Source organism: Achromobacter sp. ACM02 (genome assembly GCF_014851605.1).
In the GTDB taxonomy this organism is placed as follows: domain Bacteria; phylum Pseudomonadota; class Gammaproteobacteria; order Burkholderiales; family Burkholderiaceae_B; genus Achromobacter; species Achromobacter aegrifaciens.
Map to the genome: position 1 here is coordinate 111966 of NZ_JACUZY010000007.1, position 55172 is coordinate 167137.

Consider the following 55172-nt stretch of genomic DNA (forward strand, 5'->3'; position numbering starts at 1 on the left):
AAAGCGGACTGGCCGGGATGGCGGCGCGCGCCCGCCTGGTACGCGGCCAGCGCCTCGGGCCAGCGCTGCAGGTCGCGGTAGGCGCGCGCGACGGAAAGCTGGATGTCGCCGGGCAGCGCCGCGCCTTGCGGCAATTGCTCGTAGGCGGCGACGGCTTCGGCGGGCTTGCCGGCCCATCCGGCGATGATGATGTGGTCGTAGATGGCGCGGCTGCCGCCGGCCGGACCTTGCTGGCGCAACATCGCCAGCGCGGGCTCGTAGTCGCCGGCGCGCGCTCTGGCGATCAAGGCGTCGTAGTCGTTGCCGGGGCCGGCCAGCGCCATGGCTGGAGCCAGGATGGCGCAAGCCGCCAGCAGGCTCAGTCTCGGTCCAACGGCACCCAGGGGTGTCGATCCTCTGTTTTGCATCTGTAATACTTCCGCAGTTGCGACTCGGGGCGTTCCTGGTCCGGCCGGCCGTGGGCGTGCCTTTTTTCGGCGCGAGCCGAGGCGACGCGCAGCACAAAGGCGCCGGCGGCGGCGGGAAGGAACACTTTTTGGTTAGGACTGCGCGGCGCCCGCTGCGGGGACCTTCGCACTCGCGCTATGGGAGTGCATGGCTAGTACGCGCCACGCCCGTAGGGCGTGATTGCGGCGCTCTTGATGGCACCGTCAATGGCCCGAATTATAAGTGTGTTAACTGTCAGTCAACTGTCAATTAGTGCAAAGGGCCATGGCGAAAGTGCGGCCGTGGCGTATTCTTCGTCGCTTGCCGCGCAATCGTCTTGGCGCGGGCGGTAAAGGTTCAGGGCGAAACGGCGTGCGGCGACGGACGGGCGCCAGGTTGTGCCGGTCTGTCGCTGTACGGGTAACAAAAAGCGTCAGGGGTGGTGGGATGTAACGCCGCCTCATGAGGCATGAACCCAGTGCAACAGCAATGACGAGCGACGGCGAACGCCCGCGGGGCGCAAGCCGGCAAACACCATGACGACTTCTCTTTTCTTTCTGATGTGGGGCCTGGCCACGGCTCTGGCATTGCCGTTGCTGGCGCCATTGCGCGCCCGCGACGTGGGCGGCGTCGCCGCGTTCACGGCGGGCAACGCGCTGGCCGTGCTGTCGCTGCTGGCCTATGCGGCCTCGCCCATCCTGCCGTCCGCCGTCTATGTGATGGTCTCGAACGCCGCCTGGGTCTGCGCGGTCAGCCTGGTCTACGTCGGCGTGCGGCAGTTCTTCGGCCTGCGTCCGCTGGCGCGGCGCACGGCGGCGCTGGGCGCGCTCAGTATCGCTGCGTTCGCGCTGCTGCTGTACGTGGCGGATGACCTGCGGGCGCGCATGCTGCTGTTTTCCGCCTACACCTTCGTGGCCATGATGGCGACGGGCATGGTGTTCTTCCGCCAGCGCAAGCGGCTGCACACGCGCGGCGTGATGCTGTACATGATGCTGGCGAGCTTCGGCCTGGCCGCGCTGCATGCCCTGCGCCTGGCGGTCTACAGCGTGGGCGGACAAGAACCCTCGTCGCTGCTCGAGCCCAGTCCCTGGGGCCTGTTCTTCATTGTCTGCGGGACGGTGACCGTGCCCGGGCTGTTCCTGGCGCTGCTGCTCCTGATCCAGACCAGCCTGTCCGAACAGATGGAAGCTGCGCTGACCTTCGACGGCCTTACAGGCGCCTATTCGCGCCGCAGCATCCTGGACGAGCTGGAGCGCGAGTTGCAGCGCTGCCAGCGCGCCGGCGGCAAGCTGGCGGTGTTGGTGCTGGACATCGACCATTTCAAGTCCATCAACGACCGTTACGGCCATGCCGCGGGCGACGCGGCGCTGCGCCATTTTTCAAAGGTGGTGCAGCGGGCGGTGCGCGCCAGCGACCGCTTCGGCCGGTTGGGCGGCGAGGAATTCGTGCTGCTGATGTACGACTGCGATCCGGCCCGCGCGCTGGTGCAGGCGCAGCGCGTCTGCGACGCCCTGCGCGACACGCCCTTCCACCTGCAAGGGCGCGAAGTACGGATGACCACCAGCGGCGGCCTGGCTTCGTACCAGTCGGGAGACGGCGCGGACGGCATCCTGGCGCGCGCCGACGATGCGCTGTACCGCGCCAAGGAACATGGGCGCGACCGCGTCGAGATGGCCTGGATCGGCCGTCCCGCGGGCCGCGCGCAGGAGCGCGGCCCGGCGGTGGTGGAGGAGGAGGTCAGGGCTTGAGATGTTCCGTCAGGAACTTCTCCATGGCTTCGTAGAACTCGAATTTGTTCTCGTCGTTGTGGAAGCCGTGGCCTTCGTTGTCCTTGACCATGTACTCGACCTCGACGCCGCGGGCGCGCAGCGCCTTGACCATCTGGTCGCTTTCGTCCTTGTTCACGCGCGGATCCTTGGCGCCCTGCGCCACGAACAGCGGCGTCTTGATCCTGTCCGCGTGCAGCGCGGGCGAGGTGGCGGCCAGGCGTTCGCGGTCGCGTTCGGGGTCGCCCACCATGTCCTGCATCTTGTCCAGCATGGGCTTCCAGTATGGCGGAATGGACTTCATGAACGTGAACAGGTTGGACACCCCCACGTAGTCCACCGCGGCGGCATACAGGTCGGGCGTGAACGCCACGCCGGCCAGCGTGGCGTAGCCGCCATAGCTGGCGCCGTAGATGCCGATGCGCTTGGGATCGGCGATGCCTTGCCCAATGAGCCACTGCACGCCATCGGTGATGTCGTCCTGCATCTTCAGGCCCCATTGGCCGAAGCTGGCTTCCCAGAAGGCGCGGCCATAGCCGGTCGATCCGCGGAAGTTCATCTGCAGCACGCAGAAGCCGCGGTTGGCCAGGAACTGGACTTCAGGGTTGTAGCCCCAGCCGTCGCGCGCCCACGGACCGCCGTGAGGATTCACGATGCAAGGCAGGTTCCTGGGATCGCGGCCGGCGGGCAGCGTCAGGTAGCCGTGGACCGTCAGGCCGTCGCGGGTCTGGTAGCTGATGGGCTGCACGCGCGACATGTCCGCCTCGGGAATGGCGGGATTGATGTCGGCCAGCTTGGTCAGCGTATCGGCGGCGGCGTCGTAGATGTAGCGCGAGCCGGGCGTGCGGTCGTTGTAGGCGGCGACGATGAACTTGTCTTCGTCGCGGTTGGATCCCTGGATGGCGAAGTCGTAGCCAGTGAGCTTGGCCGACAGTTTCTTGAAGAGCGTCTCGCTCTGCGCGTCGAAGAACTTGTATTGCGGCTTGTCGGTCTGGTAGGCGGCTACCGTCAGCACGCGGCGCTTGCGCGAGTAGCCGGCGGAATCCAGGTCGACGGTGTCGGGCGTGAAGATTTCTTCCTCGGCCTCGGGCTGGGCGGGGTCGATCACCACCAGCGATAGCTTGTCGCGCCCGCGGTTGGACAGGGCGTAGAACTTCTTGTCGTCGAAGGTGAAGAACGCCGGACTGACGCTGGTGCGGTAGTCGGTGGTGATGAGCGGACGGAATTCGGAAGATTCGTCGTCGCGGTAGAGCAGGGTGGTGTTCAGGCCGTCGCTGGCGACGGCGGCGCGCACCTTGCCGGCGTGGTCGGTCTGCCAGCCGACGATGTTGCCCGGGTTCTGCGCCACCAGCTCCGCGGCGCCCGTGTGGACGTTGACGCGGTAGACGTCGAAGACTTCCGGATTGCGCTGGTTGTGGCTGATGAGGACGTGGTCGGGATCGTCTTCCAGATCGTCCTCGATGCCGGCGCGCACGCCTTCATACGGCGTCAGGTCGGTGATCTTGCCGGTCTTGGCGTTGACGGCCAGCACGTGGAAGTTCTCGTCGCCGCCGAAATCCTTCTGGTAGAGCACCACGTCGGCGCCTTTCCAGAAGAAGTTGCTGATGTCGCGCGCGGTCTCGCTGGTCAGTTGCCGCGGGTCGCCGACAGGCGTGCTGCCTTGCAGCGGCTGCACGTAGATGTTCATGCGGGCGGGATTGCCGTCCACGCTGGTGGGCTGCATGAAGCCCAATGTGCGGCCGTCGTCGGCCAGGCGGAAGAAGCCCCGTTCGGGGTTGCGGAAGAAATCCTTGAGGGGATAGACGCGCGGCGGTTGCGCGGCGCTGGCGCCCAGCGAGACGCCGATGATGCTGGCGGCCAGGACGGTGCGCTTGAGGAATGAGAACAAGGGGGACCTCCGAAGTTGCCGCGGCGGGCGCTTGAGGCCGGCCGCCGGGTGGTCCGCCGATAATGCCATAGCGGCGCGGGCGGTGTCGAACCGCCCGCGGACGCTGCCGGGCCTGCGCCGGCCTTATTGCGGCTCCAGCCCCGTGGCCTTGACGATGGCGCCGTACTTGGCCATTTCGGCGCCGATGAAGGTTTTGAATTCCTGGGGCGGCTTGTAGGAAATGGCCAGCCCCTGGCCCTGCAGTTTTTCCTTCACGTCGGCGGCCTGCAGCGCCTGGGCCGTGTCCTTGGAAATGCGTTCCACCAGGGCCGGCGGCATGCCGGCGGGGCCGAACAGGCCGAACCAGTTGGAAATGTCGAAGTCGTCCAGACCGACCTCCTTGGCCGTCGGGGTCGAAGGCAGGATGTCCTGACGCTGGGGACCGGCGATGAACAGCGGGTGCAGCTTGCCGGCGCCGATCTGGCCGATGATGGCTGGCGCCGTGGCGAAGAAGATATCGATCTGGCCGCCCACCAGATCGGCCACGGCCAGCGCCGTGCCGCGGTAGGGCACGTGGGTCAGGTTCATGCCGGAGCGCACTCGCAGCAGTTCGCCGGCCAGATGCTGCTGGCCGCCCATGCCCGGCGAACCGTACACCAGCGGCGCCTTTGCGCCTTGTTGCTTGAGATCGGCGTAGGTGGTGGCGGGCAGCTTGGGACCGCTGACCAGCACCAGCGGCGCATCCGCCACCAGGGCGATGGGCTGCAGGTCCTTCAACGGGTCGTAGCGCATCTGCTTGTAGACCAGCTTGTTGATGGAGACCTCGGGCGTGTAGGCCAGCAGCAGGGTGTAGCCGTCGGGTGTGGCGCGCGCGACCTGTTCGGCGCCTATCATGCCGCTGGCGCCGGACTTGTTCTCCACGATGACTTGTTGGCCCCAACTGGTGCTGAGCTTTGCCGCGAGGATGCGGGCGATCACGTCGGTGGCGCCGCCGGGCGTGTAGGCAACGATCAGGCGCACCGGCTTGTCGGGATAGGGCTGCGCCTGCGCATACATGGGAAGGCAGGCGGCGGCCAGCAGTCCCGCGAGTTTGATTGCGTATCGAAACATGGGGTGGCTCCTGTGCGGGGAATGAGGGTTCAACTGCGCTGGATCAACAGCACGGCCTGGCCGGGCAGATGCAGGCGCGCGTACTCGGCCCAATCGTCCCCGGTCTGCAGCGCGCGCTGGGCCGTCAGGTCGACGACGCGCTTGAACGCGCCGGCCTCGATCTGACGCTTGAGGGCCGGTCCGGGGCCGTAGGCCAGTTCATAGGTCTGCTCGCCGCAGCGGTAGCGGCACAGACGCAGACCGGCTTCGCCGTCGATGCGTTCGACCGATCCGGCGCCCGCGGCCTGGCCTGCAAAGACCGCGTTCAGCGCGGCCAGCGCCAGTCCGGCGGGGCGCGGATCGTAGCGGCGGTCGATCAGGCCGTTGCGCGGAAAGTAGCCGCGATCCACGTCCATGAAGGTGTCGAAGGAATAGCTCACCGCGTCCGTGGTCCGGGCCGCCAGGAAGGCTTCGGCCACCAGCGCGGCGATGGCGGTGTCGTCGGTGTTGGCCGCCGCCAGGCGGTCGGCCAGCTTGACGCCCACGTTCACCGTCGCGCCCCAGTCGCGCGCCTGCGCGGCCAGTTGCTGGTGCGTGGCGATCAGGTCGGCGCCCCAGTCCAGGCGCACGGTGAAACCGTCCAGGTTCTTCTGCGCGAAGTGCGGCAGCAGCGCGGATTGCGCCGCTTCGAGCTCGGACGCGCGCAGGCCGGTGTTGACGAAATGGCTGTAGTGCTTGCCGTCGAAGTGGGCATCGTCCGCGCCCGTGCGGATCTTGCAATAGACAAGGCGGGCGTCGGTGTGCGCGCGCAGGCGCTGCAAGGCTGCGCCCGCCTCTTCCAGCGCCTGGGCGTTCAGGTTGATCTCGATGGCGGCGATGGCCACGCCATGCTCGCGCGCCTGTTGCAGCAGCCTGGCGTCCGGCAGCCCCAGCGAGGTCAGCACGAAGCGGTGGCCGACGTCGGACATGAGGCGCGCACGGCGCAAGGTCTTGTCGTCGCGCAGATCCTGCACGGGAATCTTGAGCGTGCGCAGCCCCATTTCCCACATGGACATCAGCGGGTAGTCGTTGCGCGCCAGCTTGCGGCCGAACTCCTGTACGCCGCCGGTGCAGGGGATTTCGACGATCTCGGCCCAGGGATGCCGCATCTCGACCGCGATGCCGTCGCAGGCGGCGGTCTTGGTATGGACGGTGGGCAGGGTGCGCGCCGCCGCCCGGCCCGGTTCGGCCTCGCCGCGCATGGCGCCGTGCGTGCGGATCAGCTTGGCGACATGCCCCTGCTCATGCACGTCGACGATGAAATAGCCGAATTTTTCCACGTCGCCGCGGCCGAATTCGTCCGCCGGCGGCACCCGGTAGAACTCGGAAAAGTCATGCCGCAGGAAGGCGGTCGACGGCAGCATGTAGACCTCCGCGCCGCCGATGACGTCGTACCAGAAATTGTGGACGTGGCCGGCGAACACGCCTTCGACGCGCGGATCGGCCAGGCGCGACAGCAGCCAGCCGCGGCCGGGCTCGTCGATGTTGTCGTAGGACCCGCGTTCGTTGGCGTCATGCAGATAGGGCGGGTAATGCAGCGACACGAAGACGCGGCCGCTGGCGCCTGCCAATTGCTCGTCGATCCAGGCGCGCTGCGCGTCATCCGCCGCCAGTCCGGAGTTGAACAGCAGCGCGTTCAGGAACAGGAAGCGCACGCCGCCATGGTCCACCGCGTAATAGTCCGGCCCGAACACCTGGCGGTACTTGTCCAGGTAGTCGTCGCAGACGATGTCGGCGGGCATCCAGTCGATGCGCTTGTCGCCGACGTCGTGGTTGCCGGGCACCAGGTGCAGCGGCATGTCGATCTGGCCGGCGATGGCCTTGAAGCGGTCGGCCGCCACCTCGAACGAAGGCATGCTGGGCACCGGGTGGACGATGTCTCCCAGGTGGATGGTGAAGGCGGGCGCGGGGTCCAGGCTGGCGATGTCGGCGAAGACGTGCCGCGCCCGGGCATTGGCGCGGGCATTGGTGGCGAAGGGCGACGCGCAGGTGTCTTCGGATTCATTGACGTGGGTGTCGGCCACCACGGCAAAGCTGAACAGGCGGGCGCCCAGCGGCTGGCGGGAAAAGCGGGAATTCGTCATCAACTACCCTTTCAATTTCAATAAATGGAATTCAAGTGTTTATAGTGAACGGAATGTTTGTATTTCGGCAGGCGATATACTGTCAATGCTCCGAATCCCTAGGCCGCCATGCACTCGAAAACGCCGCTCAACTACGAACTCGAATCCCGCGCCTCGCTGGAAGCGCACCCGCGCTTTGCCTCCACGCTTTCCAACGGGCTCGACGTGCTCAAGTGCTTTTCGGCGGCCGAGCCGCAGCTGGGCAACAAGGAAATCGCCGAAATGCTCGGCCTGACGCGCCCGACGGTGTCCAGGCTGACGTTCACGCTGGTGGGGCTGGGCTATCTGCGGCGCGACGAACGCACCGGCAAATATTCGCTGGGTCCGGCGGTGCTGACGCTGGGCTATCCCTTGCTGGTGCACCTGACGCTGCGGCAGCTGGCGGCGCACGACATGATCGAACTGGCGCGCTATGCCAAGGGGCCGGTGTCCATGGCCATCCGCGACCGCCTGCAGGTGGTCTACGTGGAAACGGTGCACGACGGCGCGTCCAATGCCTCGCGCCCGGACATCGGGTCGGCCCGCCCCTTGCTGCGCACCGCCACCGGGCGCGCGCTGCTGTATGCGCAGACGCCGGACGAGCGTGAGCTCATCTGCGCCCGGCTGGCCGAGGAGTTCCCGGAGGACTGGGAACGCTTCGGCCCATCGCTGCAACCCGCGTTCGATGCCATCGCCGAGCACGGCTTCTGCGTGGTCAGCAAGGACTGGCGGGCCGAGCTGTGCGGCATCGCCACGCCGATGCGCTATCGCTCCAATGACTTGCCGCTGGCCTTCAACGTGACGATCCCGGCTGACAACCTGGACGAAAAGCACGTGTACGAGACCCTGGGGCCGCGCCTGCGGACCCTGGTGAAGAACCTGGAGTACCGCATCGGGATCATGTGAACGCGGCTGCGCTTATCGCGCGCAGCCGATATGCGGGATAATCGCGGGCACTGATCTGGAGATACACATGTACTGGAAACTGGTCGCGGCTTCGGCGCTGGCCCTGGGCCTGGCGGGCTGCTCGATGGGCATTTCGCCCGGCACGTCGCCGCACAGCGAATTCAAGGCCCCGGTGGCCTTCAAGGACGCCTACGACGCGGCGATCCGGCAGGCCAATGCGTGCCTGCGCAGCACCGACAACGCCTATCGCGTGGTGGACACCATGAACGAAAGCGCGCAGTCCGGCGTGGTGCAGGTGCTGGCGCCCTATAGCGACAATGAGATGACGCGGGTCGAATTGAAGGCGGCCGGCCCCAAGACCACCGATGTGCGCATCGCGGTGTGGGGCAAGGGCACCTGGGACGCGGCCGCCATGCGCGCGATGCAGGACGCCGTCTATTACAGCCTGGTGTCGTGCAGCAGCTATATGCCGCTGGATCCGCGCCCGCCGGTCAAGCCTTCGCGCGACCTGCCCAACTGATGCGCGGGCGCTGGCGGCTTGCCGCCGCCGGCGCGCTCAGTCCCCGCCCGGGCGGCGGCGGATGATCTTGAAGGTGGCGGTGGCGCGCGCCACCAGCTCGCCGTCGGCGCGCCGGACCTCGCCTTCGCAGAAGGCGATCGACGCCCCTTTGCGCAGGCAGCGCGCCTCGATCACCAGATCGCCCGTGCCGGGCGACAGGAACGAGGTGTTCATGTCGATGGTGGCCATGCCTTCCGTGCCGTCGGCCGAGCCGCGGGCGGCGGCGCTGAGCGTGAAGTCCAGCACGCTCATCAGCGTGCCTCCATGCACGTCGCCGCGGCTGTTGGTCAGGTCGGCGCGCCAGGGCAGCGAGGTACGGGCATAGGCCGGCGCGATGCTCTCGGGCACCAGGCCGATGAAATGCATGAAGGGGATGGTCAGGCCGAAGTAGTCGGTTTGAGGCGTGGAGGCTGCAGTCATGGACCGTTGCGGGCAGGAATGGAAAGTCGGTTGTCGGCGGTCATAATATATGTTTTGCCACGGGGTTTCAGGCGATGAACGGCTCATGGGGGCATCACCACCATGATTGAATTACGGAAGATCGTGCACGTGGACATGGACGCGTTCTATGCCTCCGTGGAACAGCGCGACAACCCCGAACTGCGCGGCAAGCCCGTGGTCGTGGCCTGGACCGGACCGCGCTCGGTGGTGTGCGCCGCGTCCTACGAGGCGCGGCGGTTCGGCATCCATTCGGCCATGTCTGCCGCCCGCGCGGAGCGCCTGTGTCCCCATGCGATCTACGTGCCGCCGGATTTCAACCGCTACCGCGAGGTCTCGCGCCAGGTCAGGCAGATCTTTGCCCGCCATACCGACATGATCGAACCCTTGTCGCTGGACGAGGCCTACCTCGACGTTACCGTCAACAAGCTGGGTCTGCCCTCGGCCACCGAGGTCGCGCAAGTCATCCGGCAGCAGATCCGCGAGGAAACCGGGCTGACGGCCTCGGCGGGAGTCGCGCCCAATAAATTCCTGGCCAAGATCGCGTCCGACTGGAACAAGCCGGACGGCCTGTTCGTGGTCCGGCCCGCCAAGGTGCTGGCCTTTCTGGAGCCCTTGCCGGTGCGCAAGGTGCCGGGCGTGGGCAAGGTGACGCAGGCGCGCCTGGAGCAACTGGGCATCCATACCGTGGGAGACCTGGCCACGCACAGCGCCCAGGAGCTGGAGCATTACTTCGGCCGCTATGGCCGGCGCCTGTACGAATTGGCGCGCGGCATCGACGAGCGCGAGGTGCAGACGGATCAGCCTTTGCAGCAGGTATCGTCGGAGACGACGTTCTCGCAGGATATCCGCCTGGACGCGGTGGGCGAGGCCATCGACCGCATGGCGGAACGGGTGTGGGACCAGGCGTTGAAGAAGGGCGCCCTGGGCCGGACCGTGGTGCTCAAGTTGAAGACGGACCGTTTCCGCATCCTGACGCGCAGCCAGACCAGCCTGAACCCGCCCGGATCGGCGGTGGAGCTGGCCGCCGTCGCCAGGCTGCTGTGCGAGCGCGTGGACTTGCCGCCGGAAACGCTGTACCGGCTGGCGGGGGTGGGGATGAGCAATTTCGCCGACCCGCAGGAGCAGTCGCGCCAGCCCGATCTGTTCGGGGGCGCGTTCTGAGCCGAGCGGGGCGGCTGGCTACCGTGTCTGGCTGGAAGCCGAACGGCAGCCAGGCATGTGCGGACTCAGGCCAGGCGGGCCTTCACTTGCTGTGACAGCGCCGTCATGTCGGCGCGGCCGGCCAGGGCCTGCTTCAGCAGCGCCATGACCTTGCCCATGGCGGGCGCGCCGGTCACGCCCTGCGCGGCCACTTCCGCCAGCGCGGCGTCGATGGCGGCCGAGACTTCCTCGGGCGTGGCGGCTTGCGGCAGGAATTCCTGCAGCACGAGCAGTTCGGCCTTTTCCTGTTCGGCAGTTTCGGTGCGGCCGGCCTGTTCGAACGCGGCGATGGACTCGCGGCGCTGTTTGACCTGCTTTTCGATGATGGCCGTGATCTCGGCGTCGTTCAGGTCGCGGCGTTCGTCCACTTCCTTCTGCTTGACGGCAGCCAGCAGGAAGCGCAGCGTGGTCAGGCGTTCGGCGGCCTTGGCGCGCATCGCGTCCTTGACGGCATCGGAGAGGCGGGTCTTGAGCGTAGCAGTGCTCATGGGTAAACCTTTGTGGTGTTGCGACAAACAAGCAGTTTAAACCGGCGGCCGGCGTTTCCCGGCGGCCGGCGATTTCCGGCGGCGGGCGATTTCCCGCGGCGGGCGTGTTCCCGCGGCCGCCGGTTCCCCTTACTTACTTTACCTTGGCCAGGTCGCCACGCAGGGCGACGCCGGCCACCATCGCGCCGGCATGGCATTCGTAGTCGGTCTTGCTGCTGTATTCGTTCTTGCGGTAGTAGCTGATGATATTGGTCACCGCGTTCGCACCGGCCTTCTTGGCCGCTTCGTGCAGGGCGATGATGGCGGATTGTGCCACCCACAGGCAGGCGTCCTCGTCCTTCTTGGCGAAGGCGTTGGTCTTGCGGTTGGTGACGACGCCGGATTCCAGCACCGTGCCCTTGGGGCCGGTGCCGGCAAGGTAGAACTTGACGCTGCCGTCGATCTTGCCGGCGGCCTGGGCGGCTTCGATTGCGGCCTGCATGGGCAGATGGACGGTACGATCCGCCGCCAGGGCTTGCGCCGAGCATGCCAGCGACAAAAGCAGGGCGGCGGACAGCTTGTAAGAAACGTTCATGACAGGCATTCCATTCGTGAGAGGGAAAAACGCGGATATTGCGAACTTCAGCGCCAGCGGCGGAAGATCAACGAGGTGTTGATGCCGCCAAAGGCGAAGTTGTTGTTCATGACATATTCGTTGCTCATGTTGCGGCCCTCGGTCAGGTAGTCGAGTTCGCCGCAGCGCGGGTCGACGTTGCGCAGATTGAGCGTGGGCGCATACCAGTCGCGGTTGAGCATTTCAATGCTGAACCACGACTCCAGCACGCCGCAGGCGCCCAGGGTGTGGCCCAGGTAGCTCTTTTGCGAGCTGATGGGCATGCGGCTGCCGAACAGGCCGTGCGTGGCCTGCGTTTCGGCGATGTCGCCCTGTTCCGTGGCGGTGCCGTGGCCGTTGACGTAGCCGATGGCTTGCGGCGGCAGGCCCGCGTCGGCCAGCGCCATTTCCATGGCGATGCGCATGGTGCCGGCCTCGGGGCGGGTGATGTGCGTGCCGTCCGAATTGCTGCCGAAGCCGACGATTTCCGCGTGGATGCGCGCGCCGCGCGCCAGTGCGTGGTCCAGCGATTCCAGCACCAGCATGCCGCCGCCTTCGCCGATCACCAGGCCGTCGCGGTCGCGGTCGTAGGGGCGGGGCGTGAGTTCGGGCGTGTCGTTTTTCTGGCTGGTCGCGTAGAGCGCGTCGAACACCAGGGCTTCGCTGGCGCAGAGCTCTTCCGCGCCGCCCGCCAGCATCAGCTCCTGGCGGCCGTAGCGGATGGCTTCGTAGGCGTAGCCTATGCCCTGGCTGCCCGAGGTGCAGGCGCTGGAGGTCGGGATGATGCGGCCCTTCAGCTCGAAGAAGATGCCGACGTTGGCCGCGGTGGTGTGGGGCATCATGCGGACGTAGGAATTGGCGTTCAGGTCGTCCGTGACGCCGTTGAGCAGCATGTTGCCGAAGGCGCGGATTTCCGCCGTGCTGCCCACCGAGGAGCCGCAGGCCACGCCCATGCGACCGTCGGCGATGCATGGGTCGCCCAGCAGCGCCGCGTCGTCCAGCGCCAGTTCCGCGGCGCGCACCGCCAGCTGGGAAACCCGTCCCATGCTGCGCAACTGCTTGCGGGTCCAGTGCGCGGGCGTCTGGAAGCCTTCGATGGGGCCGGCCAGGCGCGTGTTCAGTTCGACGTAGCGCGACCAGTCGGGCATGACGCGGATCGCGCTGCGCCCCGCCTGGAACGCCTGCTGCACGCTGGACCAGTCGTTGCCGAGCGCGCTGATGCCGCCCATGCCGGTGATGACGACGCGTTTCATCAGCACAGCCCTCCGTTGACGGCGATGACCTGGCGCGTGATGTAGGCGGCGCCGGGAGACATCAGGAATACGACGGCGGCGGCCACTTCCTCGGGCCGCCCCATGCGTTGCGCGGGCACGGCCTTCAGGATTTCCTCGACTGGCACGTGTTCGTCGATCATGTCGGTGTCGATCAGACCCGGCGCCACGCAGTTGACGGTGATCTGGCGCTTGGCCAGTTCCACGGCCAGAGCTTTCGCGGCGCCGATGAGGCCGGCCTTGGAGGCGCTGTAGTTCACCTGGCCGCGGTTGCCGATCAGGCCGGACACGGACGCCATGCAGACCACGCGGCCAGGCGCGCGGCGGCGGATCATGGGCATGGCGAGCGGACTGAGCACGTTGTAGAAGCCGTCGAGATTGGTGCGCAGCACCTGGTCCCAATCGTCGCCTGTCAAAGCGGGAAACGCGCCGTCGCGGGTCAGGCCGGCGTTGAGGACCACGCCGTAATAGGCGCCGTGCGCGTCGATGTCGGCCTGCAGGGCGGCGGCGCATTGCTGGCGGTCCGCCACATCGAATTGCAGCACGCGCGCCTGGCGTCCGCGCGCCTGGACTTCGGCCTGCACGGCTTGCGCCTGGTCGAGCCGCTGGCGGCAGTGCAGCACCAGGTCGTGGCCGGCGTCGGCCAGGGCCAGCGCGATGGCGCGGCCGATGCCGCGGCTCGAGCCGGTTACGAGTATGGGGGCGGTGCTCATTCGGGTGATTCTTCCTGGATAAAAGCGGCGGGGTCCTTGGGCTGATAGACGTTCAGCCTGGCCTCGGCCAGCAGGCGCGCGTCGTCGCGCAGTTCGCATTCGAAGACGCTCATGCCGCTGGCGTCGATCAGCCCGCGGCGCGCATGTATGGTCAGGCGGGCGCCGGCGGGCAGCGCGTCGGCGTGGCTTTCGTAGCGCCGGGTGCCGAGCAGAAAGCCCAGTTTGACGGGTTCGCCTGCCTGGCGCGCCTGGCAGCCGGCCCAGGCGCCCACGGCCTGCGCCATCAGCTCCATGCCCAGCCATGGCGGCAATGAGCCGTCGGGCAGCGAGTAGGGGCCGGGCCTGACCACGGCGCGCGCGGTCAGGCTGTCGGCGTCGTGGCTGCAGACCTCGTCGATCAGGATCATGTCGCCGGCGTGCGGCAGCAGGCTGGATACCGGCCAGGTCGTCATGCTTGGGCTCCCAGGATCAGGCTGGCGTTGTTGCCGCCGAAGGCGAAGGAATTGCTCATGGCCAGGCGCGGCCGGCCTTGCGCGTAGCGGTGCTGCGCGGTGCTGAAATCCAGCGCCGGCAGGGTTGGATCGGGCTGCCCGTCCCAGACGTGGGGCATCAGCCGTCCTTCGGCATTGCCGGCCGACAGCGTGGCCCAGGCCAGCGCCGCTTCCAGCGCGCCTGCCGCGCCCAGCGCGTGGCCGGTAAGCGCCTTGGTCGAGGCGCAGGGCACGCCCTGCGGAAAGACGGCGTGCATGGCCTGGCTTTCCATGGCGTCGTTGTGGAGGGTGCCGGTGCCGTGCAGATTGACCCAGCCTATGCTGGCCGCGTCCACGCCGGCGGATTGCAGCGCGGCCTGCATGGCTGCCCGCGCGCCGGCGCCGCTGGGTTCGGGCGCGGACATGTGCCAGGCGTCGGAGCTGGCGCCGCCGCCCAGCAGCGCCACGGAGCGCTCCCCTGCGGGCTCGCGTTCCATCAGGAACAGCACGCCGGCTTCGCCGATGTTGATGCCGCGGCGGTTGGCAGAGAAGGGCAGGCACAGCATGTCGTCGATGGCTTCCAGCGTGGCGAAGCCGTTGATGGTCAGGCGGCACAGGGTGTCCGCGCCGCCGCAGACCACGGCGTCGCACAGGCCCGAGGCGAGCAGGCGGCGCGCGGACAGCAGGGCGCGGGCGCTGGAGGTGCAGGCCGTGGACAGCGTGTAGGCGGGGCCGGTGGCGCCCAGCCAGTCCGCGAAAAAGGCGGCGGGGGACGACAGCGCCTGGCGGCGGTAGTCGTAGCCGTCCGGCCATGCGCCCTGCGCCGCCAGTTGGCGGAAGGCCGGCGCATTGTCGTTGACGCCGGAAGTGCTGGTGCCCAGCACGACGGCGACGCGGCTGGCGCCATGGCGGGCCACGGCGGCGCGCAGTTGCGGTTCGATCTGCAAAGCGGCGGCCAGCAGCAATTGGTTGTTGCGGCTGTGGTGATGGGCGGGCAGCGTGTCGGGGATGGGCGGCAGCGCGTCCGCATGGCCGCCCAGCGTCAGCGTGCGGCCATGGACCCAATCCGGCTGCGGGCGCATGCCCGAGGTGTCGCCGGCGAAGGCGGCGCGGGCTACCGCGTCGATGCCGGCGCCCAGCGCGCACACCACGCCGGGCGTACCCAACCAGGTGTTCATGGCTGCTCCTTCAAGGGCGAGATCCGCCAGGTGACCTGGTCGGCAGTGGTGATGATGAACGTGCCGGTCTGCGCGGCCTGCGGCCAGCGCACGCTCCAGCGCGAACCGCCGCGGTCCAGCAGTTCGCGTTGCGCCGCGCCATCGTCCTCGCGGCTGGCGCGCCAGTTGCCCGCGCCGTAGGCCGCATCCAGTTCCGCTTCGGGCGTCCACGCAAACATCAGGGCGGCGAACAGATCGCGCGCCCCGGCATTGGGCCGCAGGAAGCCGTCGTTGCGCCATTGGCCGCGTTCCAGCATCTGGCGCGCCTGCGGCACGCCCATGGGATCGAACAGGGACCAGCGCAAGGCGGCGCCTTCGCGCTGCACCACCAGCAGCGCGTCCAGCGGCGGCTGGCCGGCGACGGCCTGCACCACATGCAGCTGCCGCGGCAGCGTGAAGTCCGCGTTGCGCGCCGGCAATGGCGGCGCGCCCGCGCAGCCCGCCAACAGGGCAAGCGCCAGCAGCGCGCCCAGGGTGCGCGCGGCGGACAGGAAGGAGGAGCGGGTAGCGGCCATGGTCGGAATCAGGCGGGCAGCGGCTGCGCTTCGGCGCCGCGGCAAAGTTCGCTCAGCATGCGCAGGCGGCGCTGCGGGTTGGCGACGAAGGGGTTGTTCCGGTCCCAGGCGTAGCCCGCCAGGATGGAGCTGATCATGCGCCGGATCTCGGGCTGCGCGTTCTCGTAGAAGACCACATCCTGGAATTCCCCGCTGTACCAGCCCTGGACATAGGCGCGGAAGGTCTCCACGCCCACCATCAGCGGATCGGCGAATTCGGCCTGCCAGTCGACCTGCGCACCGGTCAGTTGGCGGTGCAGCGCGTCGGCCGCCAGCTTGGACGAGCGCAGGGCGATGGTGACGCCCGAGGAAAACACGGGGTCCAGGAATTCCGCCGCGTTGCCCAGCAGCGCGTAGCCGGGGCCGTGCAGCTGCGTCACGCTGGCCGAATAGCCGCCGATGGTATTGGCGGGCGTGTCCCAGACGGCGTTCTTCAGGACGCGCTTGAGATTGGGCGCGGCGTCGGCCATCTCGCGCAGCGTGGCCATCAGGTCCTGGCCGGGGCCGCCGAAGAGGTTTTCGCCGCCCACGACGCCGAACGAGCAGCGGCCGTTGGAGAAGGGGATCAGCCAGTACCAGATGCCGCGTTCTTGCGGGTGCACGCTGATCAGGATCTTCTCGCGGTCGAAGCCGGGTTCGTCGATGCGGTCCTCGATATGGGTGAAGATGGCCTTGCGCGGCGGCATCGACGACGGGCGCTCCAGGTCCAGCAGGCGCGCCAGCACGCGGCCGTAGCCGCTGGCATCGAGCACGAACCGGCTCTGCACCTGGTAGGACGCGCCATCGGCGCCGCGCACATCCAGCAAGGGGGCGTCGCCGTCGAAATCGGCCGCCGTCACTTCCTGCAGGTAGCGCACTTCCACGCCCTGGCGGGCGGCATCGTCCGCCAGCACTTTGTCGAAGTGCGCGCGCTGCACCTGGAACGTGGTGCCGGGGCCGGGGCTGAACTTGTCGCGGAAATCGAAGTGGGTATAGCGCTCGCCGCAGGCAAACGCCGCGCCGTTCTTCACCTGGAAGCCAGCGGCCTGCACCGCCGGCAGCATGCCCGCTTCTTCCACGAATTCCAGGCAATGGGCGAGCAGGCTTTCGCCGATGGAAAAACGCGGAAACTGCTGGCGTTCCAGCATCAGGACGTCATGTCCTTGGCGCTTCAACAGGGCGGCGGCGACCGCGCCTGCCGGCCCCGCTCCTATGACTACGACTTCGCGATGTTCCATGCCGGGTATTTCCTTTTAGTTATTGAAAGCAGGATGCGGCGCGGCGGCGCGCGGCGGATTGATCCATGGCGCCCACAGCAGCGAGAAGGCCACGCCCAGCGCGACCGCCAGCCCGAAGTTGGCGATGGCGGGCGTCTGGCTGACGGCGAGCAGCCCGAAGGACAGCAGCGTGGTGGCGGCGCCCAGCAGGATGCCGACCAGGCTGGCGGCCGCGCCCGCGACCCGCTCGTACATGAAGATGGCGTAATCCACGCCGATGGCCGACACCAGCAGCAAACCGAACAGGCTGAACAGGGTGAGCGGCTGGCCCAGATAGCCCAGCGCGGCCAGGCTGCATGCGGTGGCCGCGAGCGGCACGGCCAGGATGCGCCAGGCGGCGGCGCGGCCCAGAGTCAGCAGCAGCAACAGCGCCGCGACCCCATAGGACAGCAGCTTGAGCTCGGCGGCTTCGATGCGCGTGGCCGCAAACATGCGATTCAGTTCGCCGCTGCGGTCCACCAGCGTGACGTCCGGGGCAACCCGGGCGATGGCCTCGAGCGCGGACGCGTCGCGCAGGCCCAGCAAGGTCACCATGCCTGCGGCCTGCCCTTCACGCACGCCCAGCCACAGCGGCCGCCAGCGTTCGGCCAGCGGGCCTTGCAGCGCGTCTTCGATGGCCTGCGGCGGCAGCGCGGCCATGGATTGCAGTTCCAGGCGCAAGGCGGCGTAGGGGATGCCGATGTCGGTAAGCGGCTTCCAGGCGTCGGGCTGCCCGGCCAGGCTGGCCAGCGTCGCGCCCAGCGCCTTCTGGTCGGCGGCCGGCGAGACCAGCTGGCTCAAGGCGTTGTAGGCGGCGAGATCGCCGCGCGCGACCAGCGCATCCAGCGCCTGCGACACCCGCGCCTGCCTGCGCAGCAGCTCGTCGGCGTCAGGCGCGCGCACCAGGAAGAACTGGCTGGTCGGCATGAAACCGGTGATTTCGCCGATCTGCCGGGCCTGCTGCAGCAAGGGCGCGGGCAGGCTCAGCCATTGCCGCAGATCGTCCTGGATGCTCAGCCGGCTGATGCCGCCGGCAGTGGCGGCGATAAGGGCCAGGGCGCCCAGCCACAGCGCGGCGCGGCGTCCGGCCAGGCGCTGACGCGCGTGCAGCGCGGCCTCGGCAAAACGCAGCAGCGGCTGCCAGGGGCGGGGCCGCCAGCCGTCCATCCAGGCCGGCAACTGGCACACGGTGCAGGCGTAGGCGCCCAGCAGGCCGGCGGCCGAGAACACCGCGGTCTGCGTCAGCGCGGGGAACGGGGTGAACGCCAGCGCGACGTAGCCGACCAGGCTGGCTGCCAGGCTGATGGTCAGCCCGGGCAGGACGCGCCGCAGCGCGGGCCAGGCCTGCCAGTCGGCCATGCCATAGCTCTTGCCGAGCCAATGCATGGGGAAATCCACCGCTACGCCGATCAGGCTCGCGCCGATCACCAGGGTCAGGACGTGGATGGAGCCGAACACTGCCACGCAGGCCACCGCGCCGGTCAGCAGCCCGACGGCGACCGGCACGAAAGCCAGCAGCGCGCGCACGCGCCGCAGCGCCAGCAGCAGGACCAGCACGATGCCGATGGTGGCGCCGGTACCGATCCAGCTGCTTTCGGCAACCGCTTGCGCCCGGCCCGCGGCGGCGTACAGGGGGCCGCCGGCCACCAGCAGCTCGGCGCCGGCCGCGCCGAGCGCCGCGCGGTCCTGTTCGAGCTGCGCGGCGATTTGTTGGGGCGCGGCCGCGTCGAACGCATCGCCGCGGGTTTCTGCGCGCACCAGCATCCAGCGTCTGCCAGCATGTTCGGCCTGCAGGGTGCCCGTGCCCATGTCGTACTGCACCGCGCCGCCTGGGCGCAGCGCCTGTTCGGCGCGGCGCGTCAGGCCCAGCCAGTCCTGGTCCGCCGGCACCAGGCCCGAAGATGAAAATGGATCGGACAGCTCGCGTGCGCGGCGCTGGGCGTAGGCTGCGGGATCGGTCTCGAGCTGATGCCGGTCGGCCGCCGGCAGCATGGCCAGCCGGCCCGCCAGCAGTTGCGCGCGCAGCGCGGGCACGTCGATTTGCAGTTCCACCTGCACGGAAGAAAACAGGCCGCTGTCGGTCCAGCGCTGCGCCAGCAGGCGCGCGGGGGCCGCGGCATCCGCGCCGGCGTTTGCGCTTTGAGTCGCGACCAGCGCGATGAGCTGGCGCGACAGGGGCTCCTGGATGCGGGCCTCGGCTAATTGGCGGGTGGCGTCGGCGCCGGCCTGGGGCACCAGCTCCATCAGGTTGGCCGACACCGGCCAGCCGTGGCGGCTTTGCCAGGCGCCGGCGCAGAGAATCAGCAGCAGCCCCAGCTTGAACAGCCGCGGCAGCCAGCGCTCAATCGGCGAACGCACGTTGCTCCTCGGCGGTCAGGGCCTGGGCGGCCTGCGCATCCGTCATTTGCAGCACGCTGCGGTCGCCCTGCGTCTCGCGCAGTTCGATGCGGTCCACCAGCTTGCCCCCGTTGATCTGGATGTTGTCGAAGATCTGGCGCAGCAGGACCGAGCGCGGCGTCAGCAGCAGCTGCCAGGCATTGGCGTCGCCAGTGAGCGCCAGGTCGAAGTTTTCGCGCAGCCCGACGGTGTCGCCTGCCAGCACGGACAGGAACAGCCGGTTCTCGCGGCCGGCGCCGGAATGCTGCGGCAGAGCCTGCCATTTGCCGGCTTCGTCGCGCCGGGAGATGCCGCGGGCGTCGATGCGCAGGTCCTGCGCGATCGGCGTGCGCAGCAGCCACAGCAGGCCCTTGCCCGCCGCCAGCGTGAAATCGCCGCGGCTGGTCAGCGGCTGCGGCAGCGAGCGCAGGAACTTCTGCTGCACGAAATGGCCGCGCACCACCGGCGTGGCGTTCAGCTGCGTTTGCAGGTCGGCCAGGTCGAAGGCGCGGGCGGCCAGCGGCAGCAGGGCCAAGGCCAGCAGGGCGCACAGGCGGCGTATGAAAACCAGGCGGCGCGTCATGCGGGCGTCTCCATCGATTGCAGCTTGCGTTGCACGGCATCGACCAGCGCGGCGGGCGAGGTCAGCTGCATCTCGCGGGTCTGGATGCAGACCGCCACCTGTTCGGACGTGGCCCGCGTCAGGCGCTGGCCGCTGGCGGCGTCCAGGATCAGGTAGTTGATCTTCAGCCGGTGCTCCCATTCCACCAGTTCGGCGCGCACCTTCAGGCGCTGGCCGAATTGTGCGGGCTGCGCGTAGCGCAGATGCAGGTCGATCACCGGCCAGGCGTAGCCGCTGGCGCGCATGGCGTCGTAGTTGTGTCCCAGCAGGTCCAGCAGTTCGCAGCGGGCCTGTTCCAGATACTTGACGTAGTGTCCGTGCCAGACGACGTTTAGCGGATCCACGTCGAAGAAGGGCACACGGATTTCGACTTCAGCGCCGATGGCGCCCCGTTTACGCATCGTCTTTCCAGAAAGGGTAGAAGTTGAACCATTGCAGCGGCGCCAGGCGGCAGTGTGCGGCCAGGCGGTCGGCGTAGCGCTGGGCCAGCTCGGCGATCCGGGCCTGGCGCGTGGCGCGCGTCCATTCGATGCCGTCCGACAGGCGTTCCATCGCGACGCGGTAGCGCGCGCCGTGGCGCGTGCAGAACAGCAGGTTGACCGGGCAGCGCAACAGGCCCGCCAGCAGCCAGGGCCCTTGCGGGAACAGCGCGCTGGCGCCCAGAAAGTCCACCGGCGTGCAACGGTCGCCCTGCAGCGGCACGCGATCGCCGGCGATGGCGAGCCATTCGCCGCGGTCCAGGCGCTGCGCCAGGTCCAGCATGGCCGGAGCATCCAGTTCGCTGACCTGGATCATGCGCAGCCCGCCGCCGGCCTGGTGCAGCAGCCGGCTGAAGTGAACCGCGTGCTTGTCGTGGACCAGCACATTGAGTTTCAAGGTGCCGCTTTGCTCCGCCAGCGCGCGGCAGACCTCGATATTGCCCAGGTGCGAGCCCACCAGGATCTGGCCGCGGTTGCTGCCCATTTGCGCGTGCAGGCCGTCAGGGTCGGAGATGTCCAGATGGGCCATCGTGATCTTGCCCTGCCAGACGTCCAGCTTGTCCAGGATGGCGTTGGCGAACGCGAGGTACTGGCGGTAGACCGGCATGCGGCGCGGCAGCGGCTCGGCCAGCGTGCCGGATTGCGCCAGACGGCGCTGGTAGGCCGCGATCGAACGCCGGGCGCGGGCGCCGCTGACATAGAAATACAGCACGACCAGCCAGACCACGGGCGCGACCAAACGGCGGCCCAGGGTGCGCGCGGCCCAGGCGGTCAGGCGCATCAGCAGGGCGCTGCCGCGCTCGGGCTGATCGGCCCAATGCTGATCTGTGGCGCTCATGGACGCTGACCTCCGGCAAGCCGGCGCCACAGCAGCGCCGGCGAACGCGCCAGCATGCCGAAGAAGAGGCGCGCGTGCATGCGGCTGATCAGCAGGTTGTCGCGCAGGCCCTGGAAGTGGGAAATGCCGCCTTCCGGGTAGGCCACGCGCGTCGGCAGCCAGACCATCGCGACGCCGCGCCAGTGCAGGCGCACCAGGACGGCGATGTCGAAATCCATGCGCCGGCCCACGCGCGCGCCGTCGATCACGGGCAGCGCCGCGGCCAGCGGGTAGACGCGGAAACCGCACATGGCGTCGGGGATGTCGAGCGAAAGCGTATTGATCCAGACCCACACGCGCGTCAGCCAGCGGCCATAGAGACGGCTGCGTGGCACGTCGTCGCCATACAGCGGCGCGCCGCAGACGAGGGCTTCGGGGCGAGCACGGGAGGCCGCGGCGAAGGCCGCCGCGTCCGTCAGGGCGTGCTGACCGTCGGCGTCGACCTGCAAGGCATGGGTATAGCCCAGCGCCGCCGCCGCGCGCAGCCCGTCCTGCACCGCCGCGCCTTTGCCGCCGTTGACCGCGCGCCGCAGCAGATGCGTATGCGGTTGGGCGGCCAGCGCATCCAGCGCGGCGGCGCAAGACGGTTCGGAGCCGTCATCCACCAGCACGCAGGGCAAGCCTTGCGCCACAAGCTGCGCGTGCACCGCGGCGACCGTGGCGCCGTGGTTGTACACGGGAATGAGCGCGCAGAGCTTATGCGGGGCCATGGCCGCCTGCCTGCAGAATGCGGCCGGAAGAGCAGGGCGCGTCGTTGACCGTGTAGGCGAAATACAGCTTCTGCTTCGAGGCGTCCCATTTGAGCGCCAGCATGGCGGTATCGCCCGGACGCAGCAGGCGCTGGAATTTCAGGGCTTCCATGCCGGCGAAACGCAGCTCGGGATGGAGGTCGCGTTGTGCCAGCGACATGGCCCAGCCGATCTGGACAACCCCGGGCACAACGGGAGCAGTGGGGAAGTGGCCGCTGAAATGCGCCAGGTCGCAGGGGATTTCCAGCCGGTAGCGGCGTTCGTGATCCGCCAGGCGCGGCAGTTCCTGCGCCTCGGGCGCAAGCGGCCGGGGGCCCGCGGCCGCTTCGAACACGCCGCGCGGCAGCTTGCCCTGGGCGTTGGCAGGCAGTTGCGCGAAGAAGCGCCAGGTGCGCGGAATGGCCAGCGATTCGAAGCCTGGGGCCAGATGCGCGCGCAGCGCATCCACTAGCGCCTTGCGGCCCTGGTTGCGCAAGGCATGCAGGCCGCCGGCCGACAGGGCGACCAGCGCGGCAAGGCGCGTGGTCCCGGCCAGACCTCCCATGCGCGCTTCGGCGACGTAGGAATGGCGCGCCAGCGCCTGTTCCAGCATGGGCAGGGAAATGCGCTTTTCCTCGATCTTCACGATGCGGTCGAGGCGGCCGAGCAGCCGGAAACCGTTATGCGCAAGCTCCGCGCCGTCGGCGGTCTGCGCCTCGGCCGGATTGACCCATGGCGATTGCACGCGCAGCGCGCCTTCGGCGTTCAGGTCGACGGCCACGCCGGGCAGCGGCTGCCAGGGACTGTCGCCTTCGCGCCAGGCGACGGCGCCGGTTTCGGAGCTGCCGTAGATCTCGCTGGGGCGCAGTCCCAGGTGCTGTGCGATATGGTCGGATGCGTCGGCGGGCAATTCGCCGCCGGACGAGTGGATGCGGGTCAGGCGGCCGCGCAGCTGGTCCCAATCCAGCCGCTGTCCCAGGCGGCGCAGCAGCGCCGGGCTGGCGATCCAGGTGCAGGCCGGATGGCGCAGGCTGGCCTGCTGCAGTTCTTCCGGATAAAGGCGCTGCGGCCGGTCCAGCTGGCGCCCGGCGCACAGCGGCCACAGCACCCTGAAGGGCAGGCCGTACATGTGTTGCGCCGATACGCTGCCCAGCACGGGGCCGCGCGCATCCGGCCATTGCTGCTGCAGCGCGCGGACTTCGTCCATCAGTTGCCGCCAGTGCTTGGCGATATGTTTGGGCGTGCCGCTGGATCCCGAAGTGCACAGCACCAGCGTCAGCGCAGGGTCCAGTTCGGCGGGCGCGAGCGGTGCGTGGCCTTGCAGCTCGGCCAGCCGGCACAGCCGCTCGGCCGGCAGCGGCAGATCAGTGTCGCTCAGCCAGGCGTCCACCATGGCGTCGAGCGTGGCGCAGGTCTGCGCCTGGGCGTCGCCCGGCAGCACCGCGACCACGCCGGCGCGCCAGCATGCGAACAACGCGACGGCCATGCGGGCGGCGTCCTCGAACCAGATCGCGACGCGTTGCAGCTGCCTCGCTTGCAAGGCGCCCGCGGCCTGCAGGCTGGCGCGAGCAAACGCCTCGCGCGTCAGTGGCGGCTCGTCGGCGACCAGCGCATCGGCCAAGTCAGGCGGGGCGGGCAGCAGCAGCTGCGCGAGATCGGTCCAGGCCATGCGTTACGCCGCCTTGGCGGCGGCGGGGCGCAGCAGCCATTCGCTCGCCAGCAGCAGGCCCATCAGCACATAGCTCACGGCGCCGTTGTAGACGGTCCACCAGCTCCAGGGGCCCCAGGCCGCAAGGGCCGCCGCCACGCTGCCGTTCAGGGCGAAGAAGGCGCACCACACGCGGGTGACATTGCGGGTGTAGCGCACGCCTTCGGGCGGCAGATCAGGGTGGCGCAGCCGGGCCAGTTGCTCGATCACGGGGCGGCCGCGCCGCAGGCTGGCGCCGAAGATAGCCAGCATCATGCCGTTGACCAGCACGGGATACCAGCGCAGCCAGTCTTGCGAATTCGAAACGGCCAGGACCAGGCAGAAGGCCACCGCCACAGCGGGCAGCAGGCGCGCGCCCGGCCGGGCGGCATCCGCGGTCAGGCCGCGCGCCAGCCACAGCAGGGCCAGCGGCAGCGCCAGCCAGGCGGCGCTTACCCGTCCCAGCGCCGCATGGACGGCGAAGGGATAGGCGATGCCGGCCACGGCCAGGGCTGCCGCCACGCCGCGTTTCATGCGGCGGGGTCCTGTTTCTGGCACATGGCCTGCACCACGTCCTCGACCGTGCGCACGGTGCGGAAGTCGTTGGCGTCGAGCTTGCGGCCGGTCTGGCGGCGCACATGGTCGATCAGGTCGATGGCGTCGATGCTGTCGATCTCCAGGTCCGTGTACAGGTTTGCTTCGGGCGTGATGCGTTCAGGTTCGATCTCGAACAGTTCGACCAGCGCGCCGCGCAGCGTGTTGAAGATTTCGTCGCGGGTATGCATCCTGGACTCCGTATCCTTTAGGCGCGGCGTTGCGCGGTGACAAACTCGGCCAGCTTGGCGATGCTGGCGAAATGCTCGCGCATGTTGCGCGTCTCGGGATCGATGGTGATGCCGTACCGCTTTTGCAGCGCGAGGCCCAGCTCCAGGGCGTCCACCGAGTCCAGCCCCAGTCCGTCGCCAAAGAGGTGGGCGTCGCTGTCGATATCGTCGGGCGCGATGTCTTCCAGGCCCAGCGAGTCGATGACGAGGGTCTTGAGTTCAAATTCCAGTTGGTTCATCCGGTCAGGACTCCACTTCCACCGCCCGAGGCGGTTGTTCATTCATGATGGCGCCGGCAGGCGCGGCGGGCGCCAGCTCGGCTTCGAAATAGGCGTGCAGGTAATCGTTCATCTTGCGTCCGGCGATGGGCAGCGGATGGGCGCCGCTCCAGGAGGCGGGATCGATGTCCTCGCCCACGCGGATCACATAGCGCATGCGGCAGGGCGGAATCCGGTACCAGGGCTCGCCCTTGGTCAGGCTGCGGGGATTCATGCTGATGACCACGGGCGTGACCACGCGCGCGCCGCGCAGCGCGATGGCGCAGGCGCCGCGATGAAAGCGCGGCATGGCGTCGCGCGGCGTGCGCGTGCCTTCGGGAAAGACGATCAGGGTTTCGCCCGCGCGCAGCACGTCGGCGGCGCGGTCGAACATGTCGAAGCTTTCGTCGTTGGTGATGTAGCCGGCATTGGCCACCGGGCCGCGGGTGAACGGGTTGGTGGCCAGGCCGTGCTTGACGATGCAGTTGGCGTTCTTGACGTGGCCGACCAGGAACACCACGTCCAGCAGCGAAGGGTGGTTGGCCAGGATCATCTGTCCGGGCTTGCCGAGGCGTTCGGCGCCCTTGAATTCCACGGTCAGGATGCCGGTGCGGACCATGAAGCGGATGAACAGGCGGAAGGTGCCGTTCAGCGCGCCGCGCGCGCGGCGCTGGCGGTCCGCCTTGTCGCCGGGCAGCAAGCGTTGGGGCGGGAACACCAGCACGCGCAGCAGCACGCCGCCCAGCCCGAAAAGGGTAAAGGCCATGCCGGTGGCGAACAGACGCCAGAGCCAGAAGTCCTGCCGGGGAGGCGTGGCGCTAGTCATGCCGTGCGTGTCCAGGTCCATAGTCGGGAGCGGTTGGCGTGGCGCCAGTCGGGCGTGCGCAGCAAGAGGTGGCGCAGCAGGTTCAGGGGATTGGGCCAGGCCTGCGCGCTGTCGGCGGCATCCGGCGCCCGCGGGGCCAGGGCCAAGGTCCAGTCGGCGCCGGGCTGCAGATGCAGGGCGACCGCATAAGCGTAGGGCGCGTCATCCACCCAGGGGGCGTAAGCTGCGGGCGGCCGTTCCTCGGCCAGCACCACGAGCACGTCCTGGTGGCCGGCATCGAACAGCATCGACGCCTCGATGCAGGCGTGCTCCAGGCCGTCGTCTTCCACCGACAAGGCCACGGATTCAGTGGTCTCGCGGCGTATGATCGACCACTGCGCGGCGATGGCGTTGTGGACCGACAGGCCGAAGGCCGTGGGCGACAGGGGTTCGTGCGCCGCCAGCGCTTGCAGCAGGCCGAAGTTGCGGGTGGTTTCGCCATGGCGGGAGGCAAACACCAGCGGCATGGGCGGGCGTCCCTCGGCCAACGGCCACGCGCACTCGAACACCCCGCGAGCCAGCGGGCTCAGGCGGCGGCGTTGCAAGGGAGGCAGGAAGTCCAGGCGGGGCGGATTCTGATTTCCGATCGGGCAGAACGGATGTTCGGCCCATTTCAACCAGTCGCCGGGGCCATCGATTCCTTGCGCCCAACCCTGCCATTGCGCGATCGAAAACGTCAACATAGCGCGCGATTCTACTATGGCGATGTCAGGCCATTTTGATTTAAAACGTTACATAATACACAATATTTCCTTTGTTTCTTACACTTCAGCTTGCTATTTGTTACTTTCTCCCGTGAACGTTCAGGAACTTTTAATCTGGTGGGCGGACAAAGGCGCGGCTGCGGGTTACCGCAGCCAGGAGCTGTCAGCGGAGGACGCCGCGCGCGCACAAGCGCTGCGCAGCCCGAAGGCGCAGCTCGATTGGCGGGTCAGCAGGGCTTTGCTGCAAGAGATCAGGCAGGCCATGCCGCCTGCGACCCTGTCGCTAAGCCACAGCGGCGGCCACGCGGTCTGCGCGTCCGCCCCGGCCGGGTGGCAGTTGGGCGCCGATCTGGAGCGAGTGCGGCCGCGCGAGGTCTTGCGCCTGGCCGAATGGGTATGCGCGCCGGCCGAGCAAGCCACGCTGGCTGGCCTGGAAGGCGCAGCCCAATTGGAACGCTTTTATCTCTTGTGGACGCTGAAGGAAGCCTTCATCAAGGCGGCCGGACTGGATTTCCCTGCGGACATGGCTTCGGTAGGCCTGGACTTCGGCGGCAAGGCGGAATGGCGCCTGCGTGCGCCGCCAGGGCAGTGGCGCGCCTGTTCATGGCGCCTGGGCGAGGACTGGATCGCGTCCGTGGCGTGGCGCGGACAGGCTGGCGGCGCCACGCGTCCCCAATGGCGCGCGGGGACCGATTGCGTGTTACCGCCGCTTGCCATCCTGGGCGCATGGGCCAGCGGGCCGGATTGAATCGCCCGGGGTTTTTCAGTGGGCATTTAAAGATGTATTATAAATGCATGTTTAATGGCGATTCCGATCGCGCCACAAGGAGCAGTTGATGTTGAGTCCCCAAATCCGCGCCCTGGTCAAGGGCACGGCGCCCGTTCTCAAGACGCACGGCGTCGCGCTGACCAAGCATTTCTATGCCCGCATGTTCAAGCACAACCCCGAGCTCAAGCATGTCTTCAACCAGGGCCACCAGGCTGGCGGCGAGCAGCAGCAGGCGCTGGCCGGCGCGGTCGCGGCTTACGCCGAGCACATCGACGATCCTTCCGTGCTGATGCCCGTGGTGACGCGCATCGTGCACAAGCATGTCAGCCTGGGCATCCGGCCCGAGCACTACCAGATCGTGGGCAAGCATCTGCTGGCCTCCATCAGCGAAGTGCTGGGCGAGGCAGCCACGGAAGAGCTGGTGGCGGCCTGGGCCGCGGCCTACGGCCAACTGGCCGACCTGCTGATCGCCGAAGAGGCGCGCCTGTACGCGGAGTCGGCCGCCAAGCCGGGCGGCTGGACGGGCTGGCGCGCGTTCCGCGTGGTGGGCAAGCAGCGTGAAAGCGCCGAGATCACGTCCTTCTACCTGGCGCCGGCCGATGGCGGCGAAGTGCCTGCCTACCGCCCAGGCCAGTACGTGTCGGTGCGCGTGTTCGTGCCCGAACTGGGCCTGATGCAGCCGCGCCAGTACAGCCTGTCGGACGCGCCGGGCCAGGACCGCCTGCGCATCTCGGTCAAGCGCGAAGCGGCGGGCGCCGATACGCCGGCCGGCCGGGTTTCCAACGCCCTGCATGACCGCCTGGAAGAGGGCGGGGTGCTGGACGTGGCGCCGCCCCAGGGCGACTTCCATCTGCGCGAGGAAGGCAGCGCGCCGGTGGTGCTGCTGAGCGGCGGCGTGGGCCTGACGCCCATGGTCTCCATCCTGAACCATCTGGTGGGGTTGAACGACGAACGCCAGATCCGTTTCGTGCACGGCTGCCGCAACAACTCGGTCCACGCCATGCGCGATCACGTCAACAGCATCGCCGCCGAACGCGCCAACGTGCGCAAGGCGGTGTTCTACGAGGAGGTCGGCCACGGCGACCAACCTGGCCGCGACTACGACTACGCCGGCCGGGTGGATCTGAACGCCATCCGCGACGAAGTCATCGTGCCTGGCGCGGACTACTACCTGTGTGGCCCGGCCGGCTTCATGCGCGCGCAGCGCGAAGCCTTGACCGGCCTGGGCGTGCCCGCCGACCGCATCCATGCCGAAGCCTTCGGCAGCGGCGGCGCGCCCGCCTGAGCGGTGTATCCTGGCGGCCTGAACTTTCGGGCCGCCAGCGTCCATCCCTTTCGTCCCAGCCATGCAACTGACCCGATTCACCGATTTCGGCCTGCGCGTCCTGATGTACCTGACGCAATGCCGCGACCGGTCCGCCGCCGTCACCATTCCGGAGATCGCTGACCGCTTCAGCGTGTCGCGCAATCATCTGGTGAAGGTGGTGCACTTCATGGCGCAGCAGGGTTGGGTCAGCACCTCGCGCGGCAAGGGCGGCGGCCTGCGGCTGTCGCAGTCCGCCGACCGCTACCGGCTGGGCGACCTGATCCGGCAGCTGGAGCAGCAGGGGCCGCTGATCGACTGCCGCGAACCTCCCTGTGCGCTGGACGGCGCATGCCGGCTGTCCGGCGTGCTGGCGCAGACCTTGCAGGCTTTCTACGAGGCGCTCAACGGCTACACCCTGGCCGACCTGGTGCGCGATCCCACGGCCGCCGCCATCATCAAGCTGCATCGCGCCGCCTGAGGCGGGGCATGATGTTTTGTTATGGACCCTGCGGAGTTTGGCATTTGCCGGACGGGCGGGGCGCGTCCCAGAATAGCGTCGTGTCCCTGTCTTTCTGGATCTAAGAGTATGCGGGTTTGCGTAATCGGCGCTGGCGTCGTGGGCGTCACGTCGGCCTATTTCCTGGCGCGCCAGGGCCATGACGTGGTGCTGGTGGACAGCCAGGCGCGTCCGGCCGAGGTCTCCAGCTACGCCAATGGCGGTCAGCTCAGTTATAGCTACGTGGCGCCTTTGGCCGGTCCGGGCGTGCTGCCCAGCGTGCCGGGCTGGCTGCTGCGCGAGGACTCCCCGCTGCGTTTCCGGCCCAGGCTGGATCCCCATCAATGGCGCTGGTGCCTGCAATTTGCGCTGGCGTGCCGGGCCTCGGTGGCCAAGGCTTCCACGGTCCAACTGGCTGGCCTGTCCTATCTGAGCCGGGACGTCATGCACTCGCTGCTGGAGCAGGAAGATCTGGATTTCGGCCATCTGAAGAACGGCAAGCTCATCGCCTACCGCAGTCCGGCCTTGCTGGACAAGGCGCGCGCGCTGGTGGCGTACCAGGCCGACCTCGGCGCTGAACAGCAGGTGCTGGACGCGGCGCAGACCCTGGCGCTGGAACCCGCGCTGGCCGGCATGGGCGCAAGCCTGGCCGGCGCCATCTACACCCCCAGCGAAGAAGCGGGCGACTGCCGCCAGTTCACCGAGGCGCTGTTCGACCGCCTGCAGACCATGGCCAACGTGCAATGCGTCATGTCCAATCCGGTATCGGGCCTGCAGCGCGAAGGCCGCCGCATCGTGGCGGTGAACACGCGCGACGGCGACATCGGCGCTGACGCCATCGTGCTGGCCACCGGTATCGGCACGCGTGCGCTGCTCAAGCCGCTGGGCCATGACGTGCCGCTGTATCCCTTGAAGGGCTACAGCCTGAGCGTGCCGCTGGCCGAGGACGACGACTCGGTGGCGCCGCGCATCAGCGTCACGGACTACGAACGGCGCATCGTCTATGCCCGCGTGGGCGGCGTGCTGCGGATCGCGGCCATGGTCGACATCGGCAGCGCCGATGCCGGCATCGACACGGCGCGCATCGGGCTGCTCAAGCGCCAGGTGCACGAGGCGTTTCCGGCGCTGGACCTGCGCCAGGCGGCGCCTTGGGCGGGGCTGCGTCCGGCCACTCCCACCAGCAAGCCGCTGATCGGACGCAGCCATGCCGCCGATAACCTGTGGCTGAACATCGGGCAGGGCGCGCTGGGCTTCACCCTGGCCTGCGGCAGCGCCGCGCTGTTGACGGCCCAGATGGGCGGGCTGGAGCTGCCGCTGGATCCGGCGCCATTCCGCCCCTGATACGGCGATGTCCATTTTGCGATAGTGCCTGCCTTTTCATCGGCAGACGGACTGGATCGCGCTCAATAGGATAGCGATACTCCACCGCCTGCGTAGCCCCAAGCGGCGCCGCAAGCGGCCGGAGACCATCCCTCATCCTCCGAGCGCAACCACCATGTCCTACCTGTTTCCGTTGTTCGCCATTCTGTTCTGGGCGGGCAACGTCATCGTCTCCAAGATGGCCGCCAGCGCCATCTCGCCCACCGCCATCACCTTCTACCGGCTGGTGCTGGCCCTGTTCCTGATGGGCCTGTTCACGGCCGGCCCGGCCTGGCGCAACCGCAAGACCATCCTGCGCCATTGGCCCAAGCTGGCGCTGTACGGCGCCCTGTCGTCGGCGGTGTTCCAGGCGCTGTCCTATCGCGCCGCCGAAACCACCACGGCGACCAACATGGCCATCCTGACCGCGCTGATTCCCTTGCTGAGCATGCTGCTCAGCGTGGTGATCCTGCGGGATCCGCTGACCCTGGGCATGGCCGCTGGCGGCGCGCTGTCGTTCCTCGGCCTGCTGTACCTGGTGGGCCAGGGCGACATGCTTAGCGTGTTCCAGCACGGCATCCACGTCGGCGACGGCCTGATGCTGCTGGCTGCCTTGTCCTACGCGCTGTACGGAGTGTTGCTGCGCCACTGGAAGGTGCCGCTGCCGGCCTGGCAGTCCACCTTCGTGCAATCGATCTTCGCGCTGCTCTACATGCTGCCGCTGTACCTGCGCGTGCCGGCGGCGCAGGCTGCGCTGGACATGAACACGGTGCCGCTGATCCTGTACGCGGGCATCTTCTCGTCGGTGCTGCTGTCCTTCCTGTGGATCGAAGGCGTGCAGCGGCTGGGGCCCAACCGCTGCAGCATCTTCATCAACCTGCTGCCGCTGTTCACCGCGCTGGCCGCCTTCGTCATGCTGCGCGAGCAACTGCACATGTACCACCTGCTGGGCGGCGCGGTGACACTGGCCGGCGTGCTGCTGGCGCAGACGGTGCAGCGCCCGCTGTTCGGTCGCGCCCGCACGCTGGCGCTGGACTAGGAAGTTTCACTGGCGTTCAAGACGGGCGCGCGCGGTACCGGCACAGTGGCTCTCTTTATAGGGAGAGAGCCCATGAGCATGTTCCAGAGAACGGCGATCGCGCTGGCGCGCAGCCCGGGCGTGGGGCGGGCGATGCGTGCCATGGCGGCCCGCACGTCGCTGGCGGCCCGTTTCGTCGGCGGCGCGGACGTCGACGCCGCGGTCCGCACGGCCGCCAGGCTGCGCGAGGCGCACGGCATCCGCGCCTCGCTCTTCTACCTGGGCGAGTACGTGGACGATCCCGAGGCCATCGAGCACAACGTGGCCCAGACGCTCGGCGCCTGCCGGGCGCTGGAGCACGCAGGGCTGGACGTGCACGTGTCAGTCGATCCCACCGCCATCGGCTATATGCGCGACGACGCGCTGGGCCGGGACAATGCCCGGCGCATCGGCCTGGCGGCGCGCCGGACGGTCGGCCTGGGGCGCGACTGGATGGTGCTGGACATGGAGGATTCCTCCCTCTGCGACCGCACCTGCGCCTTGCATCGCGAACTGCTGCAAGCCGGCATGCCGGCAGGCCTGACACTGCAGGCGCGGCGGCGCCGCACGCCGCTGGACCTGGCCTGGGCGATCCGTCAGCGCACCTCGCTGCGGCTGGTCAAGGGCGCGTTTCCGGAGCGCGCGCTGGACCACGCCGGCCGCGCGCGCATCGACCAGGCCTATCTGGACGCCGCCGCCATCATGCTGTCGCGCGAGGCGCTGGAGTCCGGCTTCCAGCCCGTTTTCGGTACCCATGACGACCGCCTGGCCGGCGCCATCCTGGAGCTGGCGCGGGAGCGCGGCTGGCCGCCAGAAGCCTTCGAGTTCGAAATGCTCTATGGCGTGCGTCCGGACTGGCAGCTCGCGTTGCGCCGTTTGGGCTATAACGTCAGGGTCTATCTGCCCTTCGGCGGTGATTGGTGGCCGTATGCCGTGCGCCGCGTGGGCGAGAATCCCCGCAACGCGTGGCTGTTGGCCCGCACGCTCACATCGGACCAGAGCTACTTCGGCTAGGCGCTACATCCTCACTTGTTCATGGCGGTTTCCCAACATATCTGGCATTGCGGCGCCGGCCTGCCCGGCGATGTTTTGATCGCAGACCTGCGCGGCTACCGCTATGCGCCGCATTTCCACGACGCCTGGTCCATCGGCGCCATCGCGCAGGGCCGTTGCGCCTTCACCGTGCATGGCGTGCCGCAGGCCGCGGGCGAGGGCGATCTGGTGGTGATTGCGCCCGGTCAGGTCCATACCGGGGGCACCTCGGACGCGCCGCTGGGGTACCGCATGGCCTATATCGATCCGGACTGGTTCAGGGATCACGAACTCACGTTGTTTGCGGGCGGGGCCAGCCTGGCTGGTCCCGTGATTCGCGATCCGGCGCTCTGCCAGGCCTGGCTGGACGCGCTCACGCCCGATCCCATCGCCGACGCGCAGCGCCGCGAACGCCTCTCCGCCGCCTTGTTCGGCCTGCTGGCGGCACATGCGCAAGCCCGTACGGCGGCGGCAGACGACGCGTCCGACGTCTGCTCGCTGCTGCGCGCGCGTATGGCCTCGGACCCAGCCTGCGCGCCGGACCTGGAGGCCCTGGCGGTGGCGCAGGACCGCCACCGCACCACGCTGGTCAAGCAGTTCGCCCGGCGCTACGGCTTGCCGCCGTTGGCCTGGCTGCGCAACTGGCGGGTGGCGCGGGCCCGGGCGCTGCTGCGCGACGGCCTGGCGCTGGCCGAGGCCGCGCATGCCGTGGGTTTCGCCGACCAGGCCCATCTGACCCGCGTGTTCAAGCAGGTCTACGGCAGCACGCCCGGCGTGCTGCGCAGCGCGGGGGCGGGCTCCCAGACATTGCGGGCGCGCGGCGTTTCCACCCGGTAGTCCGAGTACTTGCGGGTAAAGAACGTGGTGCCCAGTTCGGCCGCCGCCTGCAGCGGCTGGCGCGGGTCCGCCGCGATCTCGCCGCGCAGGTTGCCGGCGCCGTGCACGTAGCCGATGAAGTCCGAATGGGTATAGCGCGCGTATTCCTGGATCTGGTGCACGATGCCCAGCGCCGCGCCCGGGTAGGTTTCCTCGGATGCCACCGCCAGGCCCAGGCGCTTGCCGGTCATGCGCTGCTTGACCCGTTCCGGTTCGGGTCCCTGGCCGGCATAGTGGCTGAACGAACGGTCGAAGAACGCCTTGGTCTGCGCCGACATGCCGTACCAGTAGATCGGGGTGCAGATCAGCACGCCGTCGGCCGGCAGGAAGTGTTCCAGGAACAGCTCGGAATAGCGGTCGGTCGGCGGGGGCGAGCGTCGCAAGTCCGGCAAAAAGGCCCCGATGTAGTCGTCCAGGAACAGCAGCGTGGCCTGGGTGCCCGCCGCCTCGGCCCCGCGCAGCGCAGCCGCGCCCAGGGCCGCGCTGTTGCCGTCGCGTCGCGGGCTGCCGACCAGGATCAGCAGGCGCTTGTCGGGATGATCTGAATTCATGTTTGATTCCTCTTGTTGGCATGGACGTTTCCATGTGGTGAGGAAAATTCTGTCCTGGCGGCTGAAAGGCGACAAATGATGAATCCTTGAATATGATGAATTGATTTCATCCATAGAGCCAGGAATCCATGTTTGCCACGCTACCGGTGACCGCGCTGCGCACCTTCGAGGCGGCTGCCAGATTGCTCAGCTTCAAACTGGCCGCGGCCGAACTGGCGGTCACTGCCACGGCCGTGTCCCATCAGGTCAAGGCGCTCGAGCGGCACGTGGGCTACGCGCTTTTTGAACGCGTGCCGCGCGGCGTGCGCCTGACGGAGAAGGGCGCGCGCCTTTTTGCCGGCGTGCACGGCGCCTTGCTCGATGTGGCGCAGACCCTGGACGCCTTGCGCGCCGCGCCGGCCTCGGGCGCGCTGACCCTGTCCACCACACATTCGTTCGCGGCCCTGTGGCTGGTGCCGCGGCTGGGCCGCTTCTACGCGGCGTTTCCTCAATATCAACTGAACCTGAACACCAGCGCCGAAGCGGTGGACCTGTTGCGCGACGCCAGCGTGGACCTGGCCATCCGCTACAGCCGGGCGCGCTGGCGCGGGCTGCACGCCGCCTGCTCGTTGCAGGAATGGTTCGGCGTCTATGGCGCGCCGACGCTGGCCGCCCGTCCGGGCAGGCGCGCGCCGTCGCTGGTGACCGTGCGCTGGCGCGATTCGCAGCTGTACGAGCAGGGCTGGCAGGACTGGTGCGAGGCCGCCGGCCTGCCGTCCTGGCGCAAGCCGGCGGCGCTGCATGCCTACGAGGAAGAGCACTACGCCCTTCAGGCCGCCATTGCCGGCCAGGGACTGGTGCTGGCCAGCTCCGTCATGGTGTCGGACAGCGTGGCGGCGGGTACCCTGGCGGCGTATCGTCCTGAGGTGCGGGTGGCGGGGGCGGCCTACACCGCGCTGTGCGCGCCGGGCCGCGAACGCCATCCGCCGGTCAAGGCTTTCCTGGGGTGGTTGCGCAAGGAGTTCGAGGCTCAAGCATGAGGCCGGGAAGCATGCGGCTCATATCCTCTGTAACTGGATTGACGCGCCCCTGCACGCGCTTCTACTCTCTTCCCGAAAATCAGCGCGGAGGCCGCGAGGCGTGAATCGATTCCATGAAATGAGCGTGTTCCTGGCGGTGGCCGAGGCACAGAGTTTCGCCGCGGCCGCGCGCCGGCTGGAGATGTCCGCGCCCACCGTCACGCGCAGCGTGTCGGCGCTGGAGCGGCGGTTGGGCGCGTTGCTGCTGGTGCGCACCACGCGCAGCCTGCGACTGACCGAGGCCGGCCAGCGCTATGCCGACGACTGCCGCCGCATCCTCGACGAAGTCGAACAGGCCGACGATGCCGTGGCCGGCGCGATGGCCGCGCCGCGGGGCGCGCTCAGCATCACGGCGCCGGCGTTCTTCGGCGAATTGCACGTGATGCCGGCCGTGCTGGCTTATCTGCGCGCGCATCGCGAAGTCTCCGTGCGCACGCTGCTGGTGGACCGCGTGGTGAACCTGCTGGACGAACGCGTGGACGTGGCGGTGCGCATCGGCGCCTTGCCGGATTCGACGCTGACGGCGGTGCCGGTGGGGCAGGTACGCCGCGTGGTCTGCGCCGCGCCCGCCTTCCTGCGCGAACACGGCGTGCCGCAGGACCTGGAGTCGCTGCCGCGCTTTTGCACGGTCACCGCCGCCATGGAGGGCCGCACGCCGCAATGGCGCTTCCAGCAGGACGGCCAGCCCCGCAGCCTGCGCGTCGATTCGCAGCTGACGGTCACGTCCTTCCAGGCCGCGGTGCTCGCGGCCTGCGAGGGCTGGGGGCTGACGCAGGTGGTGTCCTACCAGGTGGCGCGGCACCTGGCCAGCGGCGCCCTGGAGGTGGTGCTGCGCGACTTCGAACTGCCGCCGCTGCCGGTCCACCTGGTGTACCCGGAAGGCCGCAAGAGTTCGGCCAAGGTGCGCAGCTTCGTGGAGTTCTGCGTCGAGGCCTTGCGGCGCGACCTGGCGACGCTGCCGGCGTAGCGACCCGTTCCTCGGACGCGCCCGCACGCAGGCCTTGAAGGGACGGGGCGGCCGTCCTCTTTCTTTCATCCGCTGCAAGAGTGTCTTGCCGGCGCTGGCCGTTCACGCGAGCCCGGCGCCGGCCCAAGATGGAGTCTGAATCCGACTTGGAGCCCGCTCATGCAAACCGCGCATACCCCTACGCTGACCTTTTACAGTTTTCCCTTGTCCGGCCACGCCCATCGCGTCGCCCTGATGCTGTCCCTGCTGGATGTGCCCCACCGCAAGGTCGATGTGGACCTGCGCGGCGGCGAGCAGAAGCGCCCGCCGTTCCTGGCTTTGAACGCCTTCGGCCAGGTGCCGGTCATCGACGATGACGGGGTGGTGGTCGCGGATTCGACCGCCATCCTGGTCTACCTGGCCAAGCGCTACGGCGGCCAGGCCTGGCTGCCGGAAGACCCGGCCGGGGCGGCGGCGGTACAGCGCTGGCTGTCGGCGGCGTCCGGCCCGCTGGCGATCGGCCCGGCGGCTGCGCGCCTGGTGACCCTGTTCGGCGCGGCCTATGACGTGGACAGCACGCTGGCCCGCGCCCATGCCTTGCTCAAGGTCATGGACGGCGAACTGGCCGCACGCGATTTCCTCGCGGGCACGACGCCGACCATTGCGGACGTGGCCTGCTGCGCCTATGTGGCGCATGCCCCCGAAGGCAATGTGTCGCTGGAGGCCTATCCGCACGTCCGCGCCTGGCTGGGCCGCATCGAAAGCCTGCCGCGTTTCGTGCCCATGGCCTCGTCGCCGGTGGGCCTGCTGGCCGCCTGAGGACAGGCGCCGCCCTCAAGGAGTACGCCATGGCCATCGCAGAACCTGCCGCCCTCCCGCCGTCGCCCTGGCACGCGGGCGAACGCCTGTTGCAACACCACGTCGGGATCGCCGAGCGCATGGCGGTGACCGGACCCAAAGTCATCCGCGACTACATGCCGGACCAGCACCGCCTGTTTTTCGAGCAGCTGCCGTTTCTGGTTGCCGGCGCGGTGGACGGGCAGGGCGATCCCTGGGCCGGCGTGCTGGAAGGCCTGCCCGGCTTCGTGTCCTCGCCCGATCCACGCAGCCTGCGCGTGTCCGCCGTGCCGGATGCCGACGATCCGCTGCTGGCCGGCCTGGGGATGGACCAGCAGGTGGGCCTGCTGGGAATCGAGCTGCACACGCGCCGACGCAACCGCGCCAACGGCCGCATCGCCGCCTGGGACGGCAAGCGCTTCGAGGTGGCGGTGACGCAGTCCTTCGGCAATTGCCCGCAATACATCCAGGCGCGGGAATTCCAGTTCTCGCGTTCGCCGGCGCTGCGCTTTCCGGGCGCACCGAATGAGCGGAGCGCGCTGGACGCCGCGGCGCGGGCGCTGATCGCCCGGTCCGACACGTTCTTCGTGGCGACCTACGCGGACGAGGGCGGCCGCAAGGTCGACGTCTCGCACCGCGGCGGCAAGCCGGGCTTCGTGCGGGTGGACGGCGACGTGCTGACCATTCCGGATTTTTCCGGGAACCGCTTTTTCAACACCCTGGGCAACATGGTGCTCAACCCGCGCGCCGGACTGCTGTTCATCGACTTCGAGCGCGGCGACGTGCTGCAGTTGACGGGCGCTGCTGAAGTCATCCTGGACAGCCCTGAGATCGCGCAGTTCGAGGGCGCCGAACGGCTGTGGCGGGTGCAAGTGCGGCGCGTGGTGCGCCGGCCCGGCGCGCTGGCCTTGCGCTGGCGCTTCGATTCGTACTCGCCCACCGCGCTGGCGACTGGGCAATGGCCGGCCGCGGGGGCTGCATAGCCCCGACCTAGCCCGGGAGGGCGGTCTTCTGCACCACGGCATCGTCCGGCCCGAGCAGGCGGCCGTCCTGCGCACGGATTTCCAGCTTGCGCACGGGCTGGCCGCGCTTGCGGTCGATCAGCGTGGAATGGGGTTCGGCCGCGCCGTAGTAGTGGTCTTCGCCCCATTGGCGCAAGCCCACGATTACTGGAAAGAGCGCCCGGCCTTTGTCGGTCAGCACGTATTCCTGGTAGGCGCTGCCGTCCGAGGCCGGCGCCACTTCGAGGATGCCGTGCGCCACCAGCGTGCGCAGCCGGTCGCTGAGGATGTTCTTGGCCACGCCCAGGCTTTTCTGCAATTCGCCAAACCGCCGCAATCCATCGAAGGCGTCGCGCACGATCAACAGCGACCACCAGTCGCCGATCGCGTCCAGGGAGCGTGCCACCGGGCAGGCGGCGCCTTCGAGACTAGTGCGTTTGACCATGTCGGATCCTTGCTGAGGGAAAGGCGGTGATGGCTGGCGTATCGAAATTTCGGTTGCATTATAAAACCTCGAAAACTATTATTCTGGTTTTATAAAGCAACCAGAATGGAGCAAGAGATGTCAGCCCGACCAGAACCCGCCGATTCCGCACCCCCAAGTCCGATGCCCAGGTCCCTGGTGATGCTGCTGGCGGTGGCCTGCGCCCTGAGCGTGGCCAACGTGTATTACGCCCAGCCTTTGCTGGACGCCATCGGCCGAGAGTTCGGCATCGCCGAAGGCGCGGTAGGCATCGTGGTCACGGCCACCCAACTGGGCTGCGCGCTGGCGCTTCTGTTCGTGGTGCCGCTGGGCGACCTGCTGGACCGCCGGCGCCTGATGCTGGGGCAGCTGGCGCTGCTGGTCCTGTCTTTGGCGGCCGTGGCGCTGTCGGCCGGCACGCCCTGGCTGTTGATGGGCATGGTGGCGCTGGGCTTGCTGGGAACGGCCATGACGCAGGGCCTGCTGGCCTTGTCCGCGGCGCTGGCCGCGCCGGGCGAGCGCGGCCGGGTGGTCGGCGCCGCGCAAGGCGGGGTGGTGATCGGCCTGCTGTTGGCGCGCACGCTGGCCGGGGCCGTGGCGGACCTGTGGGGCTGGCGCGCGGTCTACGTCGTGTCCGCTGCGCTGGCCGCCGTGCTGGCGGTGGTGCTGGCGCGGCGTTTGCCGCAACGCCGGCTGCCCGCGGTGGACATGGGTTACTGGGCCTTGCTGCGCTCGCTCTACGGCCTGTTGGCTACCGAGCGCGTGCTGCGCGTGCGCGGCATGATCGCGCTGCTGATGTTCGCTGCCTTCAGCGCCTTCTGGACCGCGCTGGTGCTGCCCCTGAGCGCGCCGCCGCATTCGCTGACGCACAGCGCGGTGGGCGCGTTCGGGCTGGTGGGCGTGGCGGGCGTGCTGATGGCGGCGCGGGCAGGGCGGCTGGCCGATAGCGGGCAAGGCGAGCGGACCACGGCCGTGGGCCTGGCGTTGCTCTGCCTGGCCTGGGTGCCGATTGCCTTCCTGGATCAGAGTCTGTGGTTGCTGGCGTTGGGTGTGTTGGTCCTGGACATCGCCTTGCAAGCGCTGCACGTGACGAATCAGACCATGATCTTCAGCGTGAATCCGCAGGCGCATAGTCGATTGGTCGGTGGCTACATGATGTTCTACGCGGTGGGGAGCGGGTTGGGGTCTATCGCTTCGACGGCGGTTTATGCGCAGGCGGGGTGGCTTGGGGTGTGCTTGCTGGGGGCGGGTATCAGTGTTGTGGCGCTGGCGTTCTGGGCGGTGACGTTGCCGCGTGGTGAGCGTTTGGCCGTTGGTTCTCAGGATGCTCGTCGTGGGGTTCTTTAGACGCCAGTCGCGTCGTGGGCTCGCGATGCGCGGGGCTGCGATTGCGGTCCGAAGCCTTCGCTCCGGACTTCCCCTTCGTCATCTTCGTCCTCGCCTTCGGCGACTCCTTCAGATTCCCTCGGGCTTATCGACGCCCCGCGCATCGCGAGCCCACGCCGCGACTGGCTCGGCTGCTTGAATCTCCACGGGCGCTGGGGCGGGCGGTGTGCTTGGCGTTCTGGCCACGGTCGTTGGGGGTGGTGGTGTGTTTTGCGGGGCCCGCCCCAGGCCGGCCGCGCGGGCGGCCTCTTGGGGCTTACGCGGTATCTTGCGTCGCGCGATGGCGCTGCGCGCGGGTGACGGGGGCGTTCTCGTGATGACGCGTGCGGTTGGCGAGAACCAGGTTTGAATATGGTGGGTGCTGTGTTCGGGGTGATGGCGAAGCGCACGGGTCGGCCAGCAATCGTCATTTCAACGCAGGTGCCGGATGGGTGGCGCGCGTCCAGGTCTGCATGCGCAAGCGGCCATTCGCCGCGCGCCACCCATCACCGCCCACTCCCCCGTGTGCTGGGGATCAATAGCAAATCAGTCACCGCATCCGCGCAAGCGAACACAATCGAAATTCAAGAAATCACGTATGTCATTCTCGGCCGCCCGCGCGGCCGAGAATGACGGGCAGCTCAAGTATCGTCCCTGACCACGGCTCCAGCAGCGCCCCAGTCCAAGATTCAAGTAGCTCGTCGGCGCGGGCGCCTGAGTGGCGGGCAACCTCGATGCGCCCGAGGGAATCTGAAGGAACCGCCGCAGGCGGTGACGAAGATGACGAAGGGGCAGTCCGGAGCGAACGCTCCGGACCGCAATCGTGGGCGCCCGCCACTCAGGCGCCCGCGCCGACGAGCGGCCTACGGAGCACTGGGACGCGACTCCGAAGCCAATCGCCAATGAGACCTCAGACGAGACCCTCATGTATCAAGGGCCCGTAACGCACCACAAACAGCTACGGCTGCACCTCATACTCCCCAGACCCCATGACCACCGCCGCCAACCCAGGCGCCTGGCTCAGCTTATGCAACGCATAGCACTGCGCAGTCGCGATCTTTGCATCGTGGAAAACAGGATCTTCCTCGCGCAGATCCAAGCTCGCCAGCAGCGCTCGCGCCATCTGCCAGCCGGCAAACGTGGTGCCCGCCAGCAGCAGATACGGCACGGCGGCCGCGAACACCGCGTTGGGACGGCTGGCGGCGTTGGCCAGCACGAAGTCGATGGCGTCGGCCAGCGCCGCGCGGGCCTGGCGCAGCGGCGTCAACATCAGGCGGGCAGCGGATTCGCTGCGGGCTTCCAGCGCCGCTTCGGTCTTGCCGACTTCCGCCAGCAGGGCGCGGGCGACTGCGCCGCCGTCGCGCAGGGTCTTGCGGCCCACCAGGTCGTTGGCCTGGATCGCCGTGGTGCCTTCGTAGATCGTGAGGATGCGCGCGTCGCGGTAGTACTGCGCCGCGCCGGTTTCCTCGATGAAGCCCATGCCGCCGTGCACCTGCACGCCCAGGCTGGCCACGTCGATGGACATCTCGGTGCACCAGCCCTTGACGATCGGCACCAGGTATTCCTGTACCGCCAGATGGCGCTTGCGGGCTTCGGCGTCTGGGCTGGCGTGCGCCAGATCGGCGTGGCCCGCGGTGTAGTAGGCCAGCGCGCGGCCGGCCTCGGTCAGGGCGCGCATCGTGCCCAGCATGCGCCGCACGTCGGGGTGCTGGATGATGGCCACCGCGTCCTTGGACGAACCGTCCACCGGGCGGCTCTGCACGCGCTCGGCGGCATAGGCCAGCGCGTGCTGGTGGGCGCGGTCGGCGACGGCCACGCCCTGCACGCCTACCGCGTAGCGCGCGGCATTCATCATGATGAACATGGCGTCCAGGCCGCGGTTTTCCTGGCCCACCAGATAGCCCAGCGCGCCGCCCGCGTCGCCGAATTGCAGCGTGCAGGTGGGGCTGGCCTTGATGCCCAGCTTGTGTTCGATCGACACGCAATGGACATCGTTGCGCGCGCCCAGCGTGCCGTCTTCGTTGACCAGGAACTTGGGCACCAGGAACAGCGAAATGCCTTTGACGCCTTCTGGCGCGTCGGGCAGGCGCGCCAGCACCAGGTGCAGGATGTTCTCGGCCAGATCGTGTTCGCCGTAGGTGATGAAGATCTTGGTGCCCGAGATGCGGTAGGTGCCGTCCCCCACGGGTTGCGCGCGTGACCGCACCATGGCCAGGTCCGAGCCTGCCTGTGGCTCGGTCAGGTTCATGGTGCCGGTCCAGCGTCCGGAAATCATGGGCTCGATGAAGCGCTGCTTCAGTTCAGGCGAACCCGCCGTCAGCAGCGCCTCGATCGCGCCATTGGTCAGCAGCGGGCACAACGCGAACGACAGGTTGGCGGCGTTCAGCATTTCCGAGCAGGGCGAACCGATCAGGCCGGGCAGGCCCTGGCCGCCGTATTCCACCGGATGCGTCATGCCTTGCCAGCCGGCCTCCGCGTACATGTCGAAGGCTTGCTTGAAGCCAGGCGAAGTGGTGACGGCGCCGTCGCGCCAGGAGCTGGGCTCGCGGTCGGCTGCATGGTTCAGCGGCGCCAGCACGTCGCCGGCATAGCGGGCGGATTCTTCCAGCACGGCCTGGGTGGTGTCGGGCGTGGCTTCCTCGAAGCCGGGCAGCGCGGCAACTTGCGGCAGGCCCGCAAGGTGGTTCAGCACGAACAGCATGTCTTTCACGGGGGCTTGGTACGTCATGGCGTCGGAGCTCCTGGATGGGATGGAAACGTGGGATTCAACCGGCCTTGCCGGGGCCGGCCACGTCGATGGCCTTGGTCGCGCCGACGGCGGCGCGCAGTTCGAATTTCTGGATCTTGCCGGTGGAGGTCTTGGGCAGTTCGCCGAAGCGCACCGCGCGCGGCACCTTGAAGCCGGGCAGCAGCAGCTTGCAGTGCGCGATGATCTCTTCGGCGGTGGCGCTGCAGCCGGGCTTGAGCTCGACGAAGGCGCAGGGCGTTTCACCCCATTTGGGGTCGGGCATGGCTACTACGGCCACCGCCGCCACCGCGGGATGGCGGTAGAGCGCGTCTTCCACTTCGATGCTGGAGATGTTCTCGCCGCCGGAAATGATGATGTCCTTGCTGCGGTCCTTGATGCGGACGTAGCCGTCGGCCGTCATCACGCCCAGGTCGCCGGTGCGGAACCAGCCGCCGGCGAAAGCCTGTTCGGTGGCGCGTTCATTCTTCAGATAGCCCTTCATGCAGATGTTGCCGCGGAACATGACTTCGCCCACGGTCTGCTCGTCGGCCGGCACCTCTTCCATGGTGTCGGGATCGCGCACGGATACGCCCGCCTGCAGGTGGTAGCGCACGCCCTGGCGCGCATTGCGCAGCGCGCGCTCTTCCTCGTCCAGCGCGTCCCAGGCTTCCTGGCGGGCGCACACGGCCGCGGGTCCATAGACTTCGGTCAGGCCGTACACATGGGTCAGCTCGAAACCGATGTCGCGCATCTTGGCGATAACGGCGGGCGCGGGCGCGGCGCCGGCCACCATGGTGCGCACCGTGTGGTCGATGCCGGCGCGCAGTTCGGCCGGCGCATTGGCCAGCGCGCTCTGCACGATGGGCGCGCCGCAATAATGGGTGACGCCTTCATTGCGGATCAGGTCGAACACGGTCTGCGGATCGAACTTGCGCAGGCACACGTTGACGCCGGCGCGCGCGGCGACCGTCCAGGCAAAGCACCAGCCGTTGCAGTGGAACAGCGGCAGGGTCCACAGATAGACCGGATGCTTGGGCATGTCCCATTCGAGGATGTTGCTGATGGCGTTCAGGTAGGCGCCGCGGTAGTGGTAGACCACCCCCTTGGGATCGCCGGTGGTGCCGGACGTGTAATTCAGTGCGATGGCGTCCCATTCGTCCGCGGGGGGCTTCCAGTCGTAGCGGGCAGGGGCGCCGGCCAGAAAGGCTTCGTAATCGACCGCGCCGGGCAGCTCCGCCGGGGCGGTTTCCAGGTCGTGCACCGAAATGAGCTTCAGGTGCGGGAACTCGGCCCGGGCGCGCTGGGCGAGTTCGGCGTACTCCGTGTCCACGATCAGCGCCTGCGCTTCGCCGTGGCCCAGCATGAACAGCACGCTGGGGGTGTCCAGGCGGGTATTCAGGGTATTGAGCACCGCGCCCAGCATGGGCACGCCGAAATGGGCTTCGACCATGGCGGGAATGTTGGGCAGCATCACGGCCACGGTGTCGCCGCGCTTGATGCCGGCTTGCGCCAGCGCGCCGGCCAGGCGCTGCGCGCGCTCGTAGGTCTGGGCCCAGTTGCGCCGCACCTCGCCGTGGACGATGGCCAGCCGCTGGCCATAGACCTGGGCTGCGCGCGCGATGAAATCCACCGGGGTCAGGGCTTCGTAGTTGGCGTCGCGGCGCTCAAGGCCGCGGTCGAACATACCGCTCATGCTTGTCTCCAGTTGGGACGCGCAGGCGTCCCTTATCCGTGTGCGGGGAGTTTGATCCCCGTCGCTTGCCCTAGCTTACGGGGCCGCCGAAAATGCTGTCTGTCACCTGCATGACAGACGGCCGGCCGACCTGGCTTCCCCAAGTTTTACACAGTTATTCCCATGTCCGACGTTTCAAACATCGTTTCCGCCGAGGAACTGGCCGGCCTGTTCGGATCCTGTGCCTGGTTTACCGCGCTGGAGGCCCGCCACCAGGATCTGGTGCTGGCGACCGCGCGCGCCGAACACGTGCCCAACGGCGCCTGGATCGCGCGGCGCAATGCGCCGTCGGACTATTGGCTGGGCGTGCACACGGGTCTGTTGAAGCTGGCCATCTACAACGAATCGGGCCGCAGCTGTACCTTTTCGGGCGTGCCGCCGGGCGGCTGGTTCGGCGAGGGCAGCGTCATCAAGCGCGAACTGCGCAAGTACGACGTGGTGGCGATCCAGCCGTCGCTGGTGTTGCTGGTGCCTACGGCCACCTTCCATGCGCTGTTGTCGGCCAGCCTGCCTTTTTCGCATTTCGTCATCGGCCAGTTGAACAACCGCATGGGCGAGTTCATCGCCTCCATCCAGAACCACCGTTTGCTGGATGCGGACGCGCGCGTGGCGCAGTCGCTGGCGCAGCTGTTCAATCCGCAGCTGTATCCGTCCACCGATCTGACGCTGGCGATCTCGCAGGAAGAACTAGGCTATCTGACGGGCCTGTCGCGCCAGCGGGTCAACCAGGCGCTGCAGACGCTGGCCGACCAGGGCATCCTGGCGCTGGCCTACAACCAGATCAAGGTGCTGGACCTGGAGCGCTTGCGCCAATACGGCCTGGACCAGATCTGAGGGCGCCGGATCAGGCGCCGCGCAAGGCGCGGGTGAGCGCGGCGCGCGCCAGGATGCGGGTCGAATCCAGCGTGGGCAGGGCCGAATTGCCGTCGTTCAGCACCAGCGGCAACTCGGTGCAGCCCAGTACCACGGCGTCGCAGCCAGCCTCGCGCAGGCGCTCGATCACGGCTTGCAGCTCCGCCACGGATTCCGGCTTGAACACGCCGTACACCAGTTCGTCCATGATGACGCGGGCCAGCGTGTCGCGGTCCGCTTGCGCCGGCCGCAACCATTGCAGCCCGCGCGCTTCCAGCTTGTCCGGATAGACGCTGCTGTCCACCAGCCAGCGCGTGCCCAGGATGCCGATGCGGCGCAAGCCGCGCGCCTGAGCTTCCGCCGCGACCTCTTCGGCGATATGCAGCCAGGGCAGGGGCGACTGCGGCAGCACATGGTCCAGCGCCTGGTGGATGGTGTTGTCCGGGCAGATCAGGAAATCCGCGCCCGCGCGCGCCAGCTTGCCCGCCGACGACTGCATCAGCGCGCCCACCCCGGCCAGGTCGGCCTGGTCCAGGCAGGCGACATAGTCCGCCAGCGAATGCGTGTGCAGCGAAATCTCCGGGTGCGCGTGCGGGCCCAGGCGCTGGGCGCCTTCCGCGCACAGCGTGCGGTAGCAAAGCGCGGCGCCTTCCGCCGAGCAGGCGACGATGCCGATGTGCAGGGGCGTGGCGTTCATTCAGCAGACTCCTTGTTGGATGCGCGCACGTGGCGCGCGATGTCCAGGAAGCTCGCCGCCATGGCGTCTTGCTGCGCCTGCGGCAGCCGCGACAGGAACAGTTCGTCGACGGCGGGGCCGTAGACCTTCCACATCTCGCGGCGCAGCGCGCGGCCCTTGGGCGTGAGGCGGGCGTAGGTGGCGCGGCGGTCTTCGTCCGAGCGGAAGCGTTCGACCAGGCCTTCGGCCTCGATGCGGTCCATCAGGCGCGTCAGGTTGTAGCGCGCGATCACCATGCGCTCGGCGATCTCGAACATCCTGGCCGTGCCGTCGGGCGCGCGCTCCAGCGCCCATAAGGCGTCATACCAGGCCAGCGGCGGCAGGCCGGCGGCTGACAGGCGCTTTTCGATTTCTTCCACTACCAGCGCATGCGCGGTCAGGAAGAGGCTCCACGCATCGGGCTTGCCCGTGGCCATGCGGTCGGTTCCTTTGAAAGAGGTGGGAATGCTGCGGGGATTGTAAGAGGCGGGCGCCAGGCGCGACGCCGGCATTTCGCGGTCCAAACAACCCTTTATTGGTGATTTATACCCTGGCTGGCCACGGTGAAAAAAACCGTGTGAATTGCAATGCCATGATTTGCATGGGATTTTTCCTGGCACGGAATTCGCATATGGGTACGTACCCCAAAACCGCAACACTGGAGGGCGTTCCCATCATGGGTCCGTATCGGAAATTATGGTTCACCTTGATCGCCGTATTGGCGGTCACGTTCGCATTGCTGGGCTTTTACGGCGGCGAGGTCTATCGCCAGGCGCCGCCGATTCCCGGGCAGGTCGTGACGACCGACGGCAAACCGCTGTTCGGCCGCGACGACATCCTGGACGGCCAGACGGCCTGGCAATCGGTCGGCGGCATGCAGTTGGGATCGGTCTGGGGACACGGCGCCTACCAGGCGCCGGACTGGACGGCCGACTGGCTGCACCGTGAACTGACCGCCTGGCTGGACCTGGCCGCGCGCGAGCAGCACGGCCGGGACTATGCGCAGCTGGACGCGGGCGCCCAGGCAGCGCTGCGTGCGGAACTGAAGGCCGAATACCGCGCCAACCGCAGCGACGCCGCCACCGACACGCTGGCGGTGAGCCCGCGGCGCGCGCGCGCCATGGCGCAGACCGCCGCCTATTACGACCAGTTGTTCTCCGACGCGCCCGCGCTGCACCGCAGCCGCGAAAATTTCGCGATGAAGGAAAACACGCTGCCCGACGCCGCGCGCCGCACCCAGCTCACGCATTTCTTCTTCTGGACGGCATGGGCCGCGGCCACCGAGCGCGAAGGCAAGGCGGTCACCTACACCAACAACTGGCCGCATGAACCGCTGATCGATAACGTGCCCAGCGCCGAGAACGTCATGTGGTCCATCCTCAGCGTGGTGGTGCTGCTGGCCGGCATCGGCTTCCTGGTCTGGGCCTGGGCGTTCCTGCGCGGCAAGGAAGACGACGAGCCGCTGGCGCCCGCCAAAGACCCGCTGACCACTTTCGCCCTGACGCCGTCGCAGCGCGCCTTGGGCAAGTACCTGTTCCTGGTGGTGGCGCTGTTCGGCTTCCAGGTGCTGCTGGGCGCCTTCACCGCGCACTACACCGTCGAAGGGCAGAAGTTCTATGGCGTCGACCTGTCGCAGTGGTTCCCGTATTCGCTGGTGCGCACCTGGCATATCCAGAGCGCGCTGTTCTGGATCGCCACGGGCTTCCTGGCCGCCGGCCTGTTTCTGGCGCCGTTGATCAACGGCGGGCGCGATCCCAAGTTCCAGAAGCTTGGCGTCGACATCCTGTTCTGGGCGCTGGTGCTGGTGGTGGTCGGATCGTTCACCGGGAACTACCTCGCGATCGCGCAGATCATGCCGCCGGACCTGAACTTCTGGCTGGGCCACCAGGGCTATGAATACGTGGACCTGGGCCGCCTGTGGCAGATCGGCAAGTTCGCCGGCATCTGCTTCTGGCTGGTGCTGATGCTGCGCGGCATCGTGCCGGCGCTGCGCACGCCGGGCGGGGACAAGAACCTGCTGGCGCTCCTGACCGCTTCGGTCGGCGCCATCGGCCTGTTCTACGGCGCCGGCTTCTTCTACGGCGAACGCACGCACCTGACGGTGATGGAGTACTGGCGCTGGTGGATCGTGCACCTGTGGGTGGAAGGCTTCTTCGAAGTCTTCGCGACCACGGCGCTGGCCTTCATCTTCTCCACGCTGGGCCTGGTGTCGCGCCGCATGGCCACCACGGCCAGCCTGGCCTCGGCCTCGCTCTTCATGCTGGGCGGCATACCCGGCACCTTCCATCACCTGTACTTCGCCGGCACTACCACGCCCGTGATGGCCATCGGGGCCAGCTTCTCGGCGCTGGAAGTGGTGCCGCTCATCGTGCTGGGGCATGAGGCCTGGGAGAACTGGCGCCTGAAGACCCGCGCGCCCTGGATGGAAAACCTGAAGTGGCCGCTGATGTGCTTCGTCGCCGTGGCCTTCTGGAACATGCTGGGCGCGGGCGTCTTCGGCTTCATGATCAACCCGCCCGTTTCGCTGTACTACATCCAGGGCCTGAACACCACGCCGGTGCACGCGCACGCGGCCCTGTTCGGCGTGTATGGCTTCCTGGCGCTGGGCTTCACCCTGCTGGTGCTGCGCTACATCCGTCCGCAGTACGCGCTGAGCCCCGGTTTGATGAAGCTGGCGTTCTGGGGCATGAACCTGGGCCTCGCGCTGATGATCTTCACCAGCCTGCTGCCGGTGGGGCTGATCCAGTTCCACGCCAGCGTCAGCGAGGGCATGTGGTACGCCCGCAGCGAAGGCTTCATGCAGCAGGAGCTGCTGCAGAACCTGCGCTGGGGCCGCACCTTCGGCGACGTGGTGTTCCTGCTGGGCGCGCTGGCCATCGTGATGCAGGTGATCCTGGGCCTCCTGAGCGGCAAGCCCGCGCTGGCCGAGCCGCGCCTGCAGGCCAAGGCGGCGCGCGGGTAGCGGCGCGCGGCGAGCGGCGCGCGGCGAGCGTCGGGCTCTTTGCTTCAGCGCAAAGAGCCCGGCCGCGGCAGCCGGTCCAATGGAATCCAGCCCGCGCCCGACCGGCGCGGGCATTCCGGAGAACCGCCGCATGCGCATCCTGCCGACCGTCATCGTTTCATTGCTGTTGACCGCTTGCGGGCCTCAGAACGGGGCCCGTTTTGCGTTGCCGGAAATCACGCGGCTGCCGCCGGGCGAGGTGAGCTACGTGCCGCCGGGCGAGGCCTTGCGCAACGGCTATCCCGCCACGCCCGCGCCGCGCGTCGCGCGCTATCCGGATGGCCTGGTCATCATGACACGACAGGTCAGCCAGGCCGAATACGCAGCGTGCGTGGAGGCCGGCGCATGCAAGGCGTTGGACCCCGCGCAGCGCCAGGCGGTTGCGCCCGACCTGCCCGCGGTAGGCATCAGCTGGACCGACGCGGTTGCCTATGCTGCGTGGCTGTCCGAACGCACCGGCAGGCGCCTGCGCCTGCCCAGCTATGCCGAATGGGTCTACGCGGCGGGCGAAGCCTATCGCGCGGACGTCTTGCCGGCCTTGCCCGATGGCAGCGACCCGGCGCAGCGCTGGCTGGCGGAATACGAACAACAGAGCCTGCGCGGCGCGCAGGGCGACGTCACGGTGCGCGCCTTCGGCGCCTATGGCCGCAACCGCGCCGGCCTGATGGACATGGCGGGCAGCGTGTGGGACTGGACCGACGATTGCCATGCGCGGCGCGTGCTGGACGGGCTGCGCGATGGCGCAAGCGGCAATGCGGCGCAGGAGCAGGAGCAGGAAAGCCGCAACTGCGGCATACGCGTCGCGGCCGGCAGGCACGTCGCGTATCTGCCCGATTTCATCCGCGACCCCAAGGGCGGGGCGTGTTCGGTCGGCGTGCCGCCCGCCAACCTGGGGCTGCGGCTGGTGCTGGAACCCGGCTAGGCCGCGTTGCCTGCGCGCTATGCGCCGGCCAGCTCGGCGCTCGCGTCGCAGGCCTCGTCCGCGGCCGGCGACCCGTGGCGACAGGACAGGCAGGCCGAGCAGTCCACGGCGGGCGCGGCGTGCTCGCCCAGGCGGGCCAAGGCGGCGGGCGAGCGCAGCACCACGCGCTTGCGCCCGGCCGAGACGATGCCGCGCTGCTTCCAGTCGCTGAGCAGCCGGCTGACCGTGTGCAAGGTGGTGCCGGTCATTTCGGCGATGTCCTGGCGGGTGATGGGAAAGCCGATGCCGATGCCGTCCTGCATGGGCTGGCCGGATTGCTGCACCAACCTCAGGATGGCGCGCGCGACCCGTTGCTCGACTTCATCGGTGGACAGCTCCTGGATGCGGACGTGCGCGTCCTGCAGGCGTTGTCCCATGGTTTGCAGTGCGGCCGCGCCCAACTGGGGATGGCAGGCGATGAAGCGTTCCCAGGCCGTGGCCGGCCACGCCAGGCAGACGCTTTCCTGCACGGTCTGCACCGTAGCCGGATAGCAGGGCTGCCGCATGGCGCAGGCCAGCCCGAACATGTCGCCGGGATTCACGTAGCGCACCACGACCTGTTCGCCCTCCGGCGTCAGCTGCGCCACCTTCAGGCAGCCATGCAGCAGCACGAAAAAATGCGCGGCAGCGGCGCCCTGGCGATAGGCCAATGCGCCGGCCTCCAGGCGGCAAGGCACCGCGCCGCGCAGCGCGGCGTCCAGTTGCGCATCGGACAAGGGCCTGAACAGATCCAGGTTGCGAAGCAGGGCATGGCACAGGGGCGACGACGCCGCAGGCTGCCCGGAAGCGTGTGGAGGGTCCATGCCTTGATGGTGACATCGCGGCCGCGCGGCGGCAATGCACGGCGGCTCGCAAGCTGGTCTGAAGTTTGCGCTACAGCAAAGAACGCAAAAGGTGGCGAGCCTTCAATGGAAGCGCCGACAGACTCGGCGTTGCAGAAACCCGAACAGGAGTTGCACATGAACGCTTTGCGCCCCACCTTGCTTGCCATGGCATTGATCGCAGCGATGGCGGGCGGCCCGGCAGCCGCCCAGAACGCCGATCAGCTGGAACGCGCCAAGGTTGCGCTGGTCGCCCCGCCCATGGTCCACCCGCATGAGCAGGTGGCCCGTTCGGGTCCCAAGGTGATCGAATTCACGATGACCATCGAGGAGAAGAAGATGGTCATCGATGACAAGGGCACGACCTTGCAGGCAATGACGTTCAACGGGTCCATGCCCGGTCCGACCCTGGTGGTGCATGAAGGCGATTATGTCGAACTGACCCTGGTCAATCCGGCCACCAACGCCATGCCGCACAACGTGGATTTCCACGCCGCCACCGGCGCGCTGGGCGGGGCCAAGCTCACCAACGTGAACCCGGGCGAGCAGGCCACGCTGCGCTTCAAGGCGGATCGCAGCGGCACCTTCGTCTACCACTGTGCGCCCGAAGGCATGGTGCCCTGGCACGTGGTGGCGGGCATGAGCGGCACGCTGATGGTGCTGCCGCGCGACGGACTGAAGGATCCGCAGGGCAAGCCGCTGCGCTACGACCGTGCCTACACCATAGGCGAGTTCGACCTGTACATCCCCAAGGACGCGAACGGCAAATTCAAGGACTACGCGACCCTGGCGGAAAGCTATGGCGACACGGTCGAAGTCATGCGCACGCTGACGCCGTCGCACATCGTCTTCAATGGCAAGGTCGGGGCCTTGACGGGGGCGAACGCGCTCACGGCCAAGGTCGGCGAGACGGTGCTCCTGATCCATTCGCAGGCCAATCGCGATACGCGCCCGCATCTGATCGGCGGCCATGGCGACTGGGTCTGGGAAACCGGCAAGTTCGCCAACCCGCCGCAGAAGGACCTGGAGACCTGGTTCGTCCGCGGCGGTTCGGCGGGCGCGGCGCTCTACACCTTCAAGCAGCCCGGCGTGTACGCCTACCTGAACCACAACCTGATCGAAGCCTTCGAACTGGGCGCGGCCGGACATATCAAGGTCGAGGGCAAATGGAATGACGACCTGATGAAGCAGATCAAGGCGCCGGGTCCGATCCCGCGCTGAGCGCGGCGGCAGGGCGCGCGTGGCGCGCCTTGCCCTTGTCTATCCGCTACGCCGTCACGCTTTTTCCTTTCGGAGCCTTGCCATGTCCTCGCTGTATCGAATTGCGTTCGCCGCCGCCCTGGCCAGCCTGCCCGTCGCGCAAGCGGGGGCCGAGTCGCTGGCCGCCATCAACCCCGCGGGCGAAAAGCTCTACAAGTCCGCCTGTGTCGTATGCCACGCCAGCGGGGTCGCCAATGCGCCCAGGCTGGGCGACAAGCAAGCCTGGTCGCCCTTTATTGCGCAGGGCACGGATGCGCTGTTGGCCACCGTGCTCAAGGGCAAGGGCGCGATGCCGCCGCGCGGCGGCTCGTCCGCGGACGAACCGACCCTGAGGGCCGCGGTGGAATTCATGATGGCTGCGTCCCGCTAGCGGGGAGGGCCGGGGGCTGTCCTGAAATAGTTGCACTTGCAATTATCAGAATTCCTCCATACGATTGCAATTGCACATGATGCAATTGCAATTCACGATGCGAAATGACGGCGGCCGTACACCGGGATGCCGCCTTCGCGCCCACCAGGAGGACGCCATGGACACCCCGATAGAACCGACCGACGCCGACCCGCAGGAAACCCAGGAATGGCTGGAGGCCATGCAGGCCGTGCTGGCCCACGAGGGCCGGCCGCGCACCCACTATCTGCTGGACCAACTGATCGGCCAGGACCGCGCCGGCCACGGCGGCTATGCCGCGCCGAACGCCACGCCCTACGTCAACACGATCCGGCCGGCGGAGCAGGGTTCGTTTCCGGGCGACATGGGCATCGAGCTGCGGCTGGATGCCTATCTGCGCTGGAACGCCATGGCCATGGTGCTGCGCGCGGGCAAGACCTCGGGCGTGGGCGGACACATCGCGACCTACGCCTCGGCCACGACGCTGTACGAAACCGGCTTTCGCCACTTCTTCCGTGCGGCCACGCCGGACTTCCTGGGTGACATGCTGTACATCCAGGGCCATTCCGCGCCCGGCATCTATGCGCGCGCCTATCTGGAGGGCCGCATTTCCGAGGAAGAACTCGACCGCTTCCGGCGCGAGACGGCCGGCGGCGGGCTGGCGTCCTATCCGCATCCGCGCACCATGCCCGGGTTCTGGCAGTTCCCGACCGTGTCGATGGGACTGGGACCGCTGATGGCCGCCTATCAGGCGCGCTACATGCGCTACCTGGAAGACCGCGAGCTGATCCCCGCGCAAGGCCGCAAGGTCTGGGGCTTTCTGGGCGACGGCGAACAGGACCAGCCCGAGACGCTGGCGGCGGTGGCGATGGCCGGGCGCGAAAAACTGGACAACCTGATCTTCGTGGTGAACTGCAACCTGCAGCGCCTGGACGGCCCGGTGCGCGGCAACGCCAAGATCATCCAGGAACTGGAAAGCGTGTACCGCGGCGCCGGTTGGAACGTCATCAAGGTGATCTGGGGAGCCGGCTGGGACGCGCTGCTGGCGCAAGACCATGACGGCCGCCTGCGCCGGCGAATGATGCAGTGCGTGGACGGCGAGTACCAGGTGTTCAAGGCGCGCGGCGGCGCATACGTGCGCGAACATTTCTTCGGCGCCGACCCGGTGCTGCTGGAGCGCGTGGCGCACCTGAGCGATGAGGAAATCGGCGCGCTCAACCGCGGCGGCCATGATCCTGCCAAGATCTATGCCGCCTACGCCTCGGCGCTGGCCTATCGTGGCCAGCCCACCGTCATCCTGGCCAAGACCGTCAAGGGCTATGGCATGGGCGCGGCGGGCGAGGCGGCCAACACCAATCACCAGCAGAAGAAGATGGCGGATCCGGCCGTGCGCGCCTTCCGCGACCGCTTCTCCATCCCGGTGCCCGACGATCTGCTGGAACAGATCCCCTACATCAAGCCCGCGCCCGGCAGCGCCGAGCGGACCTATTTCGACGCCGCGATCGCGCGCGCGGGCGGCCATCTGCCGCGGCGGCAGGCTGGACCCGGGCCGCTGGCCACGCCGCCGCTGGAGGCGTTCTCCGCGCACCTGAAGGGCAGCGACGGCCGCGAGTTCTCGACCACGATGGCCTTTGTGCGGGTGCTGGCGCAATTGCTCAAGGACCCCGCCATCGGCCAGCGCGTGGTGCCCATCGTGCCCGACGAGTCGCGCACCTTCGGCATGGACGGCATGTTCCGGCAGGTGGGCATTTATTCGCACGTGGGGCAGTTGTACACGCCGCAGGACGCAGACCAGTTGAGCGTCTACCGCGAAGACCGGCGCGGCCAGATCCTGCAGGAAGGCATCAACGAGTCGGGCGCGATGGCCTCGTGGATCGCGGCCGCCACCGCGCACAGCACGCACGGCGTGGCCACGATTCCGTTCTACATCTTCTACTCCATGTTCGGCTTCCAGCGCGTGGGCGACCTGGCCTGGGCGGCGGGCGACATCCGCGCGCGCGGCTTCCTGCTGGGCGCGACCTCCGGACGCACCACGCTGGAAGGCGAAGGACTGCAGCACGACGACGGCCACAGCCACGTGCTGGCCTCGGTCATTCCTTCATGCGTGGCCTACGACCCGGCCTACGCCTACGAGATCGCGGTGATCGTGCAGGACGGCATGCGCCGCATGTACCAGGACGAAGAAGACGTCTTTTACTACCTGACGCTGATCAACGAGAAGACCGCGCATCCGCCCATGCCGCAGGGCGCCGAGGAGGGCATCCTGCGCGGCATGTACCGCCTGCGCGAAGGCGGCGACGGCGCGCTGCGGGTGCAGTTTCTGGGCAGCGGCGCGATCCTGGGCGAAACGCTGGCGGCGGCAGAGCTGCTGCGGCAGGACTTCGGCGTGGCGGCCGACGTGTGGAGCGTGACCAGCTATTCGGAACTGGGCCGCGACGGCCAGGAAGCGGAGCGCTGGAGCCGCCTGCATCCGCTGGAGAACAGGCGCGCCGGCTACGCGGAGACGGTCCTGGCGGACAGCGAGGGGCCGGTGGTGGCCGCCACCGACTACATGAAGACGGTGGCCGAACAGATACGTCCGTTCATGCAGGACCGCCGCTATGTCACGCTGGGGACCGACGGCTTTGGCCGGTCAGACACGCGGGCAGCCCTGCGGGCCTACTTCGAGGTGGACCGGCATCACATCGCGCTGGCGGCCCTGAAGGCGCTGGCGGACGACGGACTGATGCCGCACGAGCGCGCGGCCGACGCCATCGCCCGCTACGGCATCGACCCGGAGGCCGTATCCGCGGCGCGGCCCTAGGGGCAGGCTAGACGCGCCGCGCCAGCAAGGCCCAGATCCCGGCGGCGGACAGCAGGGCGCCGCCGCCCAGGTTGAAGCCGCGCTGGGCGCGGGGCGAGGCCAACAGGCGCCGGGCGGACCCGGCAAAGATGGCATAGGCCGTGGCGTTGATGCCGGCGCAGGCGACGAAGGTGGCCGACAGGATCCAGAGCTGGCGCGTCACGTCGCCTACCGGATCGATGAACTGCGGCAGGAAAGCCACGAAGAAGATGATGCCCTTGGGGTTCAGCGCCGTCACCAGATAGGTGTTGGCGAACAGCTTCCAGCGCGAACCCGAGGCAGTGGCCGTGGGCAGGGTCGCCGGCGACACGCCGGCGCGCAGCAGCTTGAAGCCCAGGTACAGCAGGTACAGGCCGCCCACGATCTTGACCACCGTGAACCAGAACGCCGACGCCGCCAGCA

Annotated in this window: 54 protein-coding genes (2 of these 54 cut by a window edge); 22 read left to right on the forward strand and 32 right to left on the reverse strand. The window is 68.3% G+C overall.

The features are described 5' to 3' along the window. Nucleotides 1-407, reverse strand: partial view of a poly-beta-1,6 N-acetyl-D-glucosamine export porin PgaA gene (gene pgaA, locus IB258_RS22150; RefSeq protein WP_175162742.1) — the 5' end (the start) only. Its footprint begins 2065 nt before the window's first position; the window shows 407 of its 2472 coding nt (coding positions 1-407); it begins with the start codon at nt 405-407; the stop codon falls past the left edge of the window. 555 nt (nt 408-962) lie between these two features. Here pgaA and IB258_RS22155 point away from each other — a divergent pair. Continuing rightward, nucleotides 963-2174, forward strand: coding sequence for a GGDEF domain-containing protein (locus IB258_RS22155; RefSeq protein ID WP_054458199.1), 1212 nt, complete (start codon nt 963-965; stop codon nt 2172-2174). Here the strand turns inward: IB258_RS22155 and IB258_RS22160 are convergent. The 3 genes from IB258_RS22160 to IB258_RS22170 all read right to left on the reverse strand — a co-directional run bounded on the left by IB258_RS22160 (nt 2164) and on the right by IB258_RS22170 (nt 7271). Beyond that, a complete protein-coding gene (locus tag IB258_RS22160) occupies nt 2164-4080 on the reverse strand; it encodes a S9 family peptidase (protein ID WP_054458198.1) in 1917 nt (638 codons plus the stop codon). The genes IB258_RS22155 and IB258_RS22160 overlap by 11 nt on opposite strands. A 123-nt stretch (nt 4081-4203) precedes the next feature. Next, entirely contained in the window at nt 4204-5169 is a 966-nt protein-coding gene (locus tag IB258_RS22165) for a tripartite tricarboxylate transporter substrate binding protein (RefSeq protein WP_054458197.1), read from the reverse strand. Nucleotides 5170-5198: 29 nt separating this feature from the next. Beyond that, nucleotides 5199-7271, reverse strand: a complete 2073-nt coding sequence (locus IB258_RS22170) for a metallophosphoesterase (protein ID WP_192353210.1) — start codon at nt 7269-7271, stop codon at nt 5199-5201. 108 nt (nt 7272-7379) lie between these two features. Here IB258_RS22170 and IB258_RS22175 point away from each other — a divergent pair, with 108 nt between their 5' ends. Continuing rightward, nucleotides 7380-8195, forward strand: a complete 816-nt coding sequence (locus tag IB258_RS22175; protein WP_054458195.1) for an IclR family transcriptional regulator — start codon at nt 7380-7382, stop codon at nt 8193-8195. A gap of 67 nt (nt 8196-8262) precedes the next feature. Further along, on the forward strand, nt 8263-8715 hold the full coding sequence (locus tag IB258_RS22180) for a BPTD_2524 family lipoprotein (protein ID WP_054458194.1): 453 nt from the start codon (nt 8263-8265) through the stop codon (nt 8713-8715). A gap of 36 nt (nt 8716-8751) precedes the next feature. Here IB258_RS22180 and IB258_RS22185 read toward each other — a convergent pair whose 3' ends face one another. After that, nucleotides 8752-9174, reverse strand: a complete 423-nt coding sequence (locus IB258_RS22185) for a PaaI family thioesterase (RefSeq protein ID WP_054458193.1) — start codon at nt 9172-9174, stop codon at nt 8752-8754. Nucleotides 9175-9276: 102 nt separating this feature from the next. On the opposite strand from IB258_RS22185, the gene dinB reads away from it, so the two are divergent. After that, complete coding sequence (gene dinB, locus IB258_RS22190) at nt 9277-10356, forward strand: DNA polymerase IV (RefSeq protein ID WP_119451652.1); 1080 nt, start codon at nt 9277-9279, stop codon at nt 10354-10356. A 65-nt stretch (nt 10357-10421) separates the two neighbouring features. Here dinB and IB258_RS22195 read toward each other — a convergent pair whose 3' ends face one another. The 19 genes from IB258_RS22195 to IB258_RS22285 form a co-directional block, all read right to left on the reverse strand. After that, on the reverse strand, nt 10422-10883 hold the full coding sequence (locus tag IB258_RS22195) for a GatB/YqeY domain-containing protein (RefSeq protein WP_054458191.1): 462 nt from the start codon (nt 10881-10883) through the stop codon (nt 10422-10424). Nucleotides 10884-11016: 133 nt separating this feature from the next. Further along, a complete protein-coding gene (locus IB258_RS22200; protein ID WP_054458190.1) occupies nt 11017-11457 on the reverse strand; it encodes a hypothetical protein in 441 nt (146 codons plus the stop codon). A gap of 47 nt (nt 11458-11504) precedes the next feature. Then, entirely contained in the window at nt 11505-12728 is a 1224-nt protein-coding gene (locus tag IB258_RS22205) for a beta-ketoacyl-ACP synthase (RefSeq protein ID WP_192353211.1), read from the reverse strand. Next, on the reverse strand, nt 12728-13459 hold the full coding sequence (gene fabG, locus IB258_RS22210; RefSeq protein WP_119451654.1) for a 3-oxoacyl-ACP reductase FabG: 732 nt from the start codon (nt 13457-13459) through the stop codon (nt 12728-12730). The genes IB258_RS22205 and fabG overlap by 1 nt, the downstream gene beginning before the upstream one ends. Continuing rightward, a complete protein-coding gene (locus IB258_RS22215; RefSeq protein ID WP_054458187.1) occupies nt 13456-13911 on the reverse strand; it encodes a hotdog family protein in 456 nt (151 codons plus the stop codon). The genes fabG and IB258_RS22215 overlap by 4 nt, the downstream gene beginning before the upstream one ends. Further along, a complete protein-coding gene (locus IB258_RS22220) occupies nt 13908-15107 on the reverse strand; it encodes a beta-ketoacyl-ACP synthase (protein ID WP_192353212.1) in 1200 nt (399 codons plus the stop codon). Before IB258_RS22220 ends, IB258_RS22215 begins: the two co-directional genes overlap by 4 nt. Next, nucleotides 15104-15661, reverse strand: a complete 558-nt coding sequence (locus IB258_RS22225) for a hypothetical protein (RefSeq protein ID WP_119451676.1) — start codon at nt 15659-15661, stop codon at nt 15104-15106. The genes IB258_RS22220 and IB258_RS22225 overlap by 4 nt, the downstream gene beginning before the upstream one ends. A gap of 8 nt (nt 15662-15669) precedes the next feature. Next, nucleotides 15670-16917, reverse strand: a complete 1248-nt coding sequence (locus IB258_RS22230) for an NAD(P)/FAD-dependent oxidoreductase (protein WP_192353213.1) — start codon at nt 16915-16917, stop codon at nt 15670-15672. Nucleotides 16918-16932: 15 nt separating this feature from the next. Continuing rightward, nucleotides 16933-19293, reverse strand: a complete 2361-nt coding sequence (locus tag IB258_RS22235) for an MMPL family transporter (protein WP_054458184.1) — start codon at nt 19291-19293, stop codon at nt 16933-16935. Then, nucleotides 19277-19894 (reverse strand): outer membrane lipoprotein carrier protein LolA, encoded by a 618-nt coding sequence (locus tag IB258_RS22240; protein WP_192353214.1) that lies wholly within the window; start codon nt 19892-19894, stop codon nt 19277-19279. Before IB258_RS22240 ends, IB258_RS22235 begins: the two co-directional genes overlap by 17 nt. Further along, complete coding sequence (locus IB258_RS22245) at nt 19891-20334, reverse strand: thioesterase family protein (RefSeq protein ID WP_054458182.1); 444 nt, start codon at nt 20332-20334, stop codon at nt 19891-19893. Before IB258_RS22245 ends, IB258_RS22240 begins: the two co-directional genes overlap by 4 nt. Further along, nucleotides 20327-21250, reverse strand: coding sequence for a glycosyl transferase (locus IB258_RS22250; protein WP_192353215.1), 924 nt, complete (start codon nt 21248-21250; stop codon nt 20327-20329). The genes IB258_RS22245 and IB258_RS22250 overlap by 8 nt, the downstream gene beginning before the upstream one ends. Beyond that, the gene (locus IB258_RS22255) at nt 21247-21999 is read right to left on the reverse strand and encodes a glycosyltransferase family 2 protein (protein WP_119451660.1); all 753 of its coding nucleotides are present in this window, start codon (nt 21997-21999) and stop codon (nt 21247-21249) included. The genes IB258_RS22250 and IB258_RS22255 overlap by 4 nt, the downstream gene beginning before the upstream one ends. Further along, the gene (locus IB258_RS22260; RefSeq protein ID WP_175214284.1) at nt 21986-23686 is read right to left on the reverse strand and encodes an AMP-binding protein; all 1701 of its coding nucleotides are present in this window, start codon (nt 23684-23686) and stop codon (nt 21986-21988) included. Before IB258_RS22260 ends, IB258_RS22255 begins: the two co-directional genes overlap by 14 nt. A gap of 3 nt (nt 23687-23689) precedes the next feature. Next, nucleotides 23690-24238 (reverse strand): hypothetical protein, encoded by a 549-nt coding sequence (locus IB258_RS22265; RefSeq protein ID WP_192353216.1) that lies wholly within the window; start codon nt 24236-24238, stop codon nt 23690-23692. Further along, complete coding sequence (locus IB258_RS22270) at nt 24235-24489, reverse strand: acyl carrier protein (protein ID WP_013392999.1); 255 nt, start codon at nt 24487-24489, stop codon at nt 24235-24237. Before IB258_RS22270 ends, IB258_RS22265 begins: the two co-directional genes overlap by 4 nt. 17 nt (nt 24490-24506) lie before the next feature. Beyond that, nucleotides 24507-24767 (reverse strand): phosphopantetheine-binding protein, encoded by a 261-nt coding sequence (locus IB258_RS22275; protein WP_054458177.1) that lies wholly within the window; start codon nt 24765-24767, stop codon nt 24507-24509. 4 nt (nt 24768-24771) lie between these two features. Then, nucleotides 24772-25611 carry a 1-acyl-sn-glycerol-3-phosphate acyltransferase gene (locus IB258_RS22280; RefSeq protein WP_119451677.1) on the reverse strand — a complete coding sequence of 280 codons (840 nt, stop codon included), beginning with the start codon at nt 25609-25611 and terminating at the stop codon, nt 24772-24774. Then, nucleotides 25608-26333, reverse strand: coding sequence for a beta-ketoacyl synthase chain length factor (locus IB258_RS22285; RefSeq protein WP_192353217.1), 726 nt, complete (start codon nt 26331-26333; stop codon nt 25608-25610). The genes IB258_RS22280 and IB258_RS22285 overlap by 4 nt, the downstream gene beginning before the upstream one ends. A 283-nt stretch (nt 26334-26616) precedes the next feature. On the opposite strand from IB258_RS22285, the gene IB258_RS22290 reads away from it, so the two are divergent. The 7 genes from IB258_RS22290 (at nt 26617) to IB258_RS22320 (ending at nt 33210) form a co-directional block, all read left to right on the forward strand. Next, nucleotides 26617-27102: a 4'-phosphopantetheinyl transferase superfamily protein gene (locus tag IB258_RS22290; protein WP_225589213.1), complete on the forward strand. Its 486-nt coding sequence runs from the start codon at nt 26617-26619 to the stop codon at nt 27100-27102. A gap of 88 nt (nt 27103-27190) precedes the next feature. Further along, nucleotides 27191-28408, forward strand: coding sequence for an NO-inducible flavohemoprotein (gene hmpA / locus IB258_RS22295; RefSeq protein WP_054458173.1), 1218 nt, complete (start codon nt 27191-27193; stop codon nt 28406-28408). Between the two features lie 61 nt (nt 28409-28469). Then, a complete protein-coding gene (locus IB258_RS22300; protein WP_054458172.1) occupies nt 28470-28907 on the forward strand; it encodes an Rrf2 family transcriptional regulator in 438 nt (145 codons plus the stop codon). Between the two features lie 108 nt (nt 28908-29015). Further along, complete coding sequence (locus tag IB258_RS22305) at nt 29016-30266, forward strand: D-amino acid dehydrogenase (protein WP_054458171.1); 1251 nt, start codon at nt 29016-29018, stop codon at nt 30264-30266. Nucleotides 30267-30420: 154 nt separating this feature from the next. Further along, nucleotides 30421-31323 (forward strand): DMT family transporter, encoded by a 903-nt coding sequence (locus IB258_RS22310; RefSeq protein WP_054458170.1) that lies wholly within the window; start codon nt 30421-30423, stop codon nt 31321-31323. A 72-nt stretch (nt 31324-31395) separates the two neighbouring features. Next, the gene (locus tag IB258_RS22315; protein WP_054458169.1) at nt 31396-32355 is read left to right on the forward strand and encodes a proline dehydrogenase family protein; all 960 of its coding nucleotides are present in this window, start codon (nt 31396-31398) and stop codon (nt 32353-32355) included. Nucleotides 32356-32376: 21 nt separating this feature from the next. Beyond that, nucleotides 32377-33210: an AraC family transcriptional regulator gene (locus tag IB258_RS22320; protein ID WP_192353218.1), complete on the forward strand. Its 834-nt coding sequence runs from the start codon at nt 32377-32379 to the stop codon at nt 33208-33210. Here the strand turns inward: IB258_RS22320 and IB258_RS22325 are convergent. Next, on the reverse strand, nt 33129-33800 hold the full coding sequence (locus IB258_RS22325; protein ID WP_054458168.1) for a flavodoxin family protein: 672 nt from the start codon (nt 33798-33800) through the stop codon (nt 33129-33131). The two genes, IB258_RS22320 and IB258_RS22325, sit on opposite strands and share 82 nt — an antisense overlap. A 128-nt stretch (nt 33801-33928) precedes the next feature. Here IB258_RS22325 and IB258_RS22330 point away from each other — a divergent pair, with 128 nt between their 5' ends. From IB258_RS22330 to IB258_RS22345, 4 genes are all read left to right on the forward strand, one after another. Further along, nucleotides 33929-34819: a LysR substrate-binding domain-containing protein gene (locus IB258_RS22330; RefSeq protein WP_192353219.1), complete on the forward strand. Its 891-nt coding sequence runs from the start codon at nt 33929-33931 to the stop codon at nt 34817-34819. Between the two features lie 100 nt (nt 34820-34919). Next, nucleotides 34920-35825, forward strand: a complete 906-nt coding sequence (locus tag IB258_RS22335) for a LysR family transcriptional regulator (RefSeq protein WP_054458166.1) — start codon at nt 34920-34922, stop codon at nt 35823-35825. 159 nt (nt 35826-35984) lie between these two features. After that, a complete protein-coding gene (locus IB258_RS22340; RefSeq protein WP_192353220.1) occupies nt 35985-36623 on the forward strand; it encodes a glutathione S-transferase family protein in 639 nt (212 codons plus the stop codon). 29 nt (nt 36624-36652) lie between these two features. After that, a complete protein-coding gene (locus tag IB258_RS22345; protein WP_192353221.1) occupies nt 36653-37624 on the forward strand; it encodes a pyridoxamine 5'-phosphate oxidase family protein in 972 nt (323 codons plus the stop codon). Nucleotides 37625-37631: 7 nt separating this feature from the next. On the opposite strand, the gene IB258_RS22350 is transcribed toward IB258_RS22345, so the two are convergent. Further along, on the reverse strand, nt 37632-38087 hold the full coding sequence (locus tag IB258_RS22350; protein WP_054458163.1) for a helix-turn-helix domain-containing protein: 456 nt from the start codon (nt 38085-38087) through the stop codon (nt 37632-37634). A 117-nt stretch (nt 38088-38204) separates the two neighbouring features. On the opposite strand from IB258_RS22350, the gene IB258_RS22355 reads away from it, so the two are divergent. Further along, complete coding sequence (locus tag IB258_RS22355; RefSeq protein WP_175162714.1) at nt 38205-39452, forward strand: MFS transporter; 1248 nt, start codon at nt 38205-38207, stop codon at nt 39450-39452. A gap of 976 nt (nt 39453-40428) precedes the next feature. Here the strand turns inward: IB258_RS22355 and IB258_RS22360 are convergent. Both IB258_RS22360 and IB258_RS22365 read right to left on the reverse strand, forming a co-directional pair. Then, nucleotides 40429-42198: an acyl-CoA dehydrogenase gene (locus IB258_RS22360; protein WP_054458161.1), complete on the reverse strand. Its 1770-nt coding sequence runs from the start codon at nt 42196-42198 to the stop codon at nt 40429-40431. 37 nt (nt 42199-42235) lie between these two features. Next, on the reverse strand, nt 42236-43891 hold the full coding sequence (locus IB258_RS22365; RefSeq protein WP_192353222.1) for an acyl-CoA synthetase: 1656 nt from the start codon (nt 43889-43891) through the stop codon (nt 42236-42238). Nucleotides 43892-44053: 162 nt separating this feature from the next. Here IB258_RS22365 and IB258_RS22370 point away from each other — a divergent pair, with 162 nt between their 5' ends. Beyond that, nucleotides 44054-44764, forward strand: coding sequence for a Crp/Fnr family transcriptional regulator (locus IB258_RS22370; protein WP_054458159.1), 711 nt, complete (start codon nt 44054-44056; stop codon nt 44762-44764). Between the two features lie 10 nt (nt 44765-44774). Here the strand turns inward: IB258_RS22370 and IB258_RS22375 are convergent, their stop codons facing one another. Together IB258_RS22375 and IB258_RS22380 are read right to left on the reverse strand one after the other, a co-directional pair. Beyond that, nucleotides 44775-45479: an aspartate/glutamate racemase family protein gene (locus tag IB258_RS22375; protein ID WP_054458158.1), complete on the reverse strand. Its 705-nt coding sequence runs from the start codon at nt 45477-45479 to the stop codon at nt 44775-44777. Further along, nucleotides 45476-45934 (reverse strand): MarR family winged helix-turn-helix transcriptional regulator, encoded by a 459-nt coding sequence (locus tag IB258_RS22380; RefSeq protein WP_119452062.1) that lies wholly within the window; start codon nt 45932-45934, stop codon nt 45476-45478. The genes IB258_RS22375 and IB258_RS22380 overlap by 4 nt, the downstream gene beginning before the upstream one ends. A gap of 239 nt (nt 45935-46173) precedes the next feature. Here IB258_RS22380 and IB258_RS22385 point away from each other — a divergent pair, with 239 nt between their 5' ends. Both IB258_RS22385 and IB258_RS22390 read left to right on the forward strand, forming a co-directional pair. Beyond that, nucleotides 46174-48459, forward strand: coding sequence for a nitric-oxide reductase large subunit (locus IB258_RS22385; RefSeq protein ID WP_119452061.1), 2286 nt, complete (start codon nt 46174-46176; stop codon nt 48457-48459). 79 nt (nt 48460-48538) lie between these two features. Further along, nucleotides 48539-49420, forward strand: coding sequence for an SUMF1/EgtB/PvdO family nonheme iron enzyme (locus IB258_RS22390; RefSeq protein ID WP_192353223.1), 882 nt, complete (start codon nt 48539-48541; stop codon nt 49418-49420). Nucleotides 49421-49437: 17 nt separating this feature from the next. Here IB258_RS22390 and IB258_RS22395 read toward each other — a convergent pair whose 3' ends face one another. Further along, nucleotides 49438-50262 (reverse strand): Crp/Fnr family transcriptional regulator, encoded by an 825-nt coding sequence (locus tag IB258_RS22395; protein ID WP_054458157.1) that lies wholly within the window; start codon nt 50260-50262, stop codon nt 49438-49440. Nucleotides 50263-50418: 156 nt separating this feature from the next. Between IB258_RS22395 and nirK the strand changes: the two genes are divergently transcribed. The 3 genes from nirK (at nt 50419) to aceE (ending at nt 54731) form a co-directional block, all read left to right on the forward strand. Continuing rightward, nucleotides 50419-51501, forward strand: a complete 1083-nt coding sequence (nirK, locus tag IB258_RS22400; RefSeq protein WP_192353224.1) for a copper-containing nitrite reductase — start codon at nt 50419-50421, stop codon at nt 51499-51501. Between the two features lie 82 nt (nt 51502-51583). Next, entirely contained in the window at nt 51584-51910 is a 327-nt protein-coding gene (locus IB258_RS22405) for a cytochrome c5 family protein (protein WP_054458155.1), read from the forward strand. A gap of 157 nt (nt 51911-52067) precedes the next feature. Then, nucleotides 52068-54731, forward strand: a complete 2664-nt coding sequence (aceE, locus tag IB258_RS22410; RefSeq protein ID WP_192353225.1) for a pyruvate dehydrogenase (acetyl-transferring), homodimeric type — start codon at nt 52068-52070, stop codon at nt 54729-54731. A gap of 7 nt (nt 54732-54738) precedes the next feature. On the opposite strand, the gene IB258_RS22415 is transcribed toward aceE, so the two are convergent. Continuing rightward, nucleotides 54739-55172, reverse strand: partial view of a LysE family translocator gene (locus IB258_RS22415; protein ID WP_054458153.1) — the 3' portion only. It continues 190 nt past the right edge of the window; the window shows 434 of its 624 coding nt (coding positions 191-624); its start codon lies off the right edge, out of view — the gene reads right to left on this strand; its stop codon occupies nt 54739-54741.

What these genes read in the sequence shown, in the direction of transcription:
- IB258_RS22220 (WP_192353212.1), bottom strand. Translation starts at nt 15,107, where the DNA reads ATGAACACCTGGTTGGGTACGCCCGGCGTGGTGTGCGCGCTGGGCGCC.
- IB258_RS22205 (WP_192353211.1), bottom strand. Translation starts at nt 12,728, where the DNA reads ATGAAACGCGTCGTCATCACCGGCATGGGCGGCATCAGCGCGCTCGGC.
- IB258_RS22285 (WP_192353217.1), bottom strand. Translation starts at nt 26,333, where the DNA reads ATGTTGACGTTTTCGATCGCGCAATGGCAGGGTTGGGCGCAAGGAATC.
- IB258_RS22230 (WP_192353213.1), bottom strand. Translation starts at nt 16,917, where the DNA reads ATGGAACATCGCGAAGTCGTAGTCATAGGAGCGGGGCCGGCAGGCGCG.
- IB258_RS22240 (WP_192353214.1), bottom strand. Translation starts at nt 19,894, where the DNA reads ATGACGCGCCGCCTGGTTTTCATACGCCGCCTGTGCGCCCTGCTGGCC.
- IB258_RS22395 (WP_054458157.1), bottom strand. Translation starts at nt 50,262, where the DNA reads ATGGACCCTCCACACGCTTCCGGGCAGCCTGCGGCGTCGTCGCCCCTG.
- IB258_RS22345 (WP_192353221.1), top strand. Translation starts at nt 36,653, where the DNA reads ATGGCCATCGCAGAACCTGCCGCCCTCCCGCCGTCGCCCTGGCACGCG.
- IB258_RS22305 (WP_054458171.1), top strand. Translation starts at nt 29,016, where the DNA reads ATGCGGGTTTGCGTAATCGGCGCTGGCGTCGTGGGCGTCACGTCGGCC.
- IB258_RS22350 (WP_054458163.1), bottom strand. Translation starts at nt 38,087, where the DNA reads ATGGTCAAACGCACTAGTCTCGAAGGCGCCGCCTGCCCGGTGGCACGC.
- IB258_RS22215 (WP_054458187.1), bottom strand. Translation starts at nt 13,911, where the DNA reads ATGACGACCTGGCCGGTATCCAGCCTGCTGCCGCACGCCGGCGACATG.
- IB258_RS22360 (WP_054458161.1), bottom strand. Translation starts at nt 42,198, where the DNA reads ATGACGTACCAAGCCCCCGTGAAAGACATGCTGTTCGTGCTGAACCAC.
- IB258_RS22180 (WP_054458194.1), top strand. Translation starts at nt 8,263, where the DNA reads ATGTACTGGAAACTGGTCGCGGCTTCGGCGCTGGCCCTGGGCCTGGCG.
- IB258_RS22385 (WP_119452061.1), top strand. Translation starts at nt 46,174, where the DNA reads ATGGGTCCGTATCGGAAATTATGGTTCACCTTGATCGCCGTATTGGCG.
- IB258_RS22175 (WP_054458195.1), top strand. Translation starts at nt 7,380, where the DNA reads ATGCACTCGAAAACGCCGCTCAACTACGAACTCGAATCCCGCGCCTCG.
- IB258_RS22270 (WP_013392999.1), bottom strand. Translation starts at nt 24,489, where the DNA reads ATGCATACCCGCGACGAAATCTTCAACACGCTGCGCGGCGCGCTGGTC.
- IB258_RS22330 (WP_192353219.1), top strand. Translation starts at nt 33,929, where the DNA reads ATGTTTGCCACGCTACCGGTGACCGCGCTGCGCACCTTCGAGGCGGCT.
- IB258_RS22170 (WP_192353210.1), bottom strand. Translation starts at nt 7,271, where the DNA reads ATGACGAATTCCCGCTTTTCCCGCCAGCCGCTGGGCGCCCGCCTGTTC.
- IB258_RS22280 (WP_119451677.1), bottom strand. Translation starts at nt 25,611, where the DNA reads ATGACTAGCGCCACGCCTCCCCGGCAGGACTTCTGGCTCTGGCGTCTG.
- IB258_RS22380 (WP_119452062.1), bottom strand. Translation starts at nt 45,934, where the DNA reads ATGGCCACGGGCAAGCCCGATGCGTGGAGCCTCTTCCTGACCGCGCAT.
- fabG (WP_119451654.1), bottom strand. Translation starts at nt 13,459, where the DNA reads ATGAGCACCGCCCCCATACTCGTAACCGGCTCGAGCCGCGGCATCGGC.
- IB258_RS22275 (WP_054458177.1), bottom strand. Translation starts at nt 24,767, where the DNA reads ATGAACCAACTGGAATTTGAACTCAAGACCCTCGTCATCGACTCGCTG.
- IB258_RS22200 (WP_054458190.1), bottom strand. Translation starts at nt 11,457, where the DNA reads ATGAACGTTTCTTACAAGCTGTCCGCCGCCCTGCTTTTGTCGCTGGCA.
- IB258_RS22245 (WP_054458182.1), bottom strand. Translation starts at nt 20,334, where the DNA reads ATGCGTAAACGGGGCGCCATCGGCGCTGAAGTCGAAATCCGTGTGCCC.
- IB258_RS22365 (WP_192353222.1), bottom strand. Translation starts at nt 43,891, where the DNA reads ATGAGCGGTATGTTCGACCGCGGCCTTGAGCGCCGCGACGCCAACTAC.
- IB258_RS22375 (WP_054458158.1), bottom strand. Translation starts at nt 45,479, where the DNA reads ATGAACGCCACGCCCCTGCACATCGGCATCGTCGCCTGCTCGGCGGAA.
- IB258_RS22290 (WP_225589213.1), top strand. Translation starts at nt 26,617, where the DNA reads ATGCCGCCTGCGACCCTGTCGCTAAGCCACAGCGGCGGCCACGCGGTC.
- IB258_RS22155 (WP_054458199.1), top strand. Translation starts at nt 963, where the DNA reads ATGACGACTTCTCTTTTCTTTCTGATGTGGGGCCTGGCCACGGCTCTG.
- IB258_RS22250 (WP_192353215.1), bottom strand. Translation starts at nt 21,250, where the DNA reads ATGAGCGCCACAGATCAGCATTGGGCCGATCAGCCCGAGCGCGGCAGC.
- hmpA (WP_054458173.1), top strand. Translation starts at nt 27,191, where the DNA reads ATGTTGAGTCCCCAAATCCGCGCCCTGGTCAAGGGCACGGCGCCCGTT.
- IB258_RS22185 (WP_054458193.1), bottom strand. Translation starts at nt 9,174, where the DNA reads ATGACTGCAGCCTCCACGCCTCAAACCGACTACTTCGGCCTGACCATC.
- IB258_RS22315 (WP_054458169.1), top strand. Translation starts at nt 31,396, where the DNA reads ATGAGCATGTTCCAGAGAACGGCGATCGCGCTGGCGCGCAGCCCGGGC.
- IB258_RS22165 (WP_054458197.1), bottom strand. Translation starts at nt 5,169, where the DNA reads ATGTTTCGATACGCAATCAAACTCGCGGGACTGCTGGCCGCCGCCTGC.
- IB258_RS22260 (WP_175214284.1), bottom strand. Translation starts at nt 23,686, where the DNA reads ATGGCCTGGACCGATCTCGCGCAGCTGCTGCTGCCCGCCCCGCCTGAC.
- IB258_RS22325 (WP_054458168.1), bottom strand. Translation starts at nt 33,800, where the DNA reads ATGAATTCAGATCATCCCGACAAGCGCCTGCTGATCCTGGTCGGCAGC.
- IB258_RS22195 (WP_054458191.1), bottom strand. Translation starts at nt 10,883, where the DNA reads ATGAGCACTGCTACGCTCAAGACCCGCCTCTCCGATGCCGTCAAGGAC.
- dinB (WP_119451652.1), top strand. Translation starts at nt 9,277, where the DNA reads ATGATTGAATTACGGAAGATCGTGCACGTGGACATGGACGCGTTCTAT.
- IB258_RS22370 (WP_054458159.1), top strand. Translation starts at nt 44,054, where the DNA reads ATGTCCGACGTTTCAAACATCGTTTCCGCCGAGGAACTGGCCGGCCTG.
- IB258_RS22390 (WP_192353223.1), top strand. Translation starts at nt 48,539, where the DNA reads ATGGAATCCAGCCCGCGCCCGACCGGCGCGGGCATTCCGGAGAACCGC.
- IB258_RS22320 (WP_192353218.1), top strand. Translation starts at nt 32,377, where the DNA reads ATGGCGGTTTCCCAACATATCTGGCATTGCGGCGCCGGCCTGCCCGGC.
- IB258_RS22355 (WP_175162714.1), top strand. Translation starts at nt 38,205, where the DNA reads ATGTCAGCCCGACCAGAACCCGCCGATTCCGCACCCCCAAGTCCGATG.
- IB258_RS22405 (WP_054458155.1), top strand. Translation starts at nt 51,584, where the DNA reads ATGTCCTCGCTGTATCGAATTGCGTTCGCCGCCGCCCTGGCCAGCCTG.
- IB258_RS22225 (WP_119451676.1), bottom strand. Translation starts at nt 15,661, where the DNA reads ATGGCCGCTACCCGCTCCTCCTTCCTGTCCGCCGCGCGCACCCTGGGC.
- IB258_RS22340 (WP_192353220.1), top strand. Translation starts at nt 35,985, where the DNA reads ATGCAAACCGCGCATACCCCTACGCTGACCTTTTACAGTTTTCCCTTG.
- nirK (WP_192353224.1), top strand. Translation starts at nt 50,419, where the DNA reads ATGAACGCTTTGCGCCCCACCTTGCTTGCCATGGCATTGATCGCAGCG.
- IB258_RS22300 (WP_054458172.1), top strand. Translation starts at nt 28,470, where the DNA reads ATGCAACTGACCCGATTCACCGATTTCGGCCTGCGCGTCCTGATGTAC.
- IB258_RS22255 (WP_119451660.1), bottom strand. Translation starts at nt 21,999, where the DNA reads ATGGCCCCGCATAAGCTCTGCGCGCTCATTCCCGTGTACAACCACGGC.
- aceE (WP_192353225.1), top strand. Translation starts at nt 52,068, where the DNA reads ATGGACACCCCGATAGAACCGACCGACGCCGACCCGCAGGAAACCCAG.
- IB258_RS22310 (WP_054458170.1), top strand. Translation starts at nt 30,421, where the DNA reads ATGTCCTACCTGTTTCCGTTGTTCGCCATTCTGTTCTGGGCGGGCAAC.
- IB258_RS22265 (WP_192353216.1), bottom strand. Translation starts at nt 24,238, where the DNA reads ATGAAACGCGGCGTGGCGGCAGCCCTGGCCGTGGCCGGCATCGCCTAT.